Here is a 56,993-nt window from a genome sequence, read left to right as displayed (position 1 = left end):
CGCTACCGCTTCTAATCCCGAACTTACATTCACTTGCAACGTATTAGTTTCGACATCAGGAACCACCTTTATCACGCCGCGATGTTCGCCCACCGCCAGACTACGGGCATAATAATTGTCCGTGACTGTTTCTACGCCACTCACCGCACGGACGGCAAGAAATCCCAACATCCACGACCAGTCATACGGCGGCTGCCAGTTCAGGGTATACATCGCATCTCCTTTTTTATCCGCTTTCAGCATAAACGTTATTCAGACGCTGCGCTTTGCTTTCATATTCCGGTTGTCGCGACGGCAACATTTCGCTAAAGTCACGCCCCTTCTTCACCGGCATGGGGATTATTTCGTGTTTATTGGTTTTGATTACGGTACAGCAAACTGTTCAGTGGCGGTGATGCGCGACGGTAAACCGCAGATGTTGAAAATGGAAAATGACAGCACGCTGCTGCCTTCAATGCTTTGCGCACCAACGCGTGAAGCAGTAAGCGAGTGGCTGTACCGCCATCATGATGTTCCGGCAAACGATGATGAAACGCAGGCGCTGTTACGTCGGGCGCTTCGTTATAACCGCGAAGAAGATATCGACGTCACGGCGAAAAGCGTGCAGTTCGGTCTTTCCTCACTGGCGCAGTATATTGATGATCCGGAAGAAGTGTGGTTTGTGAAATCACCGAAATCGTTCCTCGGTGCCAGCGGGTTAAAACCACAGCAGGTGGCGCTGTTTGAGGATCTGGTCTGCGCAATGATGTTGCACATTCGCCAACAAGCGCAGGCGCAACTGCCAGAAACAATTACCCAGGCAGTCATTGGTCGTCCAATCAACTTCCAGGGATTGGGCGGCGATGAAGCAAACGCCCAGGCGCAAGGGATTCTGGAACGTGCGGCGAAGCGTGCCGGATTCAAGGATGTGGTATTCCAGTACGAGCCGGTGGCGGCAGGGCTGGATTACGAAGCCACCTTGCAGGAAGAAAAACGCGTACTGGTGGTGGATATCGGCGGTGGTACTACTGACTGTTCATTGCTGCTGATGGGGCCGCAGTGGCGTTCGCGTCTCGATCGTGAATCCAGCCTACTGGGTCACAGTGGTTGCCGTATTGGTGGTAACGATCTGGATATCGCGCTGGCATTTAAACATCTGATGCCGCTACTGGGCATGGGTGGCGAAACCGAAAAAGGTATCGCCCTGCCGATCCTACCGTGGTGGAATGCGGTTGCCATCAACGACGTACCTGCGCAGAGTGATTTCTACAGTAGCGCCAACGGTCGCCTGCTTAACGACCTGGTACGCGACGCCCGCGAGCCAGAGAAAGTCGCCCTGTTACAGAAAGTCTGGCGGCAACGTTTAAGTTATCGTCTGGTGCGCAGCGCGGAAGAGTGCAAAATTGCCCTTTCAAGCGCAGCGGAAACCTGCGCGTCGCTGCCGTTTATCGGTGACAAACTGGCAACGTTGATTAGCCAGCATGGACTGGAAAGCGCCCTCAACCAGCCGCTGGCGCGGATTCTGGAACAGGTGCAACTGGCGCTGGATAACGCCCAGGAAAAACCAGACGTCATCTATCTGACAGGTGGTAGCGCCCGATCGCCGCTGATTAAAAAGGCACTGGCGGAACAGCTGCCGGGCATCCCGATTGCAGGTGGCGACGACTTTGGCTCCGTCACCGCCGGGCTGGCGCGCTGGGCAGAGGTAGTATTTCGTTAAATAAGAAATGGCTCAGCAGCGGCTTAAATCTGCCTGCGCCTGAGCCAGTTTTCCTGCCGCCTGATGTAACGGCGCCATCAACGGCATGGTTCGTGCGGTAGCATGAAGGCGAAATCGCTGTAACTCTGCCGCGCCCTCTGTCAATGCGGCTTCCAGCCGATGACGTTTGGCGGTCATTTTCGCCATTACCGCTTGTCTGTCTGCTGGCGTTACCGCTTCGTTCGGCCTGAAAACAAAACGGCGTTCGCAACTCGCTTTCCAGTCAATAACCGCCTGAGTCAGATGGTCGCCAAATCCTTTCACTTGTTTAACTCCACGGCGGTTCACATCTGCCGCTGTTTCGATACCAAAGGACCGTAACGCCGCTTTACGCGCGGGACCAACACCGGGAATAGAGGCAACATCAATAAAAAATCCCTCCAGAAACTTCTGCTTCTGGCGTTCCCTTGCGGTGTTGTGAAGTGCTGTCAACTCGCGTTTTTCGTCTTCCGGCAATCCCAAAAGCTCGTCCTTCATTTTTTCAAGCATCGTCCGTTTGGCGATAAAACCTTCCAGCCCACCCACCTGCTGGATCTGGTTAACTAAATGGTCATAGTCCATTTTTGCACGATTAAACGCCTCACGGCGTTGCTGGATTTCTGCTTTGTACGCTTTGCTTGTCAGGCTGCCAATAATCCAGATAGCCGCCAGCACAGGAACTAAAATAATATAACGCGGTTCTGCCTGAAGGCCGCAAAGCAACAGCGATAACGCTGACAGTACGATCTCAATCAGAATGATGTATTCACTCCGTAACAGGCCGAAAGGAAGCGGCCTGCCAGTCGGTTGGAAGTGATCGGGTAATGGCAGTTGCAATGCTGGCGGTGCTACTGATGCCATCACCATCGCCCAGACTTTCGCCAGCACAAAATCCCCGCCGGTGGTAACAACCTCTTCGCCGAGATCAATAAAATAGATAACGCCTTGATTATCCAGAGCACACCACGGGCAGTCGGTCAAATGACCGGGGTAAACATGCATTACCGAAGCAGTACATTTCTTTAACTGTTGGCGTAGAGAATCCAGTGCCGCTACCCACGCTTTTGCCGTCGGACGCGCGGTTGCCACGCCACTTTCGGTGAATGCCTGCTGAAACATGCCTTCAACATCACCCGGTAACATCGATAGCGGAATAGATCGTGGCGGCGGTTTTAAGCCACGTCGCTGATTGTCTGATGCATAGGCATAACGGAAATGGGCAATATCCTTCTCCAGCGCATTACCCGCTTCGGCAATAAGCGGTACACCGGAATAAGGATGCCGACCACCAAACAAGACGTGAAAAATCAGCAACGCAAGGCCAAAATTATCGTGATTTACGGTGCGCTCAAATCCAACAAATGACGGCAAGGTTTGCAGCTCTGGCGGCGTAAAATGCGACACGCCGACTTCGCATAAATGCAGCGTGCCATTAGCGTTAATCTGAAAGGAGTCGCTGTCGATCAACACCACTTTGCTGTCACGGCCTACCATAAAGCTGTTCTGGTTTACGTCACCCACGACATGCCCGTGCTCGTGAACCGTAGCAAAAGATGAAGCAATATTGCGCGCAACATAGAGTAGAAAATCCCATGCACAATGAGGGTAACGTTGACGACGATGTGCCGGGCTATAGATCATATGAATCGGTTCTTTGCCGGAGACTTTCGGCATCATAAAACCGATAACTTTTCCGCCTCGTCCAGCGTGAAGCGTTGACTGCGGCCAGGCGACATAATTGAGCAACTGTGCGTCAGCTGTCGCAGCCATAAAGGCAAGTTTGTCCCGTTTTAAGGCGGGTGGCGGCGTGTGATAAATCTTGGCGACGCTATCGACAAACTCATTGATATCATAAACCGCGCCTTCGCCGCCTTTGCCTAATTCATGACCTGGCGTCACGCAATCGCCAGCTGCGGTATATATAGTTGATTTCACGGCAACCACATGGCCAGCGCCAGCGTTTTATCATCATCGGTGCGTTCATTCACTGCGGGGCAGGACAAAAATTGCTTTAGCAAATCTGGCAATATATCGCGTTGTTCTGACGTTGCTGACGCCAGTCCATTGAAAAATGGCGCAAAGAAAGGTACATGGGGAGAATTTTCCATCATATTTAACGCCAGCCGCTGAATACCGTCCGTAAATGCAGCCACTTTTATCACCTGCGCATCGCAACTGTAAGTCTCAAGGCGCGTGACAGCATCTTCATCAGTAATGAAATAGGTCATATTGGCATATTCGCCATTCATCGGCGTTAGTGGTAGCTGTAGCCCTTCACCAAAATCCACCACCACGCCACCATCGCCAATCTGCATAATCAACGTGCCGGTCGCTGATGATATAACGCCCAGAAAAGTACAGGAAAAATCACGAACCGCCAGTTCTTCAGCTTGTGCACGGGCACTAATACGGTGGCGAATTGCCAGCACAATATCTGTCGCAAGCACATCATTCAGAGCACATTCACCACCCTGTACTTTTTGCATCATAAACGCCATCGCTTCATTGACGGCGAGCGTCGCGCCTTCGCCACCCTGCGAAACGCTACCTGCACCATCAGCAAGGAACATCACCAGTAACGGTTGCTGGTCGTTTAGCCAGACAACCTGCATCTGGCAGGCATCCTGGCAAGGTAAGTCCGCGCTGATATGCGACGTTCCGACGGCTGATGAATAGACCAGACGCCAGCTCACACTGACGTCCAGCCTTTTGGCGCTTCCAGTACAACTTCCGTTCCCGGCGTGGAGCGGGAAACCGAACGTAGCGAACTGGATAACCAGCTAAACAGTTCACGGAATTGTAATCCCTGCAACGGCAAAGGCTGACGGACGCTGATTTGTGCCAGAGTATTCATATCAGCCCCCTGAACACCGATGGTAAAGAAGGCAAACTTCTTATCTTCTTCTCCCTGAAACACTTTACTGGCAGCAGCCTGCCACTCATCGGTTGGCGCGCCATCGGTGATCAAGAAAATCCACGGGCGATAATACGAAATACCATTTGCACGGTACTCACGTTTCCGCTCCTCAACCATATTCAGGGCTTTGGTAATTGCAGCGCCCATTGGCGTATTGCCTTGAGCAAACAAGATGGGCGGGAAAAAGTTAGCGGCGCTGGTAAATGGTTGTTCCACATGCACCGGGCCGAAAGTCACAATGCCGAGTTCCACTCTTTTTAAGGCCAGCGGATCTGCAAGCAGTTTATCGCGAAAGGTCACCAATCCTGCGTTAAGTTCGTTAATGGGTCTACCGCTCATAGAGCCAGAAACATCCAGCAGCAAAATACAAGGGCAACGTGGTTCCGGGTTACTGGCAAAATCGCTGGTGGCAAACGTAATTTGTTCGCTCATAAGAAATCCTTTCTTAGAGAATTATTGAGGTTCGGTATCATACCGAGAGCAATAATAAATTTAGAGCAAGCGAAGATACTTTCAGAATTAAGCCCGGCGGCGCAGATAAGTTTGCTATTCGCCTCGCAAGAACGTGGGCTTACAGATTGACAATAAGGGTGGAGTAACATAAGTTCAGGAGTGAGGGTAGAGCGGGGTTTCCCCCGCCCTGGTAGTCTTAGTAAGCTGGCCAGCTAATGACTAAGAGCACCACGATGATGAGTATCTTCATCATGACCCTTTCCTTATTTAGACCCCTTCCTCGGGAGGGGCTTTCCCGTTTCAGCGTCCCGCTGAAATCGTCGGCTTACCTCCTTTCGCCATGTACGCAGTCTATCGCTGACTCGCGGATAACATAGTTTCATCTGTGATTATTGCGTAACGACTCGCAAAGAATATTTGCTGGCAGGATCGCAGACGGCAAAGCCTGCGGATTGACAATCTGACCGTGAAGGCATATTTTCAGGAGTGAGGGTAGAGCGGGTTTTCCCCCGCCCTGGTAGTCTTAGTAAGCCGGGAAGCTAATGACTAAGAGCACCACGATGATGAGTATCTTCATCATGACCCTGTCCTTATTTAAGGCCCCTTCCTCGGGAGGGGCTTTCCCGTTTCAGCGTCCCGCTGAAATCTTCGGCTTACCTCCTTTCGCCATGTACGTAGTCTATCGCTAACTTGCAGAGAAAATAGTTTCCTGCGTCATTACTGGATGCGCGCTCGCAAAGTGCACCACCATTCAGACTATTCGCGAAACTGTTTCATAATTCCTCCATTTTTCTCCCTTATTGGCTGGCTACACTAGTAACATTGCGCGAAACGTTTCAGGAAGAGAAACTCTTAACGATGAAAGACAGTTATAAATCCCGTTGGGTAATCGTAATCGTGGTGGTTATCGCCGCCATCGCCGCATTCTGGTTCTGGCAAGGCCGCAATGAATCCCAGAGCGCAGCCCCAGGTGCGACGAAACAAGCACAGCAGCCGCCAGCGGGTGGTCGCCGTGGTATGCGTTCCGGCCCTTTAGCACCAGTACAGGCGGCAACCGCCATTGAACAGGCCGTTCCACGTTATCTCACCGGGCTTGGCACTATTACCGCCGCTAATACTGTTACGGTGCGCAGCCGCGTGGACGGTCAACTGATGGCGTTGCATTTCCAGGAAGGCCAGCAGGTCAAAGCAGGCGATTTACTGGCAGAGATTGACCCCAGCCAGTTCAAAGTCGCATTAGCACAAGCCCAGGGGCAACTGGCAAAAGATAAAGCCACACTTGCCAACGCGCGCCGTGATTTGGCGCGTTATCAACAACTGGCAAAAACCAATCTCGTTTCCCGTCAGGAACTGGACGCCCAACAGGCGCTGGTCAGTGAAACCGAAGGCACCATTAAAGCCGATGAAGCGAGCGTCGCCAGCGCACAACTGCAACTCGACTGGAGCCGGATTACTGCGCCAGTCGATGGTCGCGTTGGCCTGAAGCAGGTTGATGTCGGTAACCAAATCTCCAGTGGTGATACCAGCGGGATTGTGGTGATCACCCAGACGCATCCTATCGATTTGCTCTTCACCCTGCCGGAAAGCGATATCACCACCGTTGTGCAGGCACAAAAAGCCGGAAAACCGCTGGTTGTTGAAGCCTGGGATCGCACCAACTCGAAGAAGTTAAGTGAAGGCACGCTGTTAAGTCTCGATAACCAAATCGATGCCACTACTGGCACCATTAAAGTGAAAGCGCGCTTCAATAATCAGGATGATGCGCTGTTTCCCAATCAGTTTGTTAACGCACGCATGTTAGTGGACACCGAACAAAACGCCGTGGTGATCCCCACCGCCGCCCTGCAAATGGGCAACGAAGGCCATTTTGTCTGGGTGCTGAATAGCGAAAACAAAGTCAGCAAACATCTGGTGACGCCGGGCATTCAGGACAGTCAGAAAGTGGTGATCCGCGCGGGTATTTCCGCAGGCGATCGCGTAGTAACAGACGGCATTGATCGCCTGACTGAAGGAGCGAAAGTGGAAGTGGTGGAAGCCCAGAGCTCCACCTCGCCGGAAGAGAAAGCCACCAGCCGTGAATACGCGAAAAAAGGAGTGCGCTCCTGATGCAGGTGTTACCTCCGAGCAGCACAGGCGGCCCGTCGCGCCTGTTTATAATGCGTCCTGTCGCCACCACGCTGCTGATGGTGGCGATCTTACTCGCCGGGATTATCGGCTATCGCGCCCTGCCCGTTTCGGCGCTGCCAGAAGTGGACTACCCGACTATTCAGGTGGTTACGCTCTACCCCGGCGCCAGCCCGGATGTCATGACCTCTGCCGTTACCGCGCCGCTCGAACGCCAGTTTGGGCAGATGTCTGGCCTGAAACAGATGTCATCGCAGAGTTCCGGCGGCGCGTCAGTTATCACCTTGCAGTTCCAGCTAACATTACCGCTGGATGTCGCCGAGCAGGAAGTGCAGGCCGCGATTAACGCCGCCACTAACCTGTTGCCGGGCGATCTGCCTAACCCGCCGGTTTACAGCAAAGTGAACCCGGCAGATCCGCCAATCATGACACTCGCTGTCACCTCAACCGCCATGCCGATGACGCAGGTGGAAGATATGGTGGAAACCCGCGTCGCGCAGAAAATCTCGCAGATTTCCGGCGTCGGGCTGGTGACGCTTTCCGGCGGTCAGCGTCCGGCTGTTCGCGTCAAACTTAACGCCCAGGCGATTGCCGCTCTTGGACTAACCAGCGAAACCGTGCGCACCGCCATTACTGGCGCTAACGTTAACTCAGCCAAAGGTAGCCTCGACGGCCCTTCCCGCGCGGTCACGCTGTCGGCGAACGACCAGATGCAATCCGCAGAAGAGTATCGCCAGCTAATCATCGCCTACCAGAACGGCGCGCCGATTCGTCTGGGCGATGTCGCAACTGTAGAGCAAGGTGCAGAAAACAGCTGGCTCGGCGCGTGGGCGAACAAAGAACAGGCCATTGTGATGAATGTTCAGCGCCAGCCCGGTGCTAACATTATCTCCACCGCCGACAGCATCCGGCAGATGCTGCCACAGCTCACCGAAAGTTTGCCGAAATCGGTAAAAGTAACGGTGCTTTCCGATCGCACCACCAACATCCGCGCATCGGTCGACGATACCCAGTTTGAATTGATGATGGCTATCGCGCTGGTAGTCATGATTATCTACCTGTTTTTGCGCAATATTCCGGCGACCATCATTCCCGGTGTTGCTGTACCGCTGTCGTTAATCGGCACTTTCGCGGTTATGGTGTTTCTCGATTTTTCGATCAATAACCTGACGCTGATGGCGTTGACCATCGCCACCGGATTCGTGGTCGATGACGCCATCGTGGTGATCGAGAACATTTCACGCTATATCGAAAAAGGCGAAAAACCGCTGGCGGCGGCGCTCAAAGGCGCGGGTGAAATCGGCTTTACCATTATCTCGCTGACCTTCTCGCTGATTGCGGTGTTGATCCCACTGCTGTTTATGGGCGATATCGTCGGGCGACTGTTCCGCGAGTTTGCCATTACCCTGGCGGTAGCGATTTTGATCTCAGCGGTGGTGTCGCTGACCCTGACACCGATGATGTGCGCGCGGATGCTCAGCCAGGAGTCGCTGCGTAAACAGAACCGATTCTCCCGTGCCTCGGAGAAAATATTCGACAGGATAATCGCCGCCTATGGTCGTGGACTGGCGAAGGTGCTGAATCATCCGTGGCTGACTTTAAGCGTGGCGCTCAGCACCCTGCTGCTTAGTGTGCTGCTGTGGGTGTTCATTCCGAAAGGCTTCTTCCCGGTGCAGGACAACGGCATTATTCAGGGCACTTTGCAGGCACCGCAATCCAGCTCCTTTGCCAATATGGCCCAGCGGCAACGCCAGGTCGCGGACGTGATTTTGCAGGATCCGGCAGTGCAAAGTTTGACCTCATTTGTTGGCGTTGATGGCACTAACCCGTCGCTGAACAGTGCGCGTTTGCAGATCAACCTCAAACCGTTGGAGGAACGTGATGATCGGGTGCAAAAAGTCATCGCCCGTCTGCAAACGGCGGTGGATAAAGTGCCTGGCGTCGATCTCTTCCTGCAACCGACGCAGGATCTGACCATCGATACCCAGGTCAGCCGCACCCAGTACCAGTTTACCTTGCAGGCCACGTCACTGGATGCGCTCAGCACCTGGGTGCCGCAGCTCATGGAAAAACTCCAGCAACTGCCACAGCTTTCTGATGTCTCCAGCGACTGGCAGGATAAAGGGCTGGTGGCGTATGTCAATGTTGATCGCGACAGCGCCAGCCGTCTGGGGATCAGCATGGCGGATGTCGATAACGCCCTGTACAACGCGTTTGGTCAGCGGCTGATTTCCACTATTTATACTCAGGCTAACCAGTATCGCGTGGTGCTGGAACATAACACCGAAAATACCCCAGGCCTCGCGGCGCTGGATACCATTCGCCTGACCAGCAGCGACGGTGGCGTGGTGCCGTTAAGCTCAATTGCCAAAATTGAGCAGCGTTTTGCGCCGCTCTCCATCAACCATCTGGATCAGTTCCCGGTAACGACCATCTCCTTTAACGTGCCGGATAACTATTCGCTGGGCGATGCGGTGCAGGCGATTATGGACACCGAAAAGACGCTGAATCTACCGGTGGATATCACCACGCAGTTCCAGGGCAGCACCCTCGCCTTCCAGTCGGCGCTTGGCAGCACTGTCTGGCTGATTGTCGCGGCGGTGGTGGCGATGTATATCGTGCTCGGCATTCTGTACGAGAGCTTTATTCACCCGATCACCATTCTCTCGACGCTACCCACCGCAGGGGTCGGCGCGCTGCTGGCATTAATGATTGCCGGTAGCGAACTGGATGTGATTGCGATTATCGGCATTATTTTGCTGATCGGTATCGTGAAGAAGAACGCCATCATGATGATCGACTTCGCGCTGGCTGCTGAGCGTGAGCAAGGCATGTCGCCGCGCGATGCAATCTACCAGGCTTGTCTGTTGCGTTTTCGTCCGATCCTGATGACCACTCTGGCGGCACTGCTTGGCGCGCTGCCGCTGATGTTAAGTACCGGAGTCGGCGCGGAACTGCGCCGTCCGTTAGGCATCGGCATGGTCGGTGGTCTGGTTGTCAGCCAGGTGCTGACACTGTTTACCACGCCGGTGATTTATCTGCTGTTCGACCGTCTGGCATTGTGGGCAAAAAGCCGCTTTGCCCGTCATGAAGAGGAGGCGTAAGTGAAGTTTTTTACCCTCTTCATTTACCGCCCGGTGGCGACGATTTTACTGTCGGTTGCCATTACCCTGTGCGGCATACTGGGCTTCCGTATGCTGCCGGTCGCCCCGCTGCCGCAGGTCGATTTTCCGGTGATTATGGTCAGCGCCTCGCTGCCCGGTGCGTCGCCAGAGACAATGGCGTCTTCCGTTGCCACGCCACTGGAACGCTCGCTTGGGCGTATTGCCGGGGTCAGTGAAATGACCTCCAGCAGTTCGCTCGGCAGCACGCGCATTATTTTGCAGTTTGATTTTGACCGGGATATCAACGGCGCGGCGCGCGATGTGCAGGCGGCGATCAACGCCGCACAAAGTTTGCTGCCCAGCGGGATGCCCAGCCGCCCGACCTATCGCAAAGCAAACCCGTCGGATGCGCCAATTATGATCCTGACGCTGACGTCCGATACTTATTCCCAGGGTGAACTGTACGATTTCGCCTCGACGCAGCTAGCTCCGACGATTGCGCAAATCGACGGCGTCGGTGATGTCGATGTCGGCGGCAGCTCGCTGCCCGCCGTGCGCGTCGGGCTGAATCCGCAGGCGCTGTTTAATCAGGGCGTATCGCTGGACGATGTGCGCACCGCCATCAGCAATGCCAACGTGCGTAAACCGCAGGGGGCGCTGGAAGATGGTACTCACCGCTGGCAGATCCAGACTAACGATGAACTGAAAACCGCCGCTGAATATCAGCCGCTGATTATTCATTACAACAACGGCGGCGCGGTTCGTCTGGGCGATGTGGCGACGGTGACCGACTCTGTACAAGATGTGCGCAACGCCGGGATGACCAACGCCAAACCGGCTATTTTGCTGATGATCCGCAAGCTGCCGGAAGCCAATATTATCCAGACGGTTGACAGCATCCGGGCAAAATTACCGGAGTTGCAGGAGACCATTCCGGCGGCGATTGATCTGCAAATTGCCCAGGATCGCTCCCCTACCATTCGCGCCTCGCTGGAAGAAGTCGAGCAAACGCTGATTATCTCGGTGGCACTGGTGATTCTGGTGGTCTTTTTGTTCCTGCGCTCAGGTCGCGCCACCATTATTCCCGCCGTTGCGGTGCCCGTTTCGCTGATTGGTACGTTTGCGGCGATGTATCTGTGCGGATTCAGTCTCAATAACCTGTCGCTGATGGCGCTCACCATCGCCACAGGCTTTGTCGTGGATGACGCCATCGTGGTGCTGGAAAACATTGCCCGTCATCTGGAAGCGGGGATGAAACCGCTACAGGCCGCGCTGCAAGGTACTCGCGAAGTCGGCTTTACGGTGCTGTCGATGAGTCTGTCGCTGGTGGCGGTGTTCCTGCCGCTGCTGTTGATGGGCGGATTGCCGGGCCGACTGTTACGCGAGTTTGCCGTGACGCTTTCTGTCGCCATTGGTATTTCGTTGCTGGTTTCTCTGACATTAACGCCGATGATGTGCGGCTGGATGCTAAAAGCCAGCAAGCCGCGTGAGCAAAAGCGACTGCGTGGTTTTGGTCGCATGTTGGTAGCCCTGCAACAAGGCTACGGTAAGTCGCTGAAATGGGTACTCAATCACACCCGTCTGGTGGGCGTGGTGCTGCTTGGCACCATTGCGCTCAATATCTGGCTGTATATCTCGATCCCGAAAACCTTCTTCCCGGAGCAGGACACCGGCGTGTTGATGGGCGGGATACAGGCGGATCAGAGTATTTCGTTTCAGGCAATGCGCGGCAAATTGCAGGATTTCATGAAAATTATCCGTGACGATCCGGCAGTGGATAATGTCACCGGATTTACCGGCGGTTCGCGAGTGAACAGCGGGATGATGTTTATCACCCTCAAGCCACGCGACGAACGCAGCGAAACGGCGCAGCAAATTATCGACCGTCTGCGCGTAAAACTGGCGAAAGAACCGGGGGCGAATCTGTTCCTGATGGCAGTGCAGGATATTCGCGTTGGTGGGCGTCAGTCGAACGCCAGCTACCAGTACACGTTGTTATCCGACGACCTGGCGGCGCTGCGCGAATGGGAGCCGAAAATCCGCAAAAAACTGGCAACGTTGCCGGAACTGGCGGACGTTAACTCCGACCAGCAGGATAACGGCGCGGAGATGAACCTGGTTTACGATCGCGACACGATGGCGCGACTGGGGATCGATGTGCAGGCCGCCAACAGCCTGCTGAATAACGCCTTTGGTCAGCGGCAAATCTCGACCATTTACCAGCCAATGAACCAGTATAAAGTGGTGATGGAAGTGGCTCCGCGCTATACCCAGGACATCAGCGCGCTGGAAAAAATGTTCGTCATTAATAACGAAGGCAAAGCGATCCCGTTGTCGTATTTCGCCAAATGGCAACCGGCAAACGCGCCGCTGTCGGTGAATCATCAGGGATTATCGGCGGCCTCGACCATCTCGTTCAACCTGCCGACCGGGAAATCGCTTTCGGACGCCAGTGCGGCAATCGATCGTGCGATGACTCAGCTTGGCGTGCCTTCGACGGTGCGCGGCAGTTTTGCCGGAACGGCGCAGGTGTTCCAGGAGACGATGAACTCGCAGGTGATCCTGATTATCGCGGCGATCGCCACGGTGTATATCGTGCTGGGTATCCTTTACGAGAGTTACGTACATCCGTTGACGATTCTCTCCACCCTACCCTCGGCGGGCGTTGGGGCGCTGCTGGCGCTGGAGCTGTTCAATGCCCCGTTCAGCCTAATCGCCCTGATAGGGATCATGTTATTAATCGGCATTGTGAAGAAAAACGCCATCATGATGGTCGATTTTGCGCTCGAAGCTCAAAGGAATGGAAATCTGACGCCGCAGGAAGCCATTTTCCAGGCCTGTCTGCTGCGTTTTCGTCCGATTATGATGACTACCCTGGCGGCGCTGTTTGGTGCGCTGCCGCTGGTGTTATCTGGCGGCGACGGCTCGGAACTGCGTCAACCATTAGGGATCACTATTGTCGGCGGTCTGGTAATGAGTCAGCTCCTGACGCTATATACCACGCCGGTGGTGTATCTTTTTTTCGACCGTCTGCGGCTGCGTTTTTCGCGAAAATCTAAAGAAACGGTAACCGAGTAAATGACAGATCTTCCTGACAGCACCCGCTGGCAATTGTGGATTGTGGCTTTCGGCTTCTTTATGCAGTCGCTGGACACCACCATCGTCAACACCGCCCTTCCCTCAATGGCGCAAAGCCTGGGGGAAAGCCCGCTGCATATGCACATGGTCATTGTCTCTTATGTGCTGACCGTGGCGGTGATGCTGCCTGCCAGCGGCTGGCTGGCGGACAAAGTCGGCGTGCGCAATATTTTCTTTACCGCTATCGTGCTGTTTACCCTCGGTTCGCTGTTTTGCGCGCTTTCCGGCACCCTTAATGAACTGTTGCTGGCACGTGCGTTACAGGGCGTAGGCGGTGCGATGATGGTGCCGGTCGGCAGGCTAACGGTGATGAAAATTGTTCCGCGCGAGCAATATATGGCGGCGATGACCTTTGTCACGCTGCCCGGTCAGGTCGGCCCGCTGCTCGGTCCGGCGCTTGGCGGTCTGCTGGTGGAGTACGCGTCGTGGCACTGGATCTTTTTGATCAACATTCCGGTGGGGATTATCGGTGCGATCGCCACGCTAATGTTAATGCCAAACTACACCATGCAGACGCGGCGCTTCGATCTCTCCGGCTTTCTGTTGCTGGCGGTTGGCATGGCAGTGTTAACGCTGGCGCTGGATGGCAGTAAAGGCACAGGACTTTCGCCGCTGGCGATTGTCGGCCTGGTGGCGGTTGGCGTAGTGGCACTGGTGCTTTATCTGCTGCACGCCAGAAATAACAACCGCGCCCTTTTCAGTCTGAAACTGTTCCGCACCCGCACCTTTTCGCTGGGTCTGGCGGGAAGTTTTGCCGGACGTATTGGCAGCGGTATGTTGCCCTTTATGACGCCGGTTTTCCTGCAAATCGGCCTCGGTTTTTCGCCGTTCCATGCCGGACTGATGATGATCCCCATGGTGCTCGGCAGCATGGGAATGAAACGTATTGTGGTGCAGGTGGTTAACCGCTTTGGTTATCGTCGGGTGCTGGTGGCAACCACGCTGGGTCTGTCGCTGGTCACATTGCTGTTTATGGCCACCGCGATGCTTGGCTGGTACTACGTTTTGCCATTCGTTCTGTTTTTACAAGGAATGGTCAACTCAACGCGTTTCTCCTCCATGAACACCCTGACGCTGAAAGATCTACCAGACAATCTGGCGAGCAGCGGCAACAGCCTGCTGTCGATGATTATGCAATTGTCGATGAGTATCGGTGTGACCATCGCCGGGCTGCTGCTGGGTCTTTTTGGCTCCCAACATGTCAGCGTTGACAGTGGCACCACACAAACCGTCTTTATGTACACCTGGCTTAGCATGGCGTTTCTCATCGCCCTTCCGGCGTTCATCTTTGCCAGAGTTCCGAACGATACGCATCAAAACGTGGCTATTTCGCGGAGAAAAAGGAGCGCGCAATGAAGTTCTGGCGACCCGGCATTACCGGCAAACTGTTTCTGGCGATCTTCGCCACCTGCATTGTGTTATTGATAACGATGCACTGGGCGGTACGGATCAGTTTTGAGCGCGGCTTTATCGATTACATTAAGCATGGTAATGAACAGCGGCTGCAAATGCTCGGAGATGCACTTGGCGAGCAGTACGCCCAGCACGGTAACTGGCGCTTTCTGCGTAATAACGATCGTTTTGTATTTCAGATACTGCGCTCATTTGAACATGATAATAATGAAGACAAACCGGGTCCCGGTATGCCGCCACACGGCTGGCGTACTCAGTTCTGGGTGGTCGATCAAAACAACAAAGTGCTGGTTGGCCCACGCTCTCCCATTCCACCGGACGGTACAAGGCGCCCTATTCTGGTCAATGGTGTTGAAGTTGGCGCGGTGATCGCCTCACCCGTTGAACGGTTAACCCGCAATACCGATATCAATTTCGATAAACAACAGCGGCAAACCAGTTGGCTGATTGTCGCTTTATCTACCTTACTGGCGGCGCTGGCGACATTCCCACTGGCGCGCGGTTTGCTCGCTCCAGTGAAACGGCTGGTGGATGGCACGCACAAACTGGCGGCGGGCGATTTCACAACCCGCGTGACGCCCACCAGTGAAGATGAACTGGGCAAACTGGCACAAGACTTCAACCAGCTCGCCAGCACGCTGGAGAAAAACCAACAGATGCGCCGCGATTTTATGGCTGATATCTCTCACGAACTGCGCACGCCTTTAGCAGTACTGCGCGGAGAACTGGAAGCTATTCAGGATGGCGTGCGTAAGTTCACACCGGAGACAGTGGCTTCTTTACAGGCGGAGGTCGGTACACTGACCAAACTGGTGGATGACCTGCATCAACTGTCGATGTCAGATGAAGGTGCTCTCGCCTATCAAAAAGCGCCTGTGGATCTGATCCCGCTGCTGGAAGTGGCAGGCGGCGCTTTTCGTGAACGTTTCGCCAGCCGTGGCCTGAAGCTGCAATTTTCCCTACCGGATAGCATTACCGTATTTGGCGATCGCGACCGTTTAATGCAGTTATTCAATAACTTACTGGAAAACAGTCTACGTTACACCGACAGCGGCGGCAGCCTGCAAATCTCCGCCGAGCAGCGCGACAAAACGGTGCGCCTGACCTTTGCCGACAGTGCGCCGGGCGTCAGCGACGAACAACTGCAAAAATTGTTTGAGCGTTTTTACCGCACCGAAGGTTCCCGCAACCGTGCCAGCGGCGGTTCCGGCCTGGGACTGGCGATTTGCCTTAACATTGTTGAAGCGCACAGTGGTCGCATTGTTGCCACTCATTCGCCTTTTGGCGGGGTAAGCATTACAGTAGAGTTACCGCTGGAACGGGATTTACAGAGAGAAGTATGACCGAGTTACCAATCGACGAAAACACACCGCGTATTTTGATCGTGGAAGATGAACCGAAGCTGGGGCAGTTGCTCATTGATTATCTGCGTGCTGCGAGCTATGCGCCGACCCTTATCAGTCACGGTGATCAGGTACTGCCGTATGTGCGGCAGACCCCACCGGATCTGATCCTGTTGGATCTGATGCTACCAGGCACTGATGGTCTGACACTTTGCCGGGAAATTCGTCGTTTTTCCGATGTCCCCATCGTGATGGTTACGGCAAAAATCGAAGAAATCGACCGTTTGCTGGGGCTGGAGATTGGCGCCGATGACTACATCTGCAAACCGTACAGCCCACGGGAAGTGGTGGCGCGTGTTAAGACCATTTTGCGCCGCTGCAAACCGCAGCGCGAGTTGCAGCAACAGGATGCCGAAAGCCCGTTGATTATCGACGAAGGTCGTTTTCAGGCTTCATGGCGTGGCAAAATGCTTGATCTGACGCCTGCAGAATTTCGTCTTTTGAAAACCCTCTCCCATGAACCGGGAAAAGTATTCTCCCGCGAGCAATTACTCAATCATCTTTATGACGATTACCGCGTGGTAACCGACCGCACCATCGACAGCCACATTAAAAACCTGCGCCGTAAACTGGAGTCGCTGGACGAAGAGCAGTCATTTATCCGTGCCGTTTACGGTGTCGGTTACCGCTGGGAAGCTGACGCCTGTCGTATCGTTTAATGTATCGTTGCCCTGGCGAGGGCAAAATTTCCTGTTTATTAACCCGTCATGCCTCTCTGAAAGGAGAGGGATAACACCGTATCCGCATTCAGATTCCTGCATATTTATCAGTAATCTCCCCCACCCTTTAGAGGGTATTCCCCTGATTGGCAGTCAACTGAATATCACCCATACTTAAATCGTTACATACTGTTTTCGATACGCAATTTCAATCAAGGAGTCATTATGGCTGGTTGGTTTGAACTCAATAAGAGCAGTGAAAATCAGTTCCGGTTTGTGCTAAAAGCGGGCAATGGCGAGATCATTCTCACCAGCGAACTGTATACCTCAAAAGCCGCTGCGGAAAAGGGCATTGCCTCGGTGCAAAGCAACAGCCCGCAGGACGAACGCTATGAGAAAAAAACAGCGAGCAACGGCAAATTTTATTTCAATCTGAAAGCTGGCAATCATCAGATAATCGGTTCCAGCCAGATGTATGCCACCGCTCAATCACGCGAAGTCGGAATTGCTTCTGTAAAAACCAATGGCGCAAGTCAGAAGGTGAAAGACAATACTTAATAGTTAAGCCGGGCGCGGATAACGCGTCCGGCTTTATTTCTAATAAACACTTATTTATTGATGATTAAGATTAATCTGCGCCATTAAAATAGTAGGCACAGGCAAGCACTCATTCTCCTCTCTTTGTTTAACACTCCCCATCCTTATCCTCCTGAACATGTTCATATAGCAAAATATCTTCTAATACTTTTCGTGGCGCTATCCGGTTTATGACATACACTGACGTAAGATTTTTACTTACAAGAGAGCATAAACATGGCCAGAACGATGACGGTTGATCTCGGCGATGAGTTGCGTGAATTTATCGAGTCCTTAATTGAATCCGGCGACTATCGCACCCAAAGCGAAGTGATCCGTGAGTCACTGCGCTTGCTTCGAGAAAAACAAGCAGAGTCTCGCCTGCAAGCGTTACGTGACATGCTTGCAGAAGGGTTGAATAGTGGTGAAGCTCAGCCGTGGGAAAAGGATGCGTTTTTACGGAAGGTGAAAGCAGGGATAAGGAAATAATGTGCGTATTATTAAGCTCATGCCAAAAGCCAACGAGGATTGAGAAGGCATCTGGTATTACAGTTATCACCATTTCGGCGAACCACAAGCCGACAAATATGTTGAACATCTTTCAGACGTTCTCCAGATTCTGAGTAACAATAATATTGGTACTCCCAGACCTGAATTAGGCGAAGGCATTTTTGTTCTTCCTTTTGAACACCACGTTATTTATTTCCTGTAATCACCAGGGGAAATTATCGTCACTCGTATCCTTAACCAAAACCAGGACGCTACCAGACATTTACACTGGAGCTAAACCCGCCGATTGCGCTACAATGCCCGCCCTTAAAGTGGGGACACTCCCCTAACCGCTTCATCAGGTGAAGCGGTTCTGACCTGTCATCAGAACGAGAGAATTATGTTTAAACCGGAACTCCTTTCCCCGGCGGGAACGCTGAAAAATATGCGTTACGCTTTCGCTTATGGCGCAGATGCTGTTTATGCGGGACAACCGCGTTATTCCCTGCGTGTGCGCAACAACGAATTCAACCACGAAAATCTTCAGCTCGGCATCAATGAAGCCCATGCGCTGGGGAAAAAGTTTTATGTCGTGGTCAACATTGCGCCGCATAACGCTAAGCTGAAAACCTTTATCCGTGACCTGAAACCGGTAGTGGAAATGGGGCCGGATGCGCTGATTATGTCCGATCCGGGGCTGATTATGCTGGTGCGTGAGCACTTCCCTGAAATGCCGATCCATCTCTCGGTGCAGGCCAACGCCGTAAACTGGGCGACGGTAAAATTCTGGCAGCAGATGGGCCTGACCCGCGTGATCCTCTCCCGTGAACTATCACTGGAAGAGATTGAAGAGATCCGCAATCAGGTGCCGGATATGGAGCTCGAAATCTTCGTTCACGGCGCACTGTGCATGGCCTACTCCGGCCGCTGCCTGCTCTCTGGCTACATCAACAAACGCGATCCGAATCAGGGCACCTGCACTAACGCCTGTCGCTGGGAGTACAACGTCCAGGAAGGCAAAGAAGATGACGTCGGCAACATCGTACACAAATACGAGCCGATTCCGGTGCAAAACGTCGAACCGACGCTGGGTATCGGCGCGCCAACTGACAAAGTGTTTATGATTGAAGAAGCCCAGCGCCCGGGCGAGTATATGACCGCGTTTGAAGATGAACACGGCACTTACATCATGAACTCGAAAGATCTGCGCGCTATCGCCCACGTTGAACGTCTGACTAAAATGGGTGTGCATTCGCTGAAAATCGAAGGCCGTACCAAATCTTTCTATTATTGCGCACGCACCGCGCAGGTTTATCGTAAAGCTATCGATGACGCCGCTGCAGGAAAACCGTTCGATACCAGCCTGCTGGAAACTCTGGAAGGTCTGGCGCATCGTGGTTACACCGAAGGTTTCCTGCGTCGTCATACTCACGACGATTATCAGAACTACGAATACGGTTATTCAGTTTCTGACCGCCAGCAGTTTGTTGGGGAGTTTACCGGTGAGCGCAAAGGCGATCTCGCGGCGGTAGCGGTGAAAAATAAGTTCTCCGTTGGCGACAGCCTTGAACTGATGACGCCACAGGGCAACATCAACTTTACCCTTGAGCATATGGAAAATGCCAAAGGTGAAGCGATGCCGGTTGCGCCTGGCGATGGTTATACCGTGTGGCTCCCGGTTCCGCAGGATCTTGAGCTCAATTACGCACTGCTGATGCGTAATTTCTCTGGTGAAACCACGCGTAACCCGCACGGTAAGTGATTAATTTCGATTATTTTTCCCGGATGGAAAATTCTTAGAAACCGATCACATACAGCTGCATTTATTAAGGTTATCATCCGTTTCGCTGAAAAACATAACCCATAAAATGCTAGCTGTACCAGGAACCACCTCCTTAGCCTGTGTAATCTCCCTTACACGGGCTTATTTTTTACGCGTAATACAATGAAATAAAAGGATTTATTTCTGGTCACGTCCACACATTGACCACATCGACAAAAAAGCCCCTCGACTGAGGGGCTTCCTGTTTGTAATTACATCCACATAATTTGCTGCCCTGACGGCAACGGGTGCGGTCTTACGGCGTGGACTTCTCCCGGCTTCACGATGTATCGCTGTACCGACTCATAAGTGATGAACGTGGCGCTGCAATTCACGTTCTGACACTGGTGATAACGCTCTTTTGTCGTGTCAGTGATATAGCGACTTGTACGCGCATGTGCGGCATGCTGACATAAAGGACAATGAAACATCGCGAGCACCTCTTCCGGTTTTGTTGATGATGTCATTTTAGTTAATTTATCCTTATAAAACAAACAGATAAAATAAAAACATCACTCATCATCTTCTGTTTCGTACTCCACATCAGAAAGCCTGACCTCAAGCTCTAAGGACGTCGTGAAGCCGCTATTATTCAGAAAATGTGTCACCTTAGTGATTGTCCAGTCCTGCTCGTCTATGACGCGCTTAAAGCCTGACACTTTAACCGGTGTTTCCGTGTAAATATCTGCCCGACCGGTAGCCAGGCTGATGGAGAACTCCGCTACGCCTCGTTGCAGTTTATCCCACTTCGCCTGAGCGGCGCGCATGGCCTGCGCTTTCGTGGCATATACCGTAGTCAGGGCAAAAACGTTGTCAGCTTCACCGGCCATGTATTCACCTTCGCGCGCTTCCGGTACTTTTGGCGCTTTCTTCTGCGTGACTGGTTTCGCTTTCGGGTGCTCCAGTGCGCGCAGGTGTTTTTCTTTCTTTTTGCGTTTCAGTTTTACCTTCTGCTTTTGCGGCTTCGGGTCTTTGGTGTGAAGCCACTTTGCCGTTACACCGGTGTAGGCTCCACGGTCAGCAATCGCAAAATGATGACGGTCACCGTCGCTGCGGGTGATGGTGACCTGCGGGATTTTTTTACCGCTGGCCGTCACCCCCTGCCCCGCTTTGAGAAACAGCAGTTTTCCCATTTTTACCGACACCTCACCGCCGTTGCGTTCTGCAAGACGGGTCAGGAATTTCGCATCAGACTCCTGCGACTGGTCGATGTGCGGGATTTTAATTCCGGCCAGTGACGGAGCGACACTGGCTTCCAGCTTGTTACGGGAGGCTATTGCCTCAACAATCGCACCGAGCGTGGTGTCATGCCAGGAGCCTTCACGGCGGGAATTGAGCGTCCCGCGAAAATCTGCACTCCGTGCGCGGATGGTGACCACATCCGGTGCGCCCCGGTGTTCAACCTCATCAACGGTAAATTTCCCTTTGCATACCAGGGCAAAACCTTTCCAGCCGATATACACCGTCAGGACAGCGCCACGAACCGGCAGCCCGACCTGCCCGTCGGCATCGTTCAGTTCAATATCAAGCTGGTCAGCCTCAAAGCCCCGGTTATCCGTCAGGGTCATGCTTATCAGACGGTCGCTGATATTGCCGGTAATATCCCTGCTGTCGAGCATCAGCATGTAATCCGGCGTCAGCGTACTGCCTGCATCAAATGTCAGCGCATCCAGCATTATCCCGCCCCCGTCATACCCGTGAATTTAGTCGCCATACTGCCAGCCTTACCGATGAGCGACTCCGCCTGTTTACCGATATCGCCATAAAGCGCGGCCAGTGATTCATCAACGCGGGTGAGCGACAGCGTAAAATCAATTTTCCGGGGTGTGCCGTCTGCAAAGAAAATACTCCCTGTTTCACTCACCTTGCTGATGACATACATACCGTAAATCATGCCGGTGCCATCCAGCAACGGCCACGCCCGGCCTTCCTCTGCCATCAGCCTGAGCGTGGACATCGTCAGCTTTCCGCCGGTCAGTTCGGGATAAAGCACACCGGCAAGCGTGATGTTTTCCTCACCCACACCGAGAAACTGGTAGGCATCCCGTTTACCGATACGGGAATTTGACGGCCAGCGATAATCTGATTCACGCTGCATGGTCTGGTGTGGCAGCGTCTGGCGCATAAAAACAAACATACCTAACGCGAGCATCATTTTTCGTCACCTCCTTAACCGTCATGCATCATGCTGGCACGGGCGCGCGCACGTTTATCCCGCTCGTATTTTTCGAGCGCATCCTGTAACTGGCGGTCAAGCTGTGTCCCCGGCGCAGTACCCCCCGTCAGGCTGATGTGATATTCGTTTTTACTCTGGTCTACATAAGAGCGGCCAGCCGGTGCCGTGACCGGCTGATAAGCCTGATAACCTACATAAGAGCTGGTCGCCGGAATATAACCACCGCTGCCATACGTGGCGGCTTGAGTTCTGGCGGCGGTCTGGTCAAGTGTGTCTGACTCTTTGTTGATAACACCGAGTTTTTCCAGTACCCAGTCAATACCACTGCGCAGTTTGTTGAACGCATTAAGCGGCAGCATCAGCGCGTCAGCCAGTGCCTGCCCGAACATGACGCCCGTGTCACGGCAACGGTTCAGGGTGTCCTGGGTGGCTTTGACCGGGGCAATCAGGTTTTTAAACCACTGCCACGCGGCCTGTAACTTTTCACCCAGCCAGTCAAACAGCGGCTTAAGTGGCGTGAACAGTTCCCCCACCGGCGCAAATGCAGCTTTCAGCCCTTCAACCACACCGCCAAAGAATGCGCTGACAGGCTCCCAGTATTTACGGATAAGTAACGCCCCGGCGACAATGGCGGCCACCACAGCCACAACCGGCCAGCTAATCGCCCCGATGGCCGTCATAACAGCACTGCCAACCGTCGTGAAGATTGCCCCCATTGCGCCTGCTGCCGCGATGATGGCATTAATGCCGGTGATAACCGGCCAGGCTACAAGACCAATGGCACCGATGATGCCAGTAAGCGCCAGCGCGCCACCGACAATGAGGCCGATGGTTGACGCCAGTGATTTGTTTTTCTGGATCCAGCCGTCGAGTTTTAACACATACTTTGTGGCCGTCTGAGTGAGCTTACGCAGTGCGCCTTCCTGCTGGTCAAACAGGTCTGTCCCCACCGCCTCATAAGCGGACTGAAACTCCTTAAAGTCACCGCCGAGGTTATCCTGCATGATTTTAACCAGCTCTTCCGTTTTACCGTCCGAGGCTTTCAGCGTGGCGGTCAGCTTATCCAGTTTTCCGCTTGCTGCCGCTGCCAGTAAAACGTTCGCTGATTTCAGGGCTTCCTCACCAAAAATGGTTTTAAGGTATTCCCCCTTCTGAGACGTTCCCAGCTTGTGTTTATCAAAGCTGGCCTGAATCTCTTTCAGAATGGTGAACAACGGACGCATATTTCCCTTTTTGTCCGAGGTCTTAACGCCAAGCTCTTTGAGTGCATCCCATGCTTTTCCAGTCGGTGCCTGTAATCGGGTGACAACGGCACTGCTACCCGTCCCCGCCATTGACCCCCTGATGTTATTGTCATGCAGCACACCTGTCATGGCTGCTGCCTGCTCAAGACTTACACCTGCCGTCCTCGCAACCGGCCCGAGGTAAGTCAGTGCATCACTGAGTCCCTGAAAATCAGCCGCCGACTTATTCATCGTTGCCGACAACACGTCGCCCACATGGCTGACATCATCATTTGACAGTTGAAAGGATGCCTTAGTCCCCAGCAACAGTTGCGCGTTTTCTTCCATCGACCGCTGATTCGCCAGTGCCATATTCAGCGTGACCGGCGTTGCCGCCTGAATAGCCGCAGCATCTCCACCCGCTTTCGCAATGATAATCTGTGCACCGGCTGCATCATCTGCCGAGGCGGCGGTATTGTCGCCGAGCTGGCGCGCCTGCTTGCGGAGTGCGGTCATTTCGGCGGAGTCTTTTGCCACTCCTAGCACGGCCTGCAATTCTGAGTTTTTCTGCGCAAACTCATAACCGGGCATCAGCAGCTTAACTCCGGCCATCGTTCCCGCCGCCGCAATCCCCACACCGGCAGCGCCCACCGAGGCCATATTTCCGGCCAGTTCCTTTCCGGCCTGATAACGCTGTTTTACTGCGTTAAGTTTTGCCTGTTGCGCACTGACACGCGCCAGCGCGTCGCGCTGACGGTTAAGTTGTGCGGTGGTTTCACTGATACGGTTTTTCAGTCCCTGCTCATCATGTGCAAGATTGCGGGTATTAATTCCCACAGCGGCCAGTTCCCGCTGCTGGCGTTTAACGGAATCCGTCAGGCGGTTATATTTCGCCTGTAAGTCCTCCGCCGCACGCTTTGCGGATTCCAGCACTTTCGCCTGAGCACGGGTCGGACGTTCGGTGTTTTTAAACTGTGTGGCAAGGGCTTCGGCCTCCTGCCGTGCCTTTTCAAGTGCATGACCAGTCACGGCGAGCTGTGCGCTGGTCTTGCGAAATCCCTCAATACGGGATGCGTGACCGTTCAGCTCGCGCAGTGATTGTTGTGTTTCCCGGATATCCCCCGACAGCGACTTACTCGCTGTGCGGATGGATTTAAACGGGCGGGATGCCTGGTCAACAGCCCTGAGCAATACCTGTAATTTTACATTGTTACTCATTCGTGTTTCCGCTTCGCCGGAGCGCCTTTTCGCGCCATGTGATGAGTTCGGTCAGGCTCATGGGATACAGTTCTGATGGCGGCCAGTGAAATATCACTGCCACATCCGCCATCAGGTCATCGACCGAGAGATTTTTCGGAAACGTTACTGCACCGAGTTCGGCGACAAAAAACCGACCACCTTACCGGCCAGCGCCACAAGGTCAGGCAGCTCCAGCGCGGCGACCTCCTGCTCAGTCAGCATCGGTGCCGTCATGCGCGGCAGCACTTTAATCAGTGCATCGACTTCGGAGTTTGCGACCGCAGCCAGACTGACACCGCGCAGCGTCCCGGCATTGGGTTTCATCAGCGTGACCTGTTCGATAACCTGCTCACCACGCTTGACCGGGTTGTCCAGGGTAATCACATTTTCTTTGTTCATGGTTTTCTCACTTCTGAATCAGGGTTAACCGGTCAGCCTGGCTGACCGGATGAAAATCACAGGCCGATATTGCGGCGGTGTTGCTCCAGCCGGTCGACGCCGTTCACCTTCTCAATCATGTTGATGGTGTCGATTTCGACCAGCTCCTTACCGTCCATCGTCAGCCGGAAATAGGTGCAGACCACGGAGATTTTCGACTCGGTGTCTTCTCCCTGTTTACCCTCGCCGGTGTCGATTTCTTTCTGACGGCCACGCATGACCACTTCGACGGCCACCGTTTCACCGGTATCGTCGCGCTGGTAAGAGCCAGCAAAACGAATCGGTACGGCATCCACGCCGGTTGCGGCGTAAAGCTCCCAGATAACCGAATCAGGGAAGCCCCCGAGCGACCACTCCATTGACAGCGCATCGTCATCAAGGCCGAGGTCTACCGGTGCGCTGCCGTTCATCCCCGCACCGCGATAGTTTTCGAGCTTACGGGTCAGTTTTGGCAGCGTGACGGACTTTGCAACGCCCTGATAGCTGTAGCCGTTCAGAAAGACGTTCATTAACTTGAGTTTGCGCGGCATTGCCATCGGTCAGGCTCCTTAATTGCTGTTAACCGAGGTGACCAGACTTGCCAGGTATCTTGAAGTAATACGCTGGCGCAGGGTCAGGTTTTCGAGAGGAGGCACCGGTGTATAGTCGTAGTCGATATACAGTTTTCCGGCCTTGAGGGTTTCCGCATCGTTGGATTCTTCACTGAACCAGCATGTGCCATCCACAATATAACCGTTGTTTTTCAGTTCGCGGAATTTGGCATTGATGCCGTCAATGATGTCGCGGATCAGCGTTGCGGTGATAGGCTTATCAATAGCCCACATGTGCGCCTCAGCCATCGTGTCAGCCAGTACCTGCGCGGTGCGTGTGTAGCTTTCAAAGAGGAACAGCGGGTCATCAGAGCAGGTACGGTTACCCCAGAAACGGAAACCGTCGCGGCGAACCAGCGTTGTGACGCCTGCCTCGTTCAGCAGGTCAGCATCGGTGCCAGACTTCTGCAAATCCCAGAATACAGATGCGCTGATGCCGGTAACACCGTTTACCCCGACATTGGACAGCGTTTTATGCCAGCCCTGCTCCTGGTCGATTTTAGCACGCAGACCCAGCGCACGGGCGGTGGCATACGCGGTGGCGGTGGTACTGGTGACCGTATCCCATGCGAGGAAATCCGGCCAGATGACCATCAGCTCCCGCTGGCTGAAATTCTGGCGGTAGGCTTTCACCTCGGAAATGGTTTTACAGCCCCATGCGCTGATATACCCGAATGCATTCAGTTCCTGGCATACCGATGCCAGTGCGACGGCAACCTCTTTGGTGTCCAGCCCCGGCACACCGAGAATGCGCGGTTTAACGCCGGTAACCGATTCAGCCCCCATCAGGGCTTTCAGTCCGGTGTACTGACCATTTTCGTCGGTGGTGCCGATGATATTGGAAACGGTCTGCGCGAGTTTCGTTTCTTCGTCGTCGCCGGTTCCGTCTTCCACGCGCACGACAACAGTGACCGGTTTTGACTGGTCGGCGATAGCCTGCAACGACGCCGCCAGCGTGCCTTTTTTACCGGCCTTTGCAATTGCGCTCTGCACATTGGTAATCAGCACCGGTTTATTGAGGGGGAAGATTTCCGCATCCGCATCGCTGGCCGTGCAGACCATGCCAACAATGGCGGTGGATACGGTGGAAATGACGCGGGTGCCGTCGTTAATCTCCAGCACCTGCACGCCGTGATGATAGTCACTCATCCGTTTAACTCCGTGGTTAATGGGTGCAACTATTTTCTGTTGGGCAGTGCATGAGACGCTATTTGACCTGACTGGTCAGTGGATGAAACAACAGATAAAGAAAAGGCGGGCAATCAGCCCGCCAGTCTTGATTTGTACTCGCTCAGTTTCCAACTGACAATTTACGTAGCCAAAACGCTATCAGCTCTGACAGCCAGCTTTGAGCGAGTCGAAAAAGTTCATACCTTTCTGCTGGTGAAAGTTTAACTAACAGTTCAACCTATCAATTAATTGATGAACAGGTTGAGGCGTTTTTAATATCTCTGCGTCATCTGAGACGATTTTGCGCTACAGGATTTACGGCTTATCTGGGGGCATTCTTGAGCCCTGACTCCTCTGAAAACATAATTAGGCCATACCTGTGACCTGCTCTTCGTTGGTAAGGTTAGCGAATATTAATCTGAGTCCATTTTCCCAAACTCTGTCAGGCCGAAAACGGAGCTACCAGAAACATGAGCTTGTAAGCCCGCTTCCTGCATGTCACTCAATTCAACTTCTTGGCTATCCTCTAATCCGATAGAGAACATGGGATAGGCCCAGTTCCAATTCGGATCAGGAACCAAACTATTATTCTCTATCTTGAAAAAGCTGACCATGAGATGATGCCTTCCCTGTATCGCCTCTTCATCATTGATGTTGACCAGTACACCAAAGTGCTTGTAGCCGGCTTGTCCATTCTCGAACATTTTTATCTTGGTGCCGTTTCTGAACATCCAAAAAGAATGATTTCCAGTGGAATCAGCGACCTGCAAGTTATCTTCGTCAATTTCCCAATTAAGATATTGTTTGATATCAGACTTTGGTTTGAGTTTTTCGTCATTACTAAACCATTGTATTGCCGGAAGTGGAAGGTGAAGACCTTCCGGCTGGGGAGGCTGACCTGCAGCAATGGAATGCATGATCTCTGTCATTGATGGAAGCCCCATCAAATGCCATACATCATGGATATCCTTTTTAAGTATAAGAAGCCCTTTGGATACACCATCCGCGTAAGTTGACTTTAAGCGGACTAGTATGTCCTTGTTACCATCTTTGTCGAGGTCTTCAATGTTTACTGAAGAAGCCACAACCTCGTCGTCCCCTGCGTCTGGGATGATTGCCCAATACCCAATATCGTAGAATCCAGGTCTGCCAACCACCTTATCTATCAAACTCTGTCCAGAGGGCTCGAAGACCATCAGGAAACGGCTAAGGGCACCATTTGTGCTCACAGCTCTTCCGTAGACTACAACGGAGTTTGAGGTGCTTAGATCGAGAGACTCGCTAGCCACTGAGTCAAACGCCACTGAGTCCAAATGTGTGGCAAGCTGCTGCTGGATGCACTCCCGAGCCATTTCAACTAATTTTTCGCGAACATCAGCAGATCGTATTGGCTGTGAAGTGAAATGGAAAAGCCCTACTGTAGCCGCTATGCCTATTATTCCCGAAATAACGGTACTTAGAACCTGCTCCTTTACCACTTTCACAACTTTCATCAATAGCTTCTTCAACTTCACTTCAGGCACCTAAATACTATTAAACTTGTCATGGGAAAATCCGATTATTATTGTAGAGAACAACAAAAACTGGCCTCGATTTTAGAGTTTTTCCAGTATCTATTTTCCGACTCGTTCGGCGGTAATCCACCGTTATATTCATGAGGCCGGGGTGCACTATAATATTCAACTATATACTCTGTTTGTAGTGGCACATTAAATTTGGTGACAGATATGCATCACGTCCGCTCCTAGCACAGAGCGGACAGTCAGATTAGGTTTTACTCTGTGCCATAGATGAGTAATCTCACACCAGAGCTAATACGATTTATTGCGGCATTTCTGGCCATTCTATATCCGGAGCATTTTCCGGCTGAACGCGATTCAGTAGCACACGGTATTTTTTCCAGTGTGTCAGGCTTAACTTTTCTTCCTCGGTAGCCATATCTAAATCGACAGCATCCTGCAGCGTGGCAATAATTTCACCTGCATATGCAATCAGCTCTTTCTTCTGAGAGTCAGCCGCTCTGACAAGCGCATCACGCTCTGCATTCTCATCATTCACCCACGCATTTCCGTTCCATTTCTGATAATCCCCATCCGGGGAAATGGCTGTCACGTCTGGAGGTAATGCGCCAAGTTCAGAAATATAAATGGCTGCTCCCGTTTTCGTTTCGTAGACGGTCTTTCCGCGATGGTCTTCCATCAGTTCCCATTTCATTTCAGCTGCATTGAAAACGGCAGCAAAACCCGCCGGAATATCAGGCGGTGCAATATCTGTACTGTTTGCAGGCAGACCTGTATGCGGCGGAATATATGCGTCACTTTCACCAATAAATTCATTGGTTCCATCAAGTAAATTGAAAACGCGGATAGTTTGTGCTTCTGCACTCATTCTGAAAGCCATTATGCAAGCCTCACAATATAGTTAAATGCGATGTTTTTGACGGTGTTTTCGGTATTACCCGTAGCATTTACCGTGATGGTGTGTCCGTGCGCACCCAGGGCCACAGTGTGTGCATGGGCACCAATACCTACAGTGTGGTTATGCTGACCAATATCCACCGTATGGGCGTGCGCTCCGGCGGTGCTGGACACCTGATTGTTTCCTGAAGCCTGTACACGCTGTTTTCCACCGACAGAGTCGCCGCCATAAACACCACCGACAGTGTGCGTATGATTGCCCGTACTGTTCGTTGATTTTGTGCCGTGGTTAAATGTACTGACCGTCTTCGTGCCGTAATCAAATGAACTGGTCGTTTTCGTTCCTAAGTCCGTATTTGACGCACTGGCGCTGTGAGTATGCGATTTAATCCCGTCCTGTTCCTGTGACAATACGGCACGCCCACTGGCGGGTTTGCCCTTGATTGTCCAGCCGCGCATATCTGGAATAACACCAGAAGGATAGGCTATAGCCAGTTTCGGATATGCTGCCTTATCAAACGTCTGCCCCTGCATAATTGCATAGCCCGCAGGTGGTGTATCTGATGGCCACGGCAGCGGAACACCAGGCGGAAATGCTTCAATATTTGCCGAGCCGTCAAATTTTACGCCGTTAATTGTCCTTGCCGTTTTCAGCTTTGTTGCTGTAGCCGCATTGCCGGACAGTTCACCAGAAAGGCCTGCACTGAATGTCTGTTTTGCCTCCCATGTCTGGGCTTCGTCGATAATTGGTAGCCGACGAATATTGAAGCTACGCTCCCCAGGATTTCCATATAAGCGGACTGTAAAAAAACGATAGTTGGTTTTGTTTGAAGTGCTGCGCCATACCTGCATTGAACGGGCGACACCTCCGCCTTCACTGGGGCCAACAGTGATATTTATCAGGTTAGTATCAATGACGCCCCATTCCATCCCATCGGGAATATTGGTCATATCTGAAAGCCTGACAGTTATCATGCTGCCCGGTATAAAGTCGTAGGTCTGCCAGTCCAGACTGGATAACCTGTCGGTAACACCGCCGACACCTAATTTAGTGAGTAATGATTTTGAGTTGTATACTTCCGCCCATTCCCCCCAGTCAGTTTCACCGCTGGCGCGGGTTCGCTGAAATGTCCGGTTTTTATAGGCATCCGTTGCTGAAACAGTCGTGTATGTCTGGATATACGATTCAATATCACAACGTTTTTTCACTTCAACTATTGAGCCAACAGCAAGATCTTTAGAGTCGGTGACAGGTGCATTTGTGGCCTGTTTCGTAACGCTATAAATACCAGGCTTTAAAAGGTCATCAAGATCCCCTGAATAAGTCCATCCCGTGGACTGATACCCAACAGCAATCCAGTCCTCCCATTGTGGATTTTCTGCATCCCATGAGGCAGTCAGTCCACGAATGTACATAGTCCCACTACGGGTGGTGTAACGTTGCATCCTCCCATACAGACCGCCTTCAAAGACTTCCAGAATACCCTGCCCAAAACTCCCTTCCTCCGGGAAATGACGGTCAAATGAGGCTATTGATGTACTGCTATTGCGCCATATTCCCAGGTGTTCCGCACCACCTAAAGAATTCAGGTCAATTGGCGTGCTTAATGGGCGAGTCCCGCTTGTAATAACTCTCCATGCACTCCATACAGGACTGACAGGGTTCCATTCTGCATCAAGCATCCGAATGTAAATATTACCGGTTCGGGTAGTGTAGCGTTGTGTGCAGTGAAAGCGACCAGCATTGAATACTTCCAGAACCCCATTGCCTTTATCTTCAGGGTAACCAGACTCTGGTTTTGCAGTGGATTGTGACGGGCATGACCACGTTCCAAGATATTTTTCTTCTGGGCCATAGGAGTCAAGATTGTCAGTGGTTGGAATCATTCCATTGTGTTTCATAAACGTCAGGCTGGTAACGCCAACATTGTCCAGAAAAGCGCCCTTATCTGGAATATCACCACCGTTCTGGTCTTTCTGCAGACGTTTCTCAGCATTGTCATAGGCTGCTTTTACTGCCTTTGGCGTTGCTGCCAGCTTTTCACTGGTGCTGTTTGTTGCACTGCTTAACTGGGTAAAACCTTTTTCTGTCAGCGTGGCGTCAGGATGGCGGCGGGACTGCTCATGCTCTGCGATTTTGTCATCGACGTAATCCTGTGTCGCCATCACTGTGCTGGCATCAATACTCAGCTCAACGGACGCCACGTTACTGACAATAATGACCATGCGGCAGGTCTGCGCACGTCCGGAGCCTTCAGCCAGTTCAGGCTTATAGCTTTCTGCCATGTTAGCGACCGCAATCAGTGTTCCGACATCGTCATACAGACCAAGCTCACGCATCCAGAAACCGCCCACTTCGGGCGGTACAACCAGTTCAGCCACGATATAGTTTTTATTCTTATTATCCACGCTGACTTTATTCAGAGCGTGACGCCAGACCTCATGCACCAGCTTCGTCTGACCGGCATCCGGCACCGGCAATTTGCCATTTCCGTCACCCACGGCCATTGCAGACAGGGTTACTTTTTTCCCGCCGGGGACAGTGGCGGCAGCCAGCTTTGCGGCTCCGGCAGTAGTGATAACGGTTTTAAATTTCGTGCTCATTGTTTCTCACTTATCCGGGATAAACAGTAATAACATCACCATCACAGACCACACCGCCTGTATACAGATAGCCGGGAATGTCCTGGATAATGTTCAGACCGATAAGGTGGCGACTTGCGGGTTTGGCATCGGCAATCAGCCGTTCCATTTCCAGATACATTTCCTCTGTGATACCGCTTTCCAGTACGCCGATATCAAGCCGGAAAGTGCCGGGCGGGTCGTTTGTCTCCCACCATTCCTTTACGTTAATGAGATAGCCGAGCGGCTCCACCACGCGTCGGATTGCGCCTATAGTGCCCTTATGACAGTGAATGAAATAGGCATCGCGGATAACGGCGCGTTTTGTCGCTTCCGGCCACTTTTCATCCCACCTGTCGACCGAAAACGCCCACGCCAGCCACGGCAGCAGATTTGCCGGGCAGGTGTCCGGATTCCACAGCTCACGAATACTGACCGGCGTTTTTTCAATTTCCGCACAGGCTTTTGCGGCGGCGACCTCAAGCGGTGATGAGCCGGTCGGCAGCAGTCGCGAATCACTCATCCGAGCCTCCGGTCACGACGTTGTATTCGGTACAGAAAGACGCCTGCGTACTGTTGAGCACGATGTCGGCCAGCGGAGCAGTCAGTTCGACACGCTGCACGCCTTCCACATGCAAAGCGGCATAAATGGCAGACAGACGGATGTCACGCCCCAGCCGGTGCTGTGCCGTGATATACGCTTCCAGTTTTTTCACAGCAGCAGCGCGAATGGGTTCGCTTTCGGGACCAGGGTAAAGGTAAAGCGTGGCGTTTATCTGGTATTCAACGATGGCGGCAGACTGCACGGTCACGCGGTCGGCCACCGGCCTGACGTCCTCGCCATTAAGAGCGTTACGCACCACCGCCAGCAGGTCTTCGGATGCGACACCGTTATTTTCACGTGACAGCACAGAGATGGTGACGCAGGCCGGAGACGGACTGGTGACAGAGATATCCGCGACACGCCCGTCGGCACTGCGGCCATGATACTGATAGGCACCCACCGACCCGGCGACGCTTAAGCCCTCAAACGCCTGCTGAATACGCAGACGATAATCGGTGTCAGACTCCATCACTGCCGGTGTCGGCGGGATAGTCGAATCATCTGCCGGGGTGATAATCAGGCGCGTGGTGTTGTAATTGGCACCAATCACATCAAGGTCATTACCGGCGGCACAGGCCAGCATCACCGCCCGTGCGGCCTCATTCACACGCTGACGCCAGATAAGCTCGCGATAAGCATTTTCCTCCAGCAGTTTGACGAGAGGCTCGGATTCCAGCGTCAGGGTACGGGCGACCGCCTCCTGCTGGTCTTCCGGGTAAAGGGAAATCAGTGTCGCCTTGCGTTCGGCAAGAATGGTTTCAAAGTCCAGCTCCTCAACCACATCCGGTGCGGGTAGCTGGTTCAGGTCGATAATCGGCATGGTTTCAACTCACAGGGATGGTTAACGAAAGTGGCTGGCCGGTGTCGTTATGCTGGCCGGTTAACGTGACCGTCATTCGCCCGTCAAAGCTGCGCGCCGTGGTGACGGATGCCAGGGTGACGCGGGGTTCCCATTTCAGCACCGCCATGTAACAGGCGACCTTAATCTGCAACTCAAGCGCCGGGGTCTGCGGCTGGTCAATCATTGACGCCAGCAACGAGCCGTAATCACGACGCATCACCCGTGAGCCGACCGGCGTGCGCAGGATATCGCCGATACTCTGGCTGATATGCTCAAGGTCAGTGACAGTCTGGCCATCACTGCGATTCATTCCGAGATAACGTGCTGTCATTTTGTCCCCTGTGTCCAGTTGTCTCCTGACTTAACACCACCGTGACCGTGGTCATCCACCTGAACGCCGTTAGACGTGAATTTCCCGTCGGTATGCTCGATGTTGCCGTGCATCTTCCCGCCCTTCTGCACTTCCAGCGTGCCGGTAGTCAGCTTGTTAGTGCAGACCACTTCCGGTGTGTCCAGGGTGACGCGGGTTGATGCTTTCACCGTGACCACCGGCACCGTGGCAGTAACAGAATCAGAAGCCGTCACGCTGGCCGTTTTAATTCCGCTTACCGTAAGTGCACTGGTTTCGGGTTCATATTCAATCACCGCCCCGTCAGGGAAACGGATATGCAGGGCATCCGCCGACGCAGACGGCGCGGGGTTATCGCCGGAATAAATCCCCGGCAGAACGAACGCCGTGTCGAGTTCACCGCCCACGGCCAGAATCAGCACCTGTTCCCCCACGGAAGGTGCCCACCATGTGCGCGAACGCCCGGCGCGATGGGTCAGCCACTGAAGCCAGTCAGTGCACATGCCGCCGGTCTGCACACGGCAGCGACCGGCGTTAAGGTCGGTTTCGACGATAATGCCGGTGCGGATCATGTTGCGCAGTGCGCGCGCGAGTTCCTGAATATTTGCGAGAGTGTTCATAACGGGAAGGATGCCGCCGGGTCATACCGGCGGCAATGTGACGATGAGGTGTCGGGAATGGCACAACTAACGGTCGAGGTGAGCCAGAATAATCTCTTCAATCATCTGCACATCCTCACCGGTAAAGCCGAGCAGAGGACGAGCCGGATAATCAATTTTCTTACCGTCTTTCCGGTTTTCTTCCGACAGACCGAACTGATGCACGCTGGCTATTTTCGGTGACTTCCCGCCGTAAAATTCCATTGATGCCTGTTCCGGGCTGGCGCGGATATGCAAAAAACGACTGGTGATAAGTTTCGCAAACATTTTTCGCTTAACACGACCAGTCTTTTTTCTGGCGCTCTGCTGCTGGCGTGGCGCGTAGGGTGTGCCGTCCGGAGCTTTCTGTGCCATCACCCGACGCTGCTGACTCTGCCGCAGGCGTTTCGCCAGTTCGGCACTCAGTCGCCGACGCCCTGACGGTGACAGCGATTCAATCAGTCCGGTCAGCCGGTCTTCAAAACGCTTAAACTCATTCATCCCACTTGCTCACCAGTTCGCCATTGATATAAAGCTCCATCGGGCGGGTGACCGGTTCTGGCGGCGGAGGTTCCGGGATATTCTTCACATGCAGCGCGCCGTCCACCTCTCTGACCAGCGTGCGCTCGGTCAGCATCAGGCTGATGCTGATATCAAAGCTGCTGTCATTGTTGATGTCTGCATAAAACGTGAAGCCCTTTTTCTGGCCTTCGTCGGTGGTCATGATGTCGGGCTGATTTTCCCGCAGCCACGCCAGCACCGGCACAATGAGCAGGTCAAAATCACCGGTAAAGTCGGTCACAATGACATTGAGCGTGTAACGCTTTTCGAACGACAGCGACGTCGCCAGTGTGGAGGCAATACTCCCGTTATCAACGAATATCCGCAGCATCTCGGGACTGGTTTTCAGTACCGTGACGGCATCAGTCAACGCCCTGCGCAGGCTGTCGGGTTTGAGCATCGTTTTCGTCCTGACAGTGTTTAATCATTTTTACCTGGCTGGCACAGCGTGCCAGCGCGTTCTCAAGCTGCCGGATATCGGCACTTAAATCACCGTTCTTCTGCGGGTCACTGCCCGGCATCGGGCAAAGACTCACTTTCGGGCAGGCGTTGTGGACAATCACTGGCGTCGGTGCAGGCCGGGCGCTGGTGCAACCGGCGCACAGCATCAGGCAGGCCAGTGCCGTACCAGCGGCGAAAATCTTCGTTTTCATTGAGTAACCTCGTGATGGTTTTCTCGCGCTGTACTTCACGCTTCGCGGCGTTCTCCAGTTCCTGACGCAGTGCCACCTGCGCCAGCTCGTTTTTGTCTGCCCTGGTGAACGCAACATGAAGCTGATTTTTCAGCATGGTGATGGTCGTCTGCTGACCGCTGGCGACGTTGTTCGCCCTGTCCAGCGAGGCGCGCAGGCTGGCGTTTTCATGCTTCGCCAGAAACAGACCGGCCACCGCCAGTGATAACAACACAACCAGCACAATCATCAGCTTTGACATGATTCCCGCCCCTCAAAACGCTGACGGCAGGCCGTACGTATCAGCCGGAAGAACACCGACGCCACGAAGTAAATCAACGCGGTAAAAATCCACCCGGCAGCGACCAGCGAGATAAACGTCGCCACCATCACCACCAGAGCCGCCGCCCGTCTGCACCACGGCACCGGCTGCAAAAACAGCGACGTGACAATCTTCACGGCCAGCGATTCCGGTGGCAGCGCCCGCCCGTAGCGTTCCAGTACATACTCCGTGGCATACACGCCGACACCACCGGCAACCACACAGATAACCGTCGCCAGAATCGCCCAGGTGGCGACAAAACTGACGGCCACGCTCTGCGGGTAAATCAGGGACAGTGCCAGCATCAGCGCCAGCGACACGTTCAGCATCAGTGAAAGGAATAATTTCTTCATGGTGTTTACTCCGTTTAAGCCGGTACGCCGCCAGCGGTACGCCAGACGGTGACCAGTTTTTCCAGTGAATGCTCACGCTGACCGTAACCGGCACCCGGCAGGGACGCCCAGATATTGCGACAGCGTGAAATGGCGCGCTCAATGCGTCCCGCCCGGATGTCATCCAGTGCACCGCGTTCGCGGATCAACTGAATGGCGAGTCTGTCCTGTGACAACGGACTGAAATCCGGCAGGGCAAGCTGTTTGCGGTAGTGCGGCCAGAACAGGTAAAGCTGCTGATAGCGACCGGAGGCCGTGGACTTTTCACCGCGACGGTTAAACACCTTCGCCGGTCGGCCATGCGCGAACGGGTGGTCACTGTAGTCGGTGAAGATTTCCGGCTTTCCGTCCAGTCCGGTGACTATCACGTCATAGCCCCGTTTTTTCGTCAGCGGATGATTCGCCGTCCCTTCGGACACCGCCAGCATGTCGAGAAAGGCGGCGATATTCTGGTGCGTGTTAATTACCGGCATTACGGTTTCCCCCTGCCCTTAAAGCGGCGCTGAATGGCAATCTCAATCACCTGATAACCGGCGATACCCAGCATGGAGCCGATGCCGCACACCGCAGGCAGTGACAGGTCAGGAAACTGCACCAGAACAACACCGGCAACCATTGAGACAAAACCACCGAGCAACATGCGCCCGATAAACAGACGCGGGGTGATGGGTTCACCACCGGCAAGCACCTTGCCGACAACAATCAGCACTCCAATCATGAAAAGCGACAGGACGCTTTTTTCTTCTGCTGTCATGCGTTACTCCCACAGATTGACAGTTTCAGCCACGGGCGCGGTCTGAACGTCAGGCAGTTCGACGGCGGTGCCGTGTGGCAGCACCGCACCCAGTTCAGCCAGTCCCGGATTTGCGGCGAGCACGGTCTCAACCACGCCCTCAGTGCGCCCGTAATACCGGACACAAATGGCGTCGAGCGTGTCGCCCTGTAGCGCAAAGGTCTTCATCAGATTTGACTCACGATGCAGCGCGGCTTGTCCTGGATACGCGCCACCGCCCAGCGCATATCCCGCCACAGTTCATCAATGGTGCTGTCAATGCTGTCAGCCTTCTTGTCGCCTTTCGCACTGGCATCCACGCCGCGATAACGCTCATAAAGCGACGCGGTCGCCATCGCACACACGGCACGCTCGTAGTAAAAAACTTTGATGCTTTCACCGTCGATGTCGTCCGCCGGAACGTCCGCCAGACGCGTAAAACCGGCGGCAATTTTCTGTTCGCGGTACTCGTACAGCTCCGCATTCGTCTCCGCCATGCCTGACTTGATGGCCTCACGCAGACGGGCGGGGGCGACGGTCTGCTCAAGGCGCATACGTTCCCGGACGCGCTTCGGGTCGATATCGGGAAAAAAGAACGTGTTTTTAATCACCGGCTCGTCGCCTGCCGGTTGCGGGATGACCACCGTACCCTCACCGGACACGGGAGCCTCCTTTCGCGGAATAATCAGCGTCATCATGACTACCTCTGAAAAGTCGGGCGGTGGACGCCGGTGCAGTGTCAGGTGATTCACCCTCACTGACCGGCGTGCCGCCCTGGCGCGGGGCGCATTCGGTTGTTAACTGGCTTTCTTTTTCGGGCGTCCACGTTTTGCCGGTGTCACGCTCCGGGTCTTACGCGGGGCGCGGGTGGCCGCTTTTGGCTGCGGCTCCGGCTTCGGTTTCAGCTCCCGCTCCAGTCGTTCAATCTCTTTTTTGACGCCTGCCTGACAGTCAAGCTGTGTCGCACGTTGCAGGTGAGCCAGCGCACCGGCGGCATCACCAGCGTCACGCAGAAACAGACCGGTGATTTTGTGCAGCTTTGCGCGCACTTCATCAGGCATGTCAGCTGTGGCGGTCAGCTCAAGGGTGTCCGTCAGCAGGCGGGGCTCCACAGACTCACCGGCAGCGTGAGCGCGCATGGCCGCGAGCGCCACCTCCTCGGTGAACATGTACGGCGGGGTGCGGCGGTGTTTACCCGGCATGGTCAGACCGTACTTCAGGGCATAACGGGCAATCTCCAGCGCACCGGCAATATCGCCGGTATCCAGACGCCACAGCATGACCGTCATCAGAATGTCATCCTGTGCACCTTTGCCCTGCTCCAGCACGCCGTTCACCCACGGCAACCAGAACGGCAGCAGTTCGCGTTTTTTCGCGGCCTTCAGCTCTTTTGAATAAATCGCTTTCAGTGTGCGCTGGTCTGCGGCCAGCTTGACCAGCATCTGCTCATAGACAGTTGCATGTCGCAGCGGGGCGGCTTCCCGCTGCGCGGTCATCGCTGCCGAGACCCGCATCATGTGGCGCTGTGCGGGACTCGTCATCGGTTACGCTCCCGGCTCTGCGGTCGCCTTAGCCGGTGTGGAGAAATCACCGACCTTAATTTTTTCCACCAGACAACCGGCGGCGTAGTCTTCCACCACGTAATCAATGTTCATTGACTCGTAGTTCTCCACGCGGTCGAGTTTCGGGTTTTCCTCAATCACGCGGCGATGGCTGTCATCCATGTAGTAGATGGACAGGTTTTCCAGCTTCGTGATGAGCATCGCATCTGCCGGGAAGTACGGGACGCGCACCGCCGGCAGGTTACCGATGCGTTTCTGGCTGATGATGACGTCAGCGGCCAGCATTTCGCTGTTATCCTGCTCCTTGTTAACGATGGGGAAATACTTGTCCGCCAGTAGCTGACGTCCCACAATCACCACAAGGTCAGGGTCTTCCTGATACCACGGCTCAATCAGGTTGTTGGTCGCATCCATCACCAGTGCATCGAGGCTGGCATAATCACCGCCCTTACCCACGCGGATAACCTCAGAGGTGGTATGGCCTTCCTCGTCAGTGACCTTGCTCATCACGCGCGCCGGAGCTTCATTGCGGTATTTCTGCAGCCAGCCGACCGCCACATCCTGCAACATCGGATTGCTGCTGCGGTCAGAGGTTTCGGCACGCTTCACGCCGTTAAAACCGGCCATGATGAAATCAAGGGACTGGCGTTTGATAATGGCGTTACGGACACGGAGCTGGAAATCCTGATAACGCGCCCACAGGTCAAGCGTTTTGTAGCGGATATAAAAATCGAAGTTAATCTGGTCGCATTCGTACTTGTTTGACGCCAGCTTCGAGAAGTCCTTCGGCTGACGCTCGGTGCCACCGGCGGTGTCGGTGGTGCTGGCGATGGAGCCGGTGACACCGATGCCAATTTTTTCCCCTTTCATTTCGCTGACCGGCACAATGTTGATGCGGGTCAGAAAGTCAGAGGACTCCTGCATGGTGTTCATCAGGGTCTGGGTGACCGACGGTTCAACGGTGAATTTTTTCGACACATCACCGGCGTCGATGCCGTTCAGTTCGGCAACACGGGACAGGTAGGCATTAAATTTAAAGCGGGTTTCCTGGCGCATAGTTTTTCCTGAAATTAAGGGTTAATCGTGAAGGTTTTCCCGGACTGACTGACGCCGGTCAGCAGTTCGTCATCAGGGCGTCACCGCCACCACCGGTGGCCTTGCTGCGGCGCTGCTGGGTCAGACTTTCGGTGTGGTCGAGACTGTTTTTCAGGCGGGTGAATGCCTGGCTGGTTTCATCCGCCCTGTCAGTCACCTCCTGCTTAAGTGCGGAAAAGGCGGTTTCCACCTCAGCGAGGCGCTGCTCAGTGGCGCTCAGTTTTTCCTGCACATGTTCAGCAACAGCGGTCACCGCTTCATGCACGTCATTCAGACGGGCGTCATCGCTGGCCTGTTTGCGGCCAAAAATGGATTTCACCTTTTCGGTCAGGGCGGTGAACACGGTTTCAGGCAGGTCTTCAAATTCCAGCTCAACGGGCGTTGCCACTGAAATCAGGTTTTCAGGGCTTAATTTGAAGCGGTTCAGGGGGTTGTGTTTTGCCGTGCGGCAGCATTCCAGGTATTCCGTGCCGAGGCTTGCCGGGTCATCGGTGACGGCCAGCCCCACCAGATAACATTTGCCGGTGTTGGCAAAGTTCGGCTGAATTTCCATTGAGGTGTAGACCTTCTGCGCGGCCTTGTTCATCGCGATAAGGTCATCGGTCGGGGTGATTTTCGCAAACAGCGCCCATTTGCCTTTCAGCGCCGAATCGTCGTCAATCTTTTCCGCCTTCAGTTCGGCCACATCGCCATAACGCTTAAAAATACCGTCAGGCAGGATGCCGCGCAGATGTTCCAGGTTAATGCGGCAACCATAGACACGCGGGTCAAAGGTTTCGGCCATTTCCTGAATATCCTGCGCACTGATGACACGCCCGTCACAGGTGTCACCCTCAACGCCGATACGAAAGAATTTTGAGACTTTTTTTGCCATTGTCAGGAGTCCTGAATAGTGATTAGAGGAGTCACATGTCGGCATCAGTTTCCCGACGATGCGCATCCTCCGCCATCAGTCCCGGATGGCTTATCACTGACACAACAGCACCTTAGCGAATCGCGGGGCGCGACTCAGTAGCCTTGCCGTGTATTCATCACGGCGAGGTATTCATGACCATCACCACAGACACCACTCTTTTACACGACCCGCGTCGTCAGGCGGCGCTGCTGTACTGGCAGGGGTTTTCCGTGCCGCAGATTGCCGCCATGTTGCAGATGAAACGCCCGACGGTGCAGAGCTGGAAACAGCGCGACGGCTGGGACAGCGTTGCCCCCATCAGCCGTGTCGAAATGAGTCTGGAAGCGCGGCTGACCCAGCTCATCATCAAACCGCAGAAAACCGGTGGTGACTTCAAGGAAATTGACCTGCTGGGACGCCAGATTGAACGACTGGCACGGGTAAACCGTTACAGCCAGACCGGCAACGAGGCAGACCTTAATCCGAACGTCGCTAACCGCAACAAAGGCGGGCGTCGCAAACCGAAAAAGAATTTTTTCAGTGACGAGGCCATCGAAAAGCTGGAGCAGATTTTCTTTGAGCAGTCTTTCGACTATCAGTTGCACTGGTATCGCGCCGGGCTTGAGCACCGCATTCGCGATATCCTGAAATCCCGCCAGATTGGCGCGACGTTTTATTTTTCCCGCGAGGCGCTGCTGCGCGCCCTGAAAACCGGTCATAACCAGATTTTTCTGTCGGCCAGTAAAACGCAGGCGTATGTGTTCCGTGAATACATCATCGCCTTTGCCCGTCTGGTTGACGTTGACCTGACCGGTGACCCGATTGTCCTGGGCAATAACGGCGCAAAACTGATTTTTCTCGGCACCAACTCCAACACCGCGCAGAGCCATAACGGCGACCTGTACGTCGACGAGATTTTCTGGATCCCGAATTTTCAGGTACTGCGTAAGGTGGCATCAGGTATGGCCTCACAGAGTCACCTGCGCTCGACCTATTTCTCCACCCCGTCCACGCTGGCGCACGACGCCTACCCGTTCTGGTCGGGTGAACTGTTTAACCGGGGACGCGCCAGCGCCGCCGAACGCGTGGAAATCGACGTCAGTCATAACGCCCTTGCCGGTGGGCTTCTCTGTGCGGACGGCCAGTGGCGGCAGATTGTCACCATTGAGGACGCCCTGAAAGGTGGCTGCACGCTGTTCGACATTGAGCAGCTTAAACGCGAAAACAGCGCCGACGATTTTAAAAACCTGTTCATGTGTGAATTTGTTGACGACAAGGCGTCGGTGTTCCCGTTCGAGGAGCTGCAACGCTGCATGGTCGACACGCTGGAAGAATGGGAAGACTATGCGCCGTTTGCCGCCAATCCGTTCGGCTCCCGCCCGGTATGGATTGGTTACGACCCGTCACACCGTGGCGACAGCGCCGGATGCGTGGTACTGGCACCGCCGGTGGTGGCCGGTGGCAAATTCAGAATACTTGAGCGTCACCAGTGGAAAGGCATGGACTTTGCCACCCAGGCGGAATCCATCCGCAAACTCACCGAAAAATACAACGTCGAATACATCGGTATTGATGCCACCGGCCTCGGTGTCGGCGTGTTCCAGCTTGTGCGCTCGTTCTATCCCGCCGCGCGCGATATCCGCTACACGCCGGAAATGAAAACCGCAATGGTGCTCAAGGCAAAAGACGTTATCCGCCGTGGCTGTCTGGAATATGACGTCAGCGCCACCGACATCACCAGCTCGTTTATGGCTATCCGCAAGACCATGACCAGCAGCGGACGCAGCGCCACCTATGAGGCCAGCCGCAGCGAGGAAGCCAGCCACGCCGACCTCGCCTGGGCGACCATGCACGCCCTGTTAAATGAGCCTCTCACCGCCGGTATCAGCACCCCGCTGACATCCACCATTCTGGAGTTTTACTGATGAGCAAGAAAAAAGGGAAAACACCGCAACCTGCGGCAAAAACAATCACCGCCAGCGCCCCGAAAATGGAGGCATTCACCTTTGGTGAGCCGGTGCCGGTACTCGACCGCCGTGACATTCTGGATTACGTCGAGTGCATCAGTAACGGCAGATGGTATGAGCCGCCGGTCAGCTTTACCGGTCTGGCAAAAAGCCTGCGTGCTGCCGTGCATCACAGCTCCCCGATTTACGTCAAACGTAATATTCTGGCCTCGACATTTATCCCGCATCCGTGGCTGTCCCAGCAGGATTTCAGCCGCTTTGTGCTGGATTTTCTGGTGTTCGGTAATGCGTTTCTGGAAAAGCGTTACAGCACCACCGGTAAGGTCATCAGACTGGAAACCTCACCGGCAAAATATACCCGCCGTGGCGTGGAAGAGGATGTTTACTGGTGGGTGCCTTCCTTCAACGAGCCGACACCTTTCACGCCCGGCTCCGTGTTTCACCTGCTGGAGCCGGATATTAATCAGGAGCTGTACGGCCTGCCGGAATACCTCAGCGCCCTTAACTCTGCCTGGCTGAATGAGTCGGCCACGCTGTTCCGCCGAAAGTATTACGAAAACGGCGCACATGCCGGATACATCATGTACGTCACCGATGCCGTGCAGGATCGCAACGATATCGAAATGCTCCGCGAAAACATGGTTAAATCGAAAGGCCGCAACAACTTTAAAAATCTGTTTCTCTATGCCCCACAGGGGAAAGCTGACGGCATTAAAATTATCCCGCTCAGTGAAGTGGCAACGAAGGACGATTTTTTTAATATCAAAAAAGCCAGTGCCGCAGACCTGCTGGACGCGCACCGCATCCCCTTTCAGTTGATGGGCGGCAAGCCGGAGAACGTCGGGTCGCTGGGTGATATTGAGAAAGTGGCAAAGGTCTTTGTCCGCAATGAGCTTATCCCGCTACAGGACAGGATTCGGGAAATAAACGGCTGGCTCGGCCAGGAGGTCATCCGCTTTAAAAACTACTCACTGGACACTGACAACGGCTGAACATCGCCGCCTGCGGGCGGCTTTTTTACCCCCCGTCATCACGCCCTCACACGCTCACCACCGCACAAAACATCCCGCAGACACACCAACACCCCGGCGCACAATCTAAACGCCATCACGACGCGCTCAGACGCTGAAAAAATAAAATCAGCACCACCGCCAGCGCGCAGTGCTTTCCCCGCCTCGCCCGCCCACTTCATGGGTCGGTTTTAATGCAGGTGCATGCCCGCTACAAATACTAACGAACAGAGCAATATTGGTTAGAGAGGACATAAAAAAACAAATGCGACATCATGCACAAAAAAGCATGATGTCGTCAATTCTACGCTACACGGCTTTCCAACATTTTCGCTTTAGCCTCAAGCTGAGTAGCCAACGTATGAAAATGCCTAAAGCTTGGTATATGTCCATCCTCAGCATAAGCTCTGGATATAAGCTGTTGCAAATATGAAGGCTCCATCAATGCTGCTGGATTTTTTTTCGTATACATTGCATTTCTTAAAGCAAGCATACTTTTTAAATAACTCTCGTGATACTTAGCAATTGATCCGTCATAGGCAAGAGGCTTTCCCATACCCTCTGGATCATTGGATGACACATCATAGTGCTCATAATAGTCCAAAAAAGATTCAGTCAACTTATTTGGCGAAATAATGACTCGATTCCCTAGCCCCCACGTTTCTATGCACGGATTTTGAACTATTATATTTACTTCACAATGAGATATATCTATACCAGAAGAATCAATCTTATTTCTAACAAGCTCTCTCCTTGCCTCAACATCCTCTCCTTCAGAGTCTAGCACAACCCAAAAATCGGTAAATTTAGGGTTATCATGTATATCTTTAATTGCATTAATAAGCGTCACATCAATCATACGAGGATATCCCTCGCCGCTTATAAAATAATAGTTGTTTTTATCTATTGCAGACAAACACTCAACTTGCTTTAAAGATGGAGATAGAACGCCTATCCATGCCGGATAGATTCTTCGCTCTGTTTGTCGCCCCTCAGCCAAAATATACAAATTCATCTATCCGCACCATCAAAATAAACGCTTAAATTTATTAATTTAGTAAACGCCTCATGATTGGATTCTTTTAAATTAAAAAAATCCGCAGAATAGTTATCAACAACCCCGGCCTTCCTTGAAATAATTTTCCAGTTATCAAGCGGTATGTTATTTATAATATAAGGATGATGACTCGTCAAAATAAACTGAACATCATTACCATGATGTAGTAGCACATCTGTTATATCATTAATACAGTTAACACCAAAGCCATTCTCGAACTCATCAATTAAGAACACAGTTCCCGTCGGGCTAAGATGCAGATATGCCAGTTGGACAAATGTTTTCAACATCCCGGTAGACATTGAATTGTGCGAAATCCACTCATCAATCCCTCTTTCCTTAACCTTGAGTGCATATACAGAATGAACAAAGAAAGGAATCCCTCTTGTATCAACCTTAACCACCTTTATATCTTCAATATATGGAAAAATCTCCACAAATGAATTTTTAATTTGATGAAAGTAGACTGGTTGTTTTTCTTGACACAAATACAACTTAGCACTCAAAGAGAATGACTTCTCTCTGATATCATTGATGCTAAGCTCTTCATCCTCTGAAGCATCTTTATTTTTTCTAGGAAACACCTTATGCATTTCATCATCATCAACTTGCACAATTCGTGAAAATGACTTGTGTATAACCGAAATATCATCTTCCTCACGCAAGTGATGAACTATACTAACTGTAGAAGCCAGCTTAACTGTTTTACTGTCATTATAAACGATATCATCGCCACTTCTGGTGATAATAATTGAACCATTGATTTTAACTTCTTCTTTTATAATTTTTGGTTCAACCTTGTCGTCATCATCAAAATGAAACATTCCATAAGTAAAATCATCATAATCCTCCAGCGCCTCAAACTCACCAGACCATTGATAATCATTACCTTCAGCATTAAACTCAACGTTCCAGCAAAACCCACTAACGGAATCACCATGTGCGATAGACTTTATTTTATTGATAGAACGAAGTATTTGTGTTTTCCCTACACCTGAAGCACCAACCAATAAGGTCAGTGATTTGAATTCTATTTTATTAATTTTCAATTTACTGTGAGAGTTATATGTCTCCAGTGATTTTATTCTCATGCTTTTTTCCATTTGCATTTACTAGTTACATGAATTTAATATTATATCACAAAAACCAACAAACAACAACCCTACCTTTCATCTCTTTAAAAATAACATTTATTATAATATTGACAGATTCATTATAATAAATTTATATCCTTATCCACGTTAGAATTATTTTATCGAGGCTTCCTGTAATAAAGTAAATCAATCTTTTTCCAACTAACTTACAGCAGGACTATCTGTATGCCTCCCAGGCTTTTATCTTTGCGTTCAGATGCCATGTTGAGCAAGAACAACTCTTATATGGGGTATTTACAATCGTTCCCACCTGTTCAATCTGCCCGACGGTGCTATTTCATGTGGTTTTAACGGGCTTCCGTTTCCTTGCTGACGATTTGGCGTTCTCAGCCCGTGTTTTAATGCGCCCCTGAGCGCCCTCACGACCTCCGGGTCATTCCATTCGATAACACCGTCATCAACCAGATTAAGCACTGCTGCGGCGTGCTCAGAAGGTGTGGGAGCCGGTAACGAAGCATCACCACCGGAGAGCTTTCCACAGTTATTGACAGGACTCCGAGGCGCGGCGATGCCGCTTTTTAAAGTCAAAGGCTCAACGACCGGAACTTTCGGTACAATGCGCCAGTCCGTCGTTCTGGTGATATGAATATGACGCGCGCCGAGATGCGGCGCGTAAATGCCGACCACTCTCTCGACTTCTTCCTCGTACTCGTTAACGTCATCCGACGGGCTACGGGCGACTCTGACAGTCTGACAATCGCGCGGGACATTTGCCCCACCCTGCGCGCTGATATACAACGCAAAATCACCACTGTCTGCGGCGGCGCGTGCAGCCTCGACGCGCTCGTCAAACTCATCAGCAATGCTGACGCCGCGAGGCAGTTTGCGTAGTTCACGGTAAGCCCCCATTGTCGGCAGGCCAACCGTTTTAAATTGTGGGATACGCCACGTTGACGCCCATGCGGTTACAGCCGCAGCAGTGTCTTTCAGCGGCCTGCCGGTATCGTTATCGAGCTGACCATCCAGTGCATAGCCGTCGATATTTTTTGAGATGTATTTAGCAATATATCCCGCAGCACCGCCCCGGTTAAGATGTTTTGCCTGAAAACGGTTTCGCGCGGCTCCTCTTTCGTCGCCATCCTCTTTGAGCGCATAGCGACGCATGATTTCGATAATCTGGTTACGCTGGCGTGGATTACAAAAAAGCATCATATGCCAGTGCGGCGTTCCGTCGTGGTGTGGCTCGACGACTCGCAAACCGTAGACCTGTAAATCATTATCTTTGAATGCCGTGCGCACCAGGCTCCAGATACGGCAGAGATAACGCTGCGCATCCTTTGGATTAAATGCCTCATCATTCCAGCCGTGATTTAGCTGGACGGTTTTACTTTCGCCTTTTCCGACCTGACGTGTCGGGTGATACTTTGACGGCGCGGTCAGAGTGATAAACATCCCCACATCACCCTCTGCGGCGGCGTAACGCTCAATACCGGCGATGGTGTTCATCAGCTCCATCCGGCGAATTTCAGGATTAGAAATACTGCCCATCACCTTACTGATAAGGTCGATGCGCTCGCCGGTTTCCCTGTTTTCGAGGTCACACGATTTAAGAAATTCCAGATTTGCCTGGCGGCGTGCACGCACATCACGAATGGCATGTTTACTGGCATAAGGAGAACGGTCTTTATTGACCTCCCCGACAGCAATCAGTAACGCCTCATGCCAGCGCATACGCTGGCCTTTAAGCTGATGAGTCCACCACTCATCGTTAAACAGACGGGCAATGGCAGAATATGCCTGCCTCGTGGTCATCTGTCCTTTACGGTATTTTTTCCAGTAAAGCGGGGAAATATTGAAAGCACGTGCAGCGCCAGCAACATGACCATAGAGGTGAGCCTGCGCCTCATCCGTAAACAGCGATTCTTTTTCGCCATGTGCATCCACCCAGGCATCGCTGAGTTCCTCATACATCATGAAAAGCTGCGATGAGATACGGGCGGCAAACTTTTTCAGCTCCTTGTCATTCATTCCCGGCAGGCGCGCATAGTGGTCACGCTCTGCCAGAAACAGCAACGACGCGTCGGTGTTCATTTCATGGCGCTGATTCACACGCTCAATGCGCGGCCATAAACGACGCTGAAAAGTGGATGTGAGGAAATAAAACCCGTGCACCGGGCTTTTATTGCGCCGGATGTAGTCATAGCGTGAAGTAAACAGCGAGCGCAAAAAGTAAGGCAGGCGGTTAATCGTGGATAAAACACCTTGCACCTGACGCATCTCGTCACGTGTAAGGGGTCTTTCGCACCCGACGGCCTCGCGTGGCGCGTTCCATGCATAAGCACCGGTAAACGTCTTACCGGTGCCTGCGGCAAATGCTGACGGAGGGACAAAACGCCCGGAGGCTTTAACGGCCATATGAGCTAAAAGCCTCTGAACAACGCTTGCTGAGTTGCTCAACCTGCGCGTTTAAATCAGCAAAAGACTTTGCGCTTCCGGTAAGAATATCGTGATGCATCAGGCCGGAAACGAGCTGGCTTAATTTCGGGTAATAACCAACCACCGCCAGCCATTCCTGACCGGCGTTTTTACCGCTTTCAGCTCTCTTTTTCTCGTGGAGAATAAACTGAAAGCTGTCACTGGTAACGACATAACGTTCGCCAATTTCAATACGAATACTCATGCCGTTCTCCGGTAATGTTTGTTTTTTGCTTCAAAGACTGACTGGCAGGAAACACAACGCGTGGCTGACGGATAAGCCGCACGACGGGCAGCAGGTATTGGCGCGTCACACTCTTCGCAAACCAGCGCAGAAACACCGCAATGCTTTACCCTTGCCGCGTTAATCTGGCGCTCCAGTAATTCAGCCTGTTGTTCCTGAATAAAATCTACGTTGTCCGGCATTACCAGCTCCTTTTGTCGTTAAGTTTTTTAAATTCATCAGCGCAATAGCTGGCAATTTCTGTCGTTAATTTCGTCAGTTCATCCACGGAGGAGATTTGCTTGTGAAATACAGCGCGTTTAACAAGTAAATTGACCACATCAGACAGGAGATTTAATTCGTTCTGATAAATCGCGATAACAGACTCAGTTATTTCGCGTTTTTCTTTATCAAGACCAAGTTGAATAAGAGATAAATCGCCATTTTTCATAACGGCGATTTTTAAGGCGTTATTCAGTAATACAACTGAACGAGAACAGGACATCAAAGCACCTCCCCGCGAGACAATCCGATATTGTGAAATTTTTCCGACTCCTGACTGAGCAGCTCGACTATCTCCACGCGGGATAACTCCGCCTTTGTGATGTGGCGAATCATGGCGTCAAGATGAGAAGAAAAGCGCGTCGCTGCGTCGGCCTGTGCTTCGGTTCTGGCCTGTTGCAGCAGTAATGCGTATTTACCGCACTGATTTTCAGAAACTGTATGCATGACTTTCTCCAGGCAAAAAGAAGCCCCGCACAATTAAGTGCGTTAAAAACTCTGGTTAATTACTTAATGCAGATATTGCTCTGGTTTTACCGACGTCAGAATTGTCGGTGCATACTCAAACAGGCTGAATAATTCACGTAATGCACGGAATAAAGCATCACGCCAGTAACATGATTCTTCATTAATTCGCCAGTATGGCTGGTTGAATTCTTTTTCAGTCAATCCCGCATGCATAAATAAAGTACGACGCTGACTGACTGTTAAAAAACTAATATATGCATACTCACTTGCACCAACCTGACGGCGTTTTGAGAATGCCCCACGCAATTCATCAATTGCACAAACCAGCCGTTCACGTTCGACGTCGTTCATTTCTTCAAAACGCATCGTTGCGTGACGCTGTTTTAACTGCGCATGAAAGCAAACCGTTAACCGTTCGCGCTCCATCATCTGATTATAATAATCACATGTATCCTGCCAGCGAGGAACGGCAAGATGCTTACCAATTATCCGGCGCATAGCTGCTGGCTGTTTTTCAACGAGATTGAGCGTCATCACTGTCATTTCCATACCCTCCGGCTTTTCAGAAAGGTCAGAGCCTTTTTTAACGGACTCTGTTTTTTGGTGCGGATAATGATTCCCTTACGCCCCTTACCGTGGGTGATGGTGAAGTCAATCGCCCTGGGGCTTTCGTTACGCAGTAACTGAGCAATACAACGAGGCTCATTCATACGGTTCTCCTTAACGTGGTTCACCGAGACCTAACCACATCAACCAGCCGTCACGAATCTCTTTAGGGCGGCTTTCATAAGCCAGTTTTAGTCCGTTATTCCATGCCGGAAGGTATACCCAATATTCACCTGCACGACCTGAAGCTGATTGTGGATCGGTCATATCAATTACAGGCAGCTTTCCTTTATCAATCATCCGACGAACCGCTCCTGTCGATTTTCCTATTAGTTTTGCGAACTCCTGATAAGGAATCGCATCAGTCATGAGTGTTACTTGCTTGCTCATGTCGTCCTCTAGCCCTCATGAATTGCGTTTAATGTCTTATAATGCCTTTTAGTGCCCACATCCAAGCACTAAACAATCTACATCTAAACTAAATACTATTGAGATCTAAACACCATGTCAAACACGATAAGCGAGAAGATAGTCTTAATGCGAAAATCAGAGTATTTGAGCAGACAACAACTTGCTGATTTAACAGGGGTTCCGTATGGCACGCTGAGTTACTATGAAAGTGGTCGTTCAACACCTCCAACAGATGTCATGATGAACATCCTGCAGACCCCACAATTCACCAAATACACTTTATGGTTCATGACCAATCAGATCGCTCCTGAGTCCGGGCAAATTGCGCCCGCTCTCGCACACTTTGGGCAAAACGAAACAACGTCGCCCCACTCCGGTCAAAAGACTGGTTAACAATTCATCGTGAATATATTCATCACAAGTGCCTACTATTGGTGGCTAAATTTCAGCCACCACGAAAAAAGCGATTAGTAGTCGCAAAAAAACATACCACTCGGAGGGTTTTCTGATGGCAATCAAAAAACTCGATGATGGTCGATATGAAGTGGACATCCGCCCTACTGGACGTAATGGAAAACGCATCCGTAGGAAGTTTGATAAGAAAAGCGAAGCTGTCGCTTTCGAGAAATACACGTTGTACAACCACCACAATAAAGAATGGCTATCAAAACCAACAGACAAGCGACGTCTGTCGGAGCTGACACAGATCTGGTGGGATTTAAAGGGTAAACACGAAGAGCATGGGAAATCTAATCTTGGAAAAATTGAAATCTTCACAAAAATAACGAATGACCCATGCGCATTTCAAATTACGAAATCGCTTATCAGCCAGTACTGCGCCACCCGAAGAAGTCAGGGTATTAAACCTTCGAGTATCAATCGTGATTTAACATGTATTAGCGGCATGTTTACAGCCCTGATTGAAGCGGAGTTATTCTTTGGTGAGCACCCTATCAGAGGGACAAAAAGGCTTAAGGAGGAAAAACCAGACACAGGCTATCTCACGCAGGAAGAAATTGCCTTACTGCTTGCTGCTCTTGACGGCGACAACAAAAAGATTGCGATTCTTTGCCTGAGTACTGGAGCACGTTGGGGAGAAGCAGCTCGTTTGAAAGCAGAAAATATCATCCATAACCGCGTCACGTTTGTTAAAACGAAAACAAACAAACCACGCACCGTCCCGATCTCAGAGGCTGTTGCCAAAATGATCGCGGATAACAAACGAGGTTTTTTATTCCCTGATGCTGATTACCCTCGCTTCAGACGAACAATGAAAGCAATAAAACCGGATTTGCCAATGGGGCAAGCCACACATGCACTAAGGCACAGCTTTGCCACTCATTTCATGATTAATGGAGGAAGTATTATCACGCTACAACGGATACTAGGTCACACGCGGATTGAGCAAACTATGGTTTACGCTCATTTTGCGCCAGAGTACCTTCAGGACGCCATTTCTCTTAATCCGCTAAGAGGTGGTACTGAGGCCGAGAGTGTCCACATAGTGTCCACAGTAGAGTAACGTTTAAGGGCTTTCAGTGGTAATTTATGCCGCTCAAACCCGCATTGTACCGTTGAAAGCCCCTACTGGTGACACCCTAAATCTCCCTTACACGGGCTTATTTTTTTGTACTACGACTTTCATCCTGTTCTGACACCGCCTTTTCTTTTCTGCTCTACACTATCTACAGACCAATCATAAAGGCATACGACCATGGCAGATTTTCCCGCCAGCTTACTGATTCTTAACGGCAAAAGTGCTGACAATGAAACATTACGCGAAGCAATTATGCTGCTGCGTGAGGAAGGAATGACTATCCATGTGCGGGTTACCTGGGAGAAAGGTGATGCTGCGCGTTTTGTTGAGGAAGCCCGCCAGCTTGGCGTTGCAACGGTGATTGCCGGCGGTGGCGATGGCACTATTAATGAAGTCTCCACGGCGTTGATTCAGTGTGAGGGCAATGAAATTCCTGCTTTGGGGATATTGCCGCTAGGTACAGCGAACGATTTTGCCACCAGTGTGGGTATTCCTGAGGCGCTGGATAAGGCACTTAAACTGGCAATTGCTGGTAACGCTATTGCGATTGATATGGCACAGGTCAACAAACAAACCTGTTTTATCAACATGGCGACGGGCGGATTTGGTACGCGCATCACCACGGAAACACCCGAGAAATTAAAAGCCGCGCTAGGTGGCGTCTCTTACATCATTCACGGCTTAATGCGCATGGATACGCTGCAACCGGATCGCTGTGAAATCCGTGGTGAAAATTTTCACTGGCAAGGCGATGCGCTGGTTATTGGTATTGGCAACGGGCGTCAAGCCGGTGGAGGTCAACAACTGTGCCCAAATGCGCTGATCAATGATGGTTTATTACAACTGCGTATTTTCACCGGCGATGAAATTCTTCCAGCTCTCTTCTCAACCTTAAAACCTGACGAAGAAAACCCGAATATTATTGACGGCGCTTCAGCATGGTTCGAAATACAAGCGCCGCATGAAATCACCTTTAATCTTGATGGCGAACCGTTAAGCGGACAACATTTTCATATCGAAATACTTCCGGCAGCATTGCGTTGCCGGCTACCACCAGATTGCCCGCTGTTAAGGTAAGTACAAAGCAAGCGCAGAAGCAGGATCCGCAGACCGGCATCATCCCAGGATTCTTCTGCGCTCGCAATTTTTTCATGCGGCCACCGTTTCCAGTAACTGCTCAAGTGATGCATACCTGGCTACCGCAGAGTTAAAGCACGGCTGTTGAAAATCCTCGGCTACAACAACCGTTTTAATTCCCGCTGCCTGTGCAGCTTTAAAACCACTCAGGCTATCTTCTATAACCAGACAATCTGCGGCGGGCAGGCGTAATTTTCGTAGTGCGGAGAGGTAAACTGCCGGATGTGGTTTGCCGTGGCTTTCGTCGTCGGCACTGCAAATCACCGAAAAACAGTGTTCGATTTTGAGTTTTGTCAGCACCGCATCTATCACCTGATAAGATGAAGAGGTCGCCAGTGCCAGTTGGTATCCTGACTGGCATAAAAAGGTGAGCACATCCTTTACCCCCGGCATGGCTTCCCCTTTTTCAGCAATTAATGCAGTAATCAGGCGACGGATCTCCGCCTCCAGTTGCGTGGGCGTAACAGACAGATGACAGTATTCGCACCAGGTTCGGGCTATCTCATCAAGCCTTTTCCCTTTCGTCAGCCTGATACACTCTTCATCGCTAACGCTGGCACCCCATCGTGCCAGCGCCCCTTGTTGCGCCTGACGCCATAATCCTTCCGAATCAATAATGACGCCGTCCATATCAAAAATGACTGCTTTGCAATTAAACATCGTTCCTCACAATAAAGCCTGGCCTTACACCAGGCTGCCTCCATCAGGAAATAACGGCAGGTTCACCTTCACAGACTTGCTGGTTTGAGAATCCCGGTTGTTCGACGCGAATAAACGGACAAATGATAAACGCGATGATGTACAGGGTTGTATAAGCGATAACCACACCAATTGTACTGAAATAAGGTAACAGCACCACCGCTATCGCAGGGGCCAAAAAGTTAGACAGACCGGCAGAAAGGTTATAAACCGAAATCGCCGCGCCTTTGTGTTTTGGCTCCAGCGCCGGGAAAACCGCCGCCATCGGCACGAACGCTGCAACAAAGATCCCCAGCGCAACGGCGGGCACCATTGCCATCCAGTAGTTATGCCCGAAGTATTGCGGCATGTAGTAGAAAGCCAGACTGGAAAGCGCCATTCCCACACAGCCGAACCAGCGAACAACTTTCATCCAGCCAATTTTCTCTGCCAGTACGCCCCAGAAAATGTTGGTGAAAATCGTCGTGAAGAAGAAGACCGCCCACACCTGTAGCCACTCGGACGTGGTAAAGCCCAGCTCATCGACAAACATCATCGGCATAATCACCGCAAAGCCAAACAGTGACAATGTATTGATAATTCGCACAATACTGGAGAGCAAAATATTGCGGTTGGTATAGAGCAAGGTGACAGCACGGCCAAGCTCGCTGAACTTCTCTTTAGTCGTCAGTGCTTGCATATGATGCGGAGTCTGGATTTTACGCATTGAAACCAGCGCAAGAATACCGCCAGTTACGCAAAACGCCAGCGCCAACCATAGAGTACCCATTTCGCCGATAACCGGGATGGTAAAGCTGGGAATGTAACTACCGAAAACACCAATACCAATGGAATAAACGGCCCAGAACCAGCCCAGCGCGGCACTGGTACTGTCGCTGCGCACGTTATGCACAACGGCAACGATAAAGGCGTAAAGGAAGAGAGGATATGCCAGACCACGAATGCCGTAGAACAGCAGAATTAATGCATAGTTCGCCTGCCCCAGACCGAAGACCAGAAACAGCACATGGAAAATACACCACAGCACAAAACCGATGAACATGGTTTTTTGCGGCGTGATAATTTCCGCCACCACGCCGGATACCCATGCAGAGAGCGCCGCCGCCAGGCCATACAGCGTAAAAGCAAATGAGGCTTGTGCAGGCGTAAAGCCCAGCGCCTTAATATAGTGCGAGAGGAATGCCAGTTCAAAACCATCGCCGGTCATAAAGATAGCAATGGCAATATATCCCCAGACCAGATTTAAAGGTAATCCCAGCCATTGTTTATTCGTTAACGACATAGTGACCTCGTTTGTAGGGTACAAAACGCCGCTCCGGCGTCACCACCGGAGAGCATTAATGACAGTTGTTATTGGTTGCGATAGTTAAGATCGTTGCTATATAGCGAGTTAAATTGTTGATAACGTTGCATCAAAGCCTGATGACGTTCAGCATCGCCGTGCCAGGTTTGGTAGACTTCCGGTTTTTCGCAGACCGCCGCCAGCGGTTTACCGGCGGCGAGACAAGCCAGACGCGCCGCGCCAAGCGCGCCACCGGTTTCCCCACCTTTATGCGTTACCACCGGCATGTTGAGAATATCCGCCAGCAGTTGCGCCCAGAACGGACTTCTCGCCCCGCCTCCCACCAGCGAACATTGTTCAATAGCCGTTCCACTCTCTTGCAAAACACGCAGCCCGTCAGCGATACCAAAACTCACGCCTTCCAGTACGGCATAGCCCATCAGTGCCCGCTGGCTGGAATGGGTCAGCCCCCAGAACATCCCTCTGGCATCAGGATCGTTATGTGGTGTCCGTTCTCCGGAAAGGTATGGCAGGAACATCGGGGCACTGGCTTTTTCTGCTGGTGAAAGCTGGGCTATCTCTTCGAGTAATTCTGTTTCGGTAACGCCCACCAGACGGCAAAACCATTGCAAACAACTGGCGGCGCTAAGCATAACGCTCATCTGATGCCATAAATTCGGCAGCACATGGCAAAATGCGTGAACGGCTGATTGCGGTGCCGGACGATAAGCATCAGTCACCACAAACAGAACGCCCGATGTCCCCAGAGAAATAAACGCATCGCCGGGAGATACTGCGCCCACACCGATGGCGCTGACCGCGTTATCCCCTCCGCCGCCTGCCACCACCACCGAAGGCGTCAGCCCCCAGCGTTCGGCTACGCGCGGATCGAGCGTGGCAGAGACATCACAACCTTCCACCAGTTCCGGCATATTTGCCCGCGTCAGGCCGCACTTTTGCAACAGCGTGTCTGACCAGTCACGTTTTGCCACGTCGAGCCACAACGTGCCCGCCGAATCCGACATATCGGAGATTTTTTTGCCGGTCATTTTGAAACGCAAGTAGTCTTTCGGCAGTAACACCGTCGCAATACGCGCAAAGTGCTGCGGTTCATGGCGCCGTACCCACAACAGTTTCGGCGCAGTAAATCCGGGCATCGCCAGATTGCCAGCCACCTGATGCAGCTCCGGTGCTATCTCTTCCAGCTCCGCACACTCAAGTGCACTGCGGGTATCGTTCCATAAAATCGCCGGACGAATCGCCTCCCCGGTAGCATCCAGCAGCACTGCGCCGTGCATCTGGCCAGAAAGGCCAATCGCTTTAATCGCCTGCCAGTGATGACCACATTTTTCCCGTAGCGTTGACATCAGATATTCCGTCGCCTCCCACCAGGCCTGCGGCGATTGCTCTGACCAGTGTGGATGGGGCCGCTGAATAGTCAGTGGCGCGCTATGTGTGGCGACTATTTCATTATTTTCATCAATGACCAGCGCCTTAACTTCCGATGTTCCCAGATCGATGCCCAGATACATAACCGCCTCCAGGTTAATTAATCAGCGTGTAGACGTCAGCAATTTTTTCGCGCAGCAGCGCGGCAAAATCGGCACGGTCGGTTAAATCGCCGAACAGCGCCTTGTCACTGGCATAAACGGCTATCGGGTCGGCGGATTCGAACATCGCATGTACCGCAGGCGCATCAAGAATCCCGTCCTGGTATTCATACGGAAGTTTGCCGAGATGCCACTGCTGCATAAACACATAGAACAGTGCCGGTAACATGGCGGTAGCGTTCGGACGGACACCGCGCTGGTAACATTCGCGCAGAGTAGGCGCAATCATCGCCGGAATTTTTGAGAAGCCATCTGCGGCAACGCGCTGGTTGGTGTCCTGAATATGTGGATTGGTAAAACGTCTGAGCACCACATCACGATAAGTCGCAAGATCAATGCCGTTGTCACCCAGGCAAGGTATGACATCCTCCGTTACGTAGCGATCGGCAATCTGATAAATAAAATCAGTCAGCGTACTTTCGTGGATATATTTCTGACCAACCAGAGTACCTGCCCAGGCGATACAGCTATGAGAAGAGTTAAGAATACGAATTTTCGCTTCTTCATAAGGAATAACCGACTCCACCAGCTCCACGCCGACATTCTCCAGCGCCGGACGTACATCGCGGAAATTATCTTCCACTACCCACTGGATAAAGGTTTCGCCCATGACCGGGGCTTTATCACTCATCCCGGTTTGCGCTTTGATACGTGCCGGAAGTTCTGCCGACGGGCGTGGCGTAATACGATCCACCATGGTATTCGGGCAGGTCGCATTGGCGCTTAACCAGTCGATAACGGTC

General features: G+C 52.4%; 60 protein-coding genes and 5 pseudogenes (2 of these 65 cut by a window edge). 17 read left to right on the top strand and 48 right to left on the bottom strand.

The genetic code is table 11. From position 1 onward, the window contains the following. Positions 1–213: pseudogene (gene alkA, locus A7098_RS00920) on the bottom strand (DNA-3-methyladenine glycosylase 2); it reaches 635 nt to the left of the window's first position. A gap of 133 nt (positions 214–346) precedes the next feature. Here alkA and yegD point away from each other — a divergent pair. Beyond that, positions 347–1,699 carry a molecular chaperone gene (yegD, locus tag A7098_RS00910; protein WP_000469766.1) on the top strand — a complete coding sequence of 451 codons (1,353 nt, stop codon included), beginning with the start codon at positions 347–349 and terminating at the stop codon, positions 1,697–1,699. Positions 1,700–1,711: 12 nt separating this feature from the next. On the opposite strand, the gene A7098_RS00905 is transcribed toward yegD, so the two are convergent. The 5 genes from A7098_RS00905 to A7098_RS00885 form a co-directional block, all read right to left on the bottom strand. Next, positions 1,712–3,652, bottom strand: a complete 1,941-nt coding sequence (locus A7098_RS00905) for a helix-hairpin-helix domain-containing protein (protein WP_105280196.1) — start codon at positions 3,650–3,652, stop codon at positions 1,712–1,714. Beyond that, on the bottom strand, positions 3,649–4,410 hold the full coding sequence (locus tag A7098_RS00900; RefSeq protein WP_105279546.1) for a PP2C family serine/threonine-protein phosphatase: 762 nt from the start codon (positions 4,408–4,410) through the stop codon (positions 3,649–3,651). Before A7098_RS00900 ends, A7098_RS00905 begins: the two co-directional genes overlap by 4 nt. After that, positions 4,407–5,066, bottom strand: a complete 660-nt coding sequence (locus A7098_RS00895; RefSeq protein ID WP_105280178.1) for a VWA domain-containing protein — start codon at positions 5,064–5,066, stop codon at positions 4,407–4,409. Before A7098_RS00895 ends, A7098_RS00900 begins: the two co-directional genes overlap by 4 nt. Before the next feature lie 217 nt (positions 5,067–5,283). Then, positions 5,284–5,340: a type I toxin-antitoxin system Ibs family toxin gene (locus tag A7098_RS00890; RefSeq protein WP_100692412.1), complete on the bottom strand. Its 57-nt coding sequence runs from the start codon at positions 5,338–5,340 to the stop codon at positions 5,284–5,286. 270 nt (positions 5,341–5,610) lie between these two features. Further along, the gene (locus tag A7098_RS00885; RefSeq protein WP_100792650.1) at positions 5,611–5,667 is read right to left on the bottom strand and encodes a type I toxin-antitoxin system Ibs family toxin; all 57 of its coding nucleotides are present in this window, start codon (positions 5,665–5,667) and stop codon (positions 5,611–5,613) included. A 278-nt stretch (positions 5,668–5,945) separates the two neighbouring features. On the opposite strand from A7098_RS00885, the gene mdtA reads away from it, so the two are divergent. The 10 genes and pseudogenes from mdtA (at position 5,946) to yegQ (ending at position 19,755) form a co-directional block, all read left to right on the top strand. Then, positions 5,946–7,193, top strand: coding sequence for a multidrug efflux RND transporter subunit MdtA (mdtA, locus tag A7098_RS00880; protein ID WP_105280177.1), 1,248 nt, complete (start codon positions 5,946–5,948; stop codon positions 7,191–7,193). Next, a complete protein-coding gene (gene mdtB, locus A7098_RS00875) occupies positions 7,193–10,315 on the top strand; it encodes a multidrug efflux RND transporter permease subunit MdtB (protein WP_105280176.1) in 3,123 nt (1,040 codons plus the stop codon). The genes mdtA and mdtB overlap by 1 nt, the downstream gene beginning before the upstream one ends. Then, positions 10,316–13,393 (top strand): multidrug efflux RND transporter permease subunit MdtC, encoded by a 3,078-nt coding sequence (mdtC, locus tag A7098_RS00870; RefSeq protein WP_105280175.1) that lies wholly within the window; start codon positions 10,316–10,318, stop codon positions 13,391–13,393. Next, on the top strand, positions 13,394–14,809 hold the full coding sequence (locus tag A7098_RS00865; protein WP_105280174.1) for an MFS transporter: 1,416 nt from the start codon (positions 13,394–13,396) through the stop codon (positions 14,807–14,809). Continuing rightward, the gene (gene baeS, locus A7098_RS00860; protein WP_000675167.1) at positions 14,806–16,209 is read left to right on the top strand and encodes a two-component system sensor histidine kinase BaeS; all 1,404 of its coding nucleotides are present in this window, start codon (positions 14,806–14,808) and stop codon (positions 16,207–16,209) included. Before A7098_RS00865 ends, baeS begins: the two co-directional genes overlap by 4 nt. Further along, complete coding sequence (gene baeR / locus A7098_RS00855) at positions 16,206–16,928, top strand: two-component system response regulator BaeR (RefSeq protein WP_000137883.1); 723 nt, start codon at positions 16,206–16,208, stop codon at positions 16,926–16,928. The genes baeS and baeR overlap by 4 nt, the downstream gene beginning before the upstream one ends. Before the next feature lie 225 nt (positions 16,929–17,153). After that, positions 17,154–17,486, top strand: coding sequence for a YegP family protein (locus tag A7098_RS00850; protein ID WP_000929406.1), 333 nt, complete (start codon positions 17,154–17,156; stop codon positions 17,484–17,486). A gap of 209 nt (positions 17,487–17,695) precedes the next feature. Further along, positions 17,696–17,993, top strand: a pseudogene (locus A7098_RS00845) (type II toxin-antitoxin system ParD family antitoxin). A gap of 49 nt (positions 17,994–18,042) precedes the next feature. After that, positions 18,043–18,291: pseudogene (locus A7098_RS00840) on the top strand (type II toxin-antitoxin system RelE/ParE family toxin). 102 nt (positions 18,292–18,393) lie between these two features. After that, positions 18,394–19,755 (top strand): tRNA 5-hydroxyuridine modification protein YegQ, encoded by a 1,362-nt coding sequence (gene yegQ, locus A7098_RS00835; protein WP_000476029.1) that lies wholly within the window; start codon positions 18,394–18,396, stop codon positions 19,753–19,755. 272 nt (positions 19,756–20,027) lie between these two features. Here the strand turns inward: yegQ and ogrK are convergent, their stop codons facing one another. From ogrK to A7098_RS00795, 8 genes are all read right to left on the bottom strand, one after another. Further along, positions 20,028–20,246 (bottom strand): prophage transcriptional regulator OgrK, encoded by a 219-nt coding sequence (ogrK, locus tag A7098_RS00830; protein ID WP_000468308.1) that lies wholly within the window; start codon positions 20,244–20,246, stop codon positions 20,028–20,030. Between the two features lie 81 nt (positions 20,247–20,327). Then, a complete protein-coding gene (locus A7098_RS00825; protein ID WP_105280172.1) occupies positions 20,328–21,491 on the bottom strand; it encodes a phage late control D family protein in 1,164 nt (387 codons plus the stop codon). Continuing rightward, a complete protein-coding gene (locus tag A7098_RS00820; RefSeq protein WP_000978903.1) occupies positions 21,491–21,970 on the bottom strand; it encodes a phage tail protein in 480 nt (159 codons plus the stop codon). The genes A7098_RS00825 and A7098_RS00820 overlap by 1 nt, the downstream gene beginning before the upstream one ends. Before the next feature lie 14 nt (positions 21,971–21,984). After that, entirely contained in the window at positions 21,985–24,432 is a 2,448-nt protein-coding gene (locus A7098_RS00815; RefSeq protein ID WP_105280171.1) for a phage tail tape measure protein, read from the bottom strand. After that, positions 24,425–24,544, bottom strand: coding sequence for a GpE family phage tail protein (locus A7098_RS00810; protein WP_000785970.1), 120 nt, complete (start codon positions 24,542–24,544; stop codon positions 24,425–24,427). The genes A7098_RS00815 and A7098_RS00810 overlap by 8 nt, the downstream gene beginning before the upstream one ends. A 32-nt stretch (positions 24,545–24,576) precedes the next feature. Next, on the bottom strand, positions 24,577–24,852 hold the full coding sequence (locus tag A7098_RS00805) for a phage tail assembly protein (protein WP_001031303.1): 276 nt from the start codon (positions 24,850–24,852) through the stop codon (positions 24,577–24,579). A gap of 56 nt (positions 24,853–24,908) precedes the next feature. Then, positions 24,909–25,427, bottom strand: coding sequence for a phage major tail tube protein (locus A7098_RS00800; RefSeq protein ID WP_001251408.1), 519 nt, complete (start codon positions 25,425–25,427; stop codon positions 24,909–24,911). A gap of 12 nt (positions 25,428–25,439) precedes the next feature. Further along, entirely contained in the window at positions 25,440–26,630 is a 1,191-nt protein-coding gene (locus A7098_RS00795) for a phage tail sheath protein (RefSeq protein WP_105280170.1), read from the bottom strand. Positions 26,631–26,708: 78 nt separating this feature from the next. Here A7098_RS00795 and A7098_RS23815 point away from each other — a divergent pair, with 78 nt between their 5' ends. Then, on the top strand, positions 26,709–26,876 hold the full coding sequence (locus A7098_RS23815; RefSeq protein WP_157917063.1) for a hypothetical protein: 168 nt from the start codon (positions 26,709–26,711) through the stop codon (positions 26,874–26,876). Between the two features lie 188 nt (positions 26,877–27,064). Here the strand turns inward: A7098_RS23815 and A7098_RS00790 are convergent, their stop codons facing one another. The 20 genes and pseudogenes from A7098_RS00790 to A7098_RS00695 form a co-directional block, all read right to left on the bottom strand. Next, a complete protein-coding gene (locus A7098_RS00790) occupies positions 27,065–28,144 on the bottom strand; it encodes a hypothetical protein (RefSeq protein WP_001516654.1) in 1,080 nt (359 codons plus the stop codon). 68 nt (positions 28,145–28,212) lie between these two features. Further along, positions 28,213–28,347 (bottom strand): annotated as a pseudogene (locus A7098_RS00785) (IS3 family transposase); the annotation flags it as partial. A gap of 125 nt (positions 28,348–28,472) precedes the next feature. After that, on the bottom strand, positions 28,473–29,051 hold the full coding sequence (locus tag A7098_RS00780; RefSeq protein ID WP_105280169.1) for a tail fiber assembly protein: 579 nt from the start codon (positions 29,049–29,051) through the stop codon (positions 28,473–28,475). Further along, positions 29,051–31,672: a phage tail protein gene (locus A7098_RS00775; RefSeq protein WP_105280168.1), complete on the bottom strand. Its 2,622-nt coding sequence runs from the start codon at positions 31,670–31,672 to the stop codon at positions 29,051–29,053. The genes A7098_RS00780 and A7098_RS00775 overlap by 1 nt, the downstream gene beginning before the upstream one ends. Before the next feature lie 10 nt (positions 31,673–31,682). After that, positions 31,683–32,213, bottom strand: a complete 531-nt coding sequence (locus A7098_RS00770; RefSeq protein WP_001285323.1) for a phage tail protein I — start codon at positions 32,211–32,213, stop codon at positions 31,683–31,685. Then, on the bottom strand, positions 32,206–33,114 hold the full coding sequence (locus A7098_RS00765) for a baseplate assembly protein (protein WP_087903411.1): 909 nt from the start codon (positions 33,112–33,114) through the stop codon (positions 32,206–32,208). Before A7098_RS00765 ends, A7098_RS00770 begins: the two co-directional genes overlap by 8 nt. Positions 33,115–33,118: 4 nt before the next feature. Then, positions 33,119–33,466, bottom strand: a complete 348-nt coding sequence (locus tag A7098_RS00760) for a GPW/gp25 family protein (protein ID WP_105280167.1) — start codon at positions 33,464–33,466, stop codon at positions 33,119–33,121. Further along, positions 33,463–34,104 (bottom strand): phage baseplate assembly protein V, encoded by a 642-nt coding sequence (locus tag A7098_RS00755; protein ID WP_096879917.1) that lies wholly within the window; start codon positions 34,102–34,104, stop codon positions 33,463–33,465. The genes A7098_RS00760 and A7098_RS00755 overlap by 4 nt, the downstream gene beginning before the upstream one ends. A gap of 66 nt (positions 34,105–34,170) precedes the next feature. Beyond that, positions 34,171–34,623, bottom strand: a complete 453-nt coding sequence (locus tag A7098_RS00750) for a phage virion morphogenesis protein (protein ID WP_001001780.1) — start codon at positions 34,621–34,623, stop codon at positions 34,171–34,173. Next, positions 34,616–35,083 (bottom strand): phage tail protein, encoded by a 468-nt coding sequence (locus tag A7098_RS00745; protein ID WP_100733662.1) that lies wholly within the window; start codon positions 35,081–35,083, stop codon positions 34,616–34,618. The genes A7098_RS00750 and A7098_RS00745 overlap by 8 nt, the downstream gene beginning before the upstream one ends. After that, positions 35,046–35,291, bottom strand: coding sequence for an Rz1-like lysis system protein LysC (gene lysC, locus A7098_RS24070; protein ID WP_301005531.1), 246 nt, complete (start codon positions 35,289–35,291; stop codon positions 35,046–35,048). Before lysC ends, A7098_RS00745 begins: the two co-directional genes overlap by 38 nt. Beyond that, positions 35,191–35,616 (bottom strand): Rz-like lysis system protein LysB, encoded by a 426-nt coding sequence (lysB, locus tag A7098_RS00735; protein ID WP_105280165.1) that lies wholly within the window; start codon positions 35,614–35,616, stop codon positions 35,191–35,193. The genes lysC and lysB overlap by 101 nt, the downstream gene beginning before the upstream one ends. Then, the gene (locus A7098_RS00730; protein ID WP_105280164.1) at positions 35,604–36,029 is read right to left on the bottom strand and encodes a DNZ54_00345 family protein; all 426 of its coding nucleotides are present in this window, start codon (positions 36,027–36,029) and stop codon (positions 35,604–35,606) included. Before A7098_RS00730 ends, lysB begins: the two co-directional genes overlap by 13 nt. 14 nt (positions 36,030–36,043) lie before the next feature. After that, the gene (locus A7098_RS00725) at positions 36,044–36,541 is read right to left on the bottom strand and encodes a glycoside hydrolase family 104 protein (RefSeq protein ID WP_001144091.1); all 498 of its coding nucleotides are present in this window, start codon (positions 36,539–36,541) and stop codon (positions 36,044–36,046) included. After that, positions 36,541–36,822, bottom strand: a complete 282-nt coding sequence (locus tag A7098_RS00720; RefSeq protein WP_000123123.1) for a phage holin family protein — start codon at positions 36,820–36,822, stop codon at positions 36,541–36,543. The genes A7098_RS00725 and A7098_RS00720 overlap by 1 nt, the downstream gene beginning before the upstream one ends. Before the next feature lie 3 nt (positions 36,823–36,825). Then, complete coding sequence (locus tag A7098_RS00715) at positions 36,826–37,029, bottom strand: tail protein X (protein WP_000846409.1); 204 nt, start codon at positions 37,027–37,029, stop codon at positions 36,826–36,828. Continuing rightward, the gene (locus A7098_RS00710) at positions 37,029–37,538 is read right to left on the bottom strand and encodes a head completion/stabilization protein (RefSeq protein ID WP_000988633.1); all 510 of its coding nucleotides are present in this window, start codon (positions 37,536–37,538) and stop codon (positions 37,029–37,031) included. The genes A7098_RS00715 and A7098_RS00710 overlap by 1 nt, the downstream gene beginning before the upstream one ends. A gap of 99 nt (positions 37,539–37,637) precedes the next feature. Beyond that, positions 37,638–38,381: a terminase endonuclease subunit gene (locus tag A7098_RS00705; protein WP_105280163.1), complete on the bottom strand. Its 744-nt coding sequence runs from the start codon at positions 38,379–38,381 to the stop codon at positions 37,638–37,640. Positions 38,382–38,384: 3 nt separating this feature from the next. Further along, positions 38,385–39,458: a phage major capsid protein, P2 family gene (locus tag A7098_RS00700; RefSeq protein ID WP_001248569.1), complete on the bottom strand. Its 1,074-nt coding sequence runs from the start codon at positions 39,456–39,458 to the stop codon at positions 38,385–38,387. A 58-nt stretch (positions 39,459–39,516) separates the two neighbouring features. Next, positions 39,517–40,371 (bottom strand): GPO family capsid scaffolding protein, encoded by an 855-nt coding sequence (locus tag A7098_RS00695; protein WP_105280162.1) that lies wholly within the window; start codon positions 40,369–40,371, stop codon positions 39,517–39,519. 173 nt (positions 40,372–40,544) lie between these two features. Here A7098_RS00695 and A7098_RS00690 point away from each other — a divergent pair, with 173 nt between their 5' ends. Both A7098_RS00690 and A7098_RS00685 read left to right on the top strand, forming a co-directional pair. After that, entirely contained in the window at positions 40,545–42,317 is a 1,773-nt protein-coding gene (locus tag A7098_RS00690; protein ID WP_000156861.1) for a terminase ATPase subunit family protein, read from the top strand. Further along, positions 42,317–43,351, top strand: coding sequence for a phage portal protein (locus A7098_RS00685; protein ID WP_052893703.1), 1,035 nt, complete (start codon positions 42,317–42,319; stop codon positions 43,349–43,351). Before A7098_RS00690 ends, A7098_RS00685 begins: the two co-directional genes overlap by 1 nt. Before the next feature lie 322 nt (positions 43,352–43,673). Here A7098_RS00685 and A7098_RS00680 read toward each other — a convergent pair whose 3' ends face one another. From A7098_RS00680 to A7098_RS00640, 10 genes and pseudogenes are all read right to left on the bottom strand, one after another. Then, positions 43,674–44,384, bottom strand: coding sequence for a hypothetical protein (locus A7098_RS00680; RefSeq protein WP_052318540.1), 711 nt, complete (start codon positions 44,382–44,384; stop codon positions 43,674–43,676). Further along, positions 44,381–45,517, bottom strand: coding sequence for an AAA family ATPase (locus A7098_RS00675; RefSeq protein WP_029396085.1), 1,137 nt, complete (start codon positions 45,515–45,517; stop codon positions 44,381–44,383). Before A7098_RS00675 ends, A7098_RS00680 begins: the two co-directional genes overlap by 4 nt. A gap of 300 nt (positions 45,518–45,817) precedes the next feature. After that, positions 45,818–47,935: pseudogene (locus A7098_RS00670) on the bottom strand (replication endonuclease); the annotation flags it as partial. Next, complete coding sequence (locus A7098_RS00665; protein ID WP_023140575.1) at positions 47,925–48,200, bottom strand: DUF5405 family protein; 276 nt, start codon at positions 48,198–48,200, stop codon at positions 47,925–47,927. The pseudogene A7098_RS00670 and the gene A7098_RS00665, both read right to left, overlap by 11 nt. Continuing rightward, positions 48,197–48,421: a TraR/DksA family transcriptional regulator gene (locus A7098_RS00660; RefSeq protein ID WP_001113270.1), complete on the bottom strand. Its 225-nt coding sequence runs from the start codon at positions 48,419–48,421 to the stop codon at positions 48,197–48,199. The genes A7098_RS00665 and A7098_RS00660 overlap by 4 nt, the downstream gene beginning before the upstream one ends. Next, complete coding sequence (locus A7098_RS00655; protein WP_001277957.1) at positions 48,421–48,723, bottom strand: DUF5405 family protein; 303 nt, start codon at positions 48,721–48,723, stop codon at positions 48,421–48,423. The genes A7098_RS00660 and A7098_RS00655 overlap by 1 nt, the downstream gene beginning before the upstream one ends. Beyond that, entirely contained in the window at positions 48,723–48,947 is a 225-nt protein-coding gene (locus A7098_RS00650) for a DUF2732 family protein (RefSeq protein ID WP_000557703.1), read from the bottom strand. The genes A7098_RS00655 and A7098_RS00650 overlap by 1 nt, the downstream gene beginning before the upstream one ends. Positions 48,948–49,010: 63 nt before the next feature. Then, positions 49,011–49,511, bottom strand: coding sequence for a hypothetical protein (locus tag A7098_RS00645; RefSeq protein ID WP_000217670.1), 501 nt, complete (start codon positions 49,509–49,511; stop codon positions 49,011–49,013). Further along, the gene (locus tag A7098_RS23910) at positions 49,508–49,678 is read right to left on the bottom strand and encodes a hypothetical protein (protein WP_001005162.1); all 171 of its coding nucleotides are present in this window, start codon (positions 49,676–49,678) and stop codon (positions 49,508–49,510) included. Before A7098_RS23910 ends, A7098_RS00645 begins: the two co-directional genes overlap by 4 nt. A gap of 10 nt (positions 49,679–49,688) precedes the next feature. Further along, a complete protein-coding gene (locus tag A7098_RS00640; RefSeq protein ID WP_000043869.1) occupies positions 49,689–49,964 on the bottom strand; it encodes a regulatory phage cox family protein in 276 nt (91 codons plus the stop codon). Positions 49,965–50,078: 114 nt separating this feature from the next. On the opposite strand from A7098_RS00640, the gene A7098_RS00635 reads away from it, so the two are divergent. From A7098_RS00635 to yegS, 3 genes are all read left to right on the top strand, one after another. After that, positions 50,079–50,378: a helix-turn-helix transcriptional regulator gene (locus A7098_RS00635; RefSeq protein WP_001306384.1), complete on the top strand. Its 300-nt coding sequence runs from the start codon at positions 50,079–50,081 to the stop codon at positions 50,376–50,378. A gap of 115 nt (positions 50,379–50,493) precedes the next feature. Then, on the top strand, positions 50,494–51,507 hold the full coding sequence (locus A7098_RS00630; protein ID WP_001543021.1) for a site-specific integrase: 1,014 nt from the start codon (positions 50,494–50,496) through the stop codon (positions 51,505–51,507). 192 nt (positions 51,508–51,699) lie between these two features. Next, positions 51,700–52,599: a lipid kinase YegS gene (yegS, locus tag A7098_RS00625; RefSeq protein ID WP_032225648.1), complete on the top strand. Its 900-nt coding sequence runs from the start codon at positions 51,700–51,702 to the stop codon at positions 52,597–52,599. Between the two features lie 72 nt (positions 52,600–52,671). Here the strand turns inward: yegS and A7098_RS00620 are convergent, their stop codons facing one another. The 4 genes from A7098_RS00620 to dalD all read right to left on the bottom strand — a co-directional run. Beyond that, on the bottom strand, positions 52,672–53,319 hold the full coding sequence (locus A7098_RS00620; protein ID WP_000481299.1) for an HAD family phosphatase: 648 nt from the start codon (positions 53,317–53,319) through the stop codon (positions 52,672–52,674). Between the two features lie 43 nt (positions 53,320–53,362). Continuing rightward, positions 53,363–54,640: an RbtT/DalT/CsbX family MFS transporter gene (locus A7098_RS00615; protein WP_000060036.1), complete on the bottom strand. Its 1,278-nt coding sequence runs from the start codon at positions 54,638–54,640 to the stop codon at positions 53,363–53,365. Between the two features lie 68 nt (positions 54,641–54,708). Continuing rightward, positions 54,709–56,172: a xylulokinase gene (gene xylB, locus A7098_RS00610; RefSeq protein ID WP_000280577.1), complete on the bottom strand. Its 1,464-nt coding sequence runs from the start codon at positions 56,170–56,172 to the stop codon at positions 54,709–54,711. A 13-nt stretch (positions 56,173–56,185) separates the two neighbouring features. Next, positions 56,186–56,993: the 3' portion of a D-arabinitol 4-dehydrogenase gene (gene dalD, locus A7098_RS00605; RefSeq protein WP_105280161.1), read on the bottom strand. 560 nt of this gene lie beyond the right edge of the window; 808 of the gene's 1,368 nt are visible here — the last part of the coding sequence; its start codon lies off the right edge, out of view — the gene reads right to left on this strand; the stop codon is at positions 56,186–56,188.

Source organism: Escherichia sp. MOD1-EC7011 (genome assembly GCF_002965005.1).
In the GTDB taxonomy this organism is placed as follows: domain Bacteria; phylum Pseudomonadota; class Gammaproteobacteria; order Enterobacterales; family Enterobacteriaceae; genus Escherichia; species Escherichia ruysiae.
Note: the sequence above shows the minus strand (reverse complement) of the source record. Positions and strands in the feature narration are given on the sequence as shown.

Excerpts from the sequence above, each read along its gene's own strand:
- A7098_RS00680 (WP_052318540.1), bottom strand. The coding sequence starts at position 44,384 with ATGAATTTGTATATTTTGGCTGAGGGGCGACAAACAGAGCGAAGAATC.
- A7098_RS00655 (WP_001277957.1), bottom strand. The coding sequence starts at position 48,723 with ATGTCCTGTTCTCGTTCAGTTGTATTACTGAATAACGCCTTAAAAATC.
- A7098_RS00820 (WP_000978903.1), bottom strand. The coding sequence starts at position 21,970 with ATGATGCTCGCGTTAGGTATGTTTGTTTTTATGCGCCAGACGCTGCCA.
- A7098_RS00665 (WP_023140575.1), bottom strand. The coding sequence starts at position 48,200 with ATGAGTATTCGTATTGAAATTGGCGAACGTTATGTCGTTACCAGTGAC.
- A7098_RS00690 (WP_000156861.1), top strand. The coding sequence starts at position 40,545 with ATGACCATCACCACAGACACCACTCTTTTACACGACCCGCGTCGTCAG.
- A7098_RS00755 (WP_096879917.1), bottom strand. The coding sequence starts at position 34,104 with ATGAACACTCTCGCAAATATTCAGGAACTCGCGCGCGCACTGCGCAAC.
- A7098_RS00760 (WP_105280167.1), bottom strand. The coding sequence starts at position 33,466 with ATGACAGCACGTTATCTCGGAATGAATCGCAGTGATGGCCAGACTGTC.
- A7098_RS00800 (WP_001251408.1), bottom strand. The coding sequence starts at position 25,427 with ATGGCAATGCCGCGCAAACTCAAGTTAATGAACGTCTTTCTGAACGGC.
- A7098_RS00765 (WP_087903411.1), bottom strand. The coding sequence starts at position 33,114 with ATGCCGATTATCGACCTGAACCAGCTACCCGCACCGGATGTGGTTGAG.
- A7098_RS00825 (WP_105280172.1), bottom strand. The coding sequence starts at position 21,491 with ATGCTGGATGCGCTGACATTTGATGCAGGCAGTACGCTGACGCCGGAT.
- A7098_RS00750 (WP_001001780.1), bottom strand. The coding sequence starts at position 34,623 with ATGAATGAGTTTAAGCGTTTTGAAGACCGGCTGACCGGACTGATTGAA.
- yegQ (WP_000476029.1), top strand. The coding sequence starts at position 18,394 with ATGTTTAAACCGGAACTCCTTTCCCCGGCGGGAACGCTGAAAAATATG.
- A7098_RS00650 (WP_000557703.1), bottom strand. The coding sequence starts at position 48,947 with ATGCATACAGTTTCTGAAAATCAGTGCGGTAAATACGCATTACTGCTG.
- A7098_RS00775 (WP_105280168.1), bottom strand. The coding sequence starts at position 31,672 with ATGAGCACGAAATTTAAAACCGTTATCACTACTGCCGGAGCCGCAAAG.
- A7098_RS00805 (WP_001031303.1), bottom strand. The coding sequence starts at position 24,852 with ATGAACAAAGAAAATGTGATTACCCTGGACAACCCGGTCAAGCGTGGT.
- A7098_RS00635 (WP_001306384.1), top strand. The coding sequence starts at position 50,079 with ATGTCAAACACGATAAGCGAGAAGATAGTCTTAATGCGAAAATCAGAG.
- A7098_RS00715 (WP_000846409.1), bottom strand. The coding sequence starts at position 37,029 with ATGAAGACCTTTGCGCTACAGGGCGACACGCTCGACGCCATTTGTGTC.
- A7098_RS00615 (WP_000060036.1), bottom strand. The coding sequence starts at position 54,640 with ATGTCGTTAACGAATAAACAATGGCTGGGATTACCTTTAAATCTGGTC.
- A7098_RS00630 (WP_001543021.1), top strand. The coding sequence starts at position 50,494 with ATGGCAATCAAAAAACTCGATGATGGTCGATATGAAGTGGACATCCGC.
- A7098_RS00795 (WP_105280170.1), bottom strand. The coding sequence starts at position 26,630 with ATGAGTGACTATCATCACGGCGTGCAGGTGCTGGAGATTAACGACGGC.
- baeS (WP_000675167.1), top strand. The coding sequence starts at position 14,806 with ATGAAGTTCTGGCGACCCGGCATTACCGGCAAACTGTTTCTGGCGATC.
- A7098_RS00645 (WP_000217670.1), bottom strand. The coding sequence starts at position 49,511 with ATGACAGTGATGACGCTCAATCTCGTTGAAAAACAGCCAGCAGCTATG.
- A7098_RS23910 (WP_001005162.1), bottom strand. The coding sequence starts at position 49,678 with ATGAATGAGCCTCGTTGTATTGCTCAGTTACTGCGTAACGAAAGCCCC.
- yegS (WP_032225648.1), top strand. The coding sequence starts at position 51,700 with ATGGCAGATTTTCCCGCCAGCTTACTGATTCTTAACGGCAAAAGTGCT.
- A7098_RS00745 (WP_100733662.1), bottom strand. The coding sequence starts at position 35,083 with ATGCTCAAACCCGACAGCCTGCGCAGGGCGTTGACTGATGCCGTCACG.
- A7098_RS00620 (WP_000481299.1), bottom strand. The coding sequence starts at position 53,319 with ATGTTTAATTGCAAAGCAGTCATTTTTGATATGGACGGCGTCATTATT.
- A7098_RS00725 (WP_001144091.1), bottom strand. The coding sequence starts at position 36,541 with ATGCCGGTAATTAACACGCACCAGAATATCGCCGCCTTTCTCGACATG.
- A7098_RS00895 (WP_105280178.1), bottom strand. The coding sequence starts at position 5,066 with ATGAGCGAACAAATTACGTTTGCCACCAGCGATTTTGCCAGTAACCCG.
- A7098_RS00710 (WP_000988633.1), bottom strand. The coding sequence starts at position 37,538 with ATGATGACGCTGATTATTCCGCGAAAGGAGGCTCCCGTGTCCGGTGAG.
- A7098_RS00730 (WP_105280164.1), bottom strand. The coding sequence starts at position 36,029 with ATGAAGAAATTATTCCTTTCACTGATGCTGAACGTGTCGCTGGCGCTG.
- A7098_RS00770 (WP_001285323.1), bottom strand. The coding sequence starts at position 32,213 with ATGAGTGATTCGCGACTGCTGCCGACCGGCTCATCACCGCTTGAGGTC.
- lysB (WP_105280165.1), bottom strand. The coding sequence starts at position 35,616 with ATGTCAAAGCTGATGATTGTGCTGGTTGTGTTGTTATCACTGGCGGTG.
- A7098_RS00850 (WP_000929406.1), top strand. The coding sequence starts at position 17,154 with ATGGCTGGTTGGTTTGAACTCAATAAGAGCAGTGAAAATCAGTTCCGG.
- A7098_RS00695 (WP_105280162.1), bottom strand. The coding sequence starts at position 40,371 with ATGGCAAAAAAAGTCTCAAAATTCTTTCGTATCGGCGTTGAGGGTGAC.
- mdtB (WP_105280176.1), top strand. The coding sequence starts at position 7,193 with ATGCAGGTGTTACCTCCGAGCAGCACAGGCGGCCCGTCGCGCCTGTTT.
- ogrK (WP_000468308.1), bottom strand. The coding sequence starts at position 20,246 with ATGTTTCATTGTCCTTTATGTCAGCATGCCGCACATGCGCGTACAAGT.
- A7098_RS00790 (WP_001516654.1), bottom strand. The coding sequence starts at position 28,144 with ATGAAAGTTGTGAAAGTGGTAAAGGAGCAGGTTCTAAGTACCGTTATT.
- A7098_RS00780 (WP_105280169.1), bottom strand. The coding sequence starts at position 29,051 with ATGGCTTTCAGAATGAGTGCAGAAGCACAAACTATCCGCGTTTTCAAT.
- A7098_RS00675 (WP_029396085.1), bottom strand. The coding sequence starts at position 45,517 with ATGAGAATAAAATCACTGGAGACATATAACTCTCACAGTAAATTGAAA.
- A7098_RS00700 (WP_001248569.1), bottom strand. The coding sequence starts at position 39,458 with ATGCGCCAGGAAACCCGCTTTAAATTTAATGCCTACCTGTCCCGTGTT.
- baeR (WP_000137883.1), top strand. The coding sequence starts at position 16,206 with ATGACCGAGTTACCAATCGACGAAAACACACCGCGTATTTTGATCGTG.
- A7098_RS00815 (WP_105280171.1), bottom strand. The coding sequence starts at position 24,432 with ATGAGTAACAATGTAAAATTACAGGTATTGCTCAGGGCTGTTGACCAG.
- A7098_RS00705 (WP_105280163.1), bottom strand. The coding sequence starts at position 38,381 with ATGACGAGTCCCGCACAGCGCCACATGATGCGGGTCTCGGCAGCGATG.
- A7098_RS00660 (WP_001113270.1), bottom strand. The coding sequence starts at position 48,421 with ATGCCGGACAACGTAGATTTTATTCAGGAACAACAGGCTGAATTACTG.
- A7098_RS00685 (WP_052893703.1), top strand. The coding sequence starts at position 42,317 with ATGAGCAAGAAAAAAGGGAAAACACCGCAACCTGCGGCAAAAACAATC.
- lysC (WP_301005531.1), bottom strand. The coding sequence starts at position 35,291 with ATGCTGTGCGCCGGTTGCACCAGCGCCCGGCCTGCACCGACGCCAGTG.
- xylB (WP_000280577.1), bottom strand. The coding sequence starts at position 56,172 with ATGTATCTGGGCATCGATCTGGGAACATCGGAAGTTAAGGCGCTGGTC.
- A7098_RS00640 (WP_000043869.1), bottom strand. The coding sequence starts at position 49,964 with ATGAGCAAGCAAGTAACACTCATGACTGATGCGATTCCTTATCAGGAG.
- A7098_RS00865 (WP_105280174.1), top strand. The coding sequence starts at position 13,394 with ATGACAGATCTTCCTGACAGCACCCGCTGGCAATTGTGGATTGTGGCT.
- A7098_RS00720 (WP_000123123.1), bottom strand. The coding sequence starts at position 36,822 with ATGACAGCAGAAGAAAAAAGCGTCCTGTCGCTTTTCATGATTGGAGTG.
- mdtA (WP_105280177.1), top strand. The coding sequence starts at position 5,946 with ATGAAAGACAGTTATAAATCCCGTTGGGTAATCGTAATCGTGGTGGTT.
- A7098_RS00810 (WP_000785970.1), bottom strand. The coding sequence starts at position 24,544 with ATGGCGGATGTGGCAGTGATATTTCACTGGCCGCCATCAGAACTGTAT.